The organism is Limnohabitans sp. 15K (assembly GCF_002778285.1).
Taxonomy (GTDB): domain Bacteria; phylum Pseudomonadota; class Gammaproteobacteria; order Burkholderiales; family Burkholderiaceae_C; genus Limnohabitans_A.
The window spans coordinates 1,598,977-1,654,518 of sequence record NZ_NESM01000001.1 but is presented as its reverse complement, the minus strand read 5'-3'; the positions used below and the strand labels follow the sequence as shown (position 1 = coordinate 1,654,518).

Below are 55,542 nucleotides of genomic sequence, written 5' to 3'. Positions count from 1 at the left end.
TGGGCCTCTTGATCGCGCAAAAGAGCTTCTCCATGCCCTCGCTCATTGGCCTCATCATGCTGATGGGCATCGCCACCAAAAACTCTATATTGCTGGTGGAGTACGCGATTGAAGCGCGGCGCGGCAAACCCGCCGAGGGCGATCACCCGGCCGTGCCGCCCATGAGTCGCTGGGACGCCATTTTGGACGCCTGCCACAAGCGTGCTCGCCCGATTGTCATGACGACGATTGCCATGGGTGCAGGCATGCTGCCCATTGCCGTGGGTTGGGGCGCCGCTGATGCGAGTTTCCGTTCACCCATGGCCATTGCCGTGATTGGCGGCCTGCTCACCAGCACCGTGCTCAGCTTGCTGGTGATTCCTGTGGTGTTCACCTACCTCGATGACTTGGGGCAATTCAGCGGGCGGTTGTGGGGGCGCTTGAGTCGCAAGCGGTGACTTTGACAACTTGATTCGCGCGCATCAGGGGTTGCAGAAATCGCAGCGTGCGGGATCGGCCCATGGCTGGGTACTGAGCGCTCTTTGTTCTTCGTGTCCGCATTTTTTGCAGCCCCATTTTTCCGCTTTGGGCAATCGGGTCAAGTTGCCGCAAGCGCGGCAGGGCAAACCTGGAATTTGCTGGGTGAGCCAGTAGCCGGGTGCGGCACAGCTTGGACAGGCTGAAAGCAGTTTTTGAACCAAGTCCAAGGTTGCTTTGACAATCATTTTCTGCCGTGTGGGATTGCAGAATGCGCGCAGATCATTTTCGGCAAAAACGGCGCCATTTGAAGATTTGGCAAGGGCCAAATGGAAGGCCTTCATCAGTGCATCGGGATTGTGAATGCCTTTGTCCATGTCGAGGTGCTCTGGTGACTCGGGCCGCAGCACCAGGTGGTGTTCAGGGAACCCGGCTTCCAGGGCGAAGCGCTCCAGCTCTTGTGGTGTTTTCACCATTTTGTGAAGGCTTCGGGCGGGGCCATGTGCGAAGCCAGTGACTTCTTGACCCGACAAACGATCCACCCACAAGACCACTTCAGTGTTCCAAGGCATGAAGCCACCGTAGGGGTCGGTGCCAAACGAGCCTTCGCTGGCCACGCCCAGAGATGCGCCCGTCAGGGCCATGCCGATCGCAGCCTTTTTCCTGGCTGCATCGAGTTGGGAGCCGGCTCGGGTCAGTTCACGGGTGAACGTGCCCAATTGGTCGGTGTCATAACCATCGGTGTGCACCAGCTGACAGCCCAATGCCTCTTCGAGTGGTCCCCGCATCAAATTCTGTTTGCCATGTTGCGTTAAAAACGCGACGTGGCTTCCTTGATAAAGAAGATGTTTCGCCGCACTCATGTCAGCACCGATTGCGCCACGGCTAAGTAAACCGGGATGCCCAGCACGATGTTCAGGGGAAAGGTCAGTCCCAGGCTCAGTCCGAAATACAGCGCGGGTTTGGCTTCTGGCAAAGCGGTTCGCAGCACGGCGGGCACCGCAATGTAGGAGGCGCTGGCCGCCAGCACCATCAGCAAGGCCCCGTCACCCGCGTTCAGTTGCAAGATCACAGCCAGCCCCAGGGCCAAAGTGGCATGCACGATGGGTCCGAGGACGGCGTAGGCGATCAGCACGGGTGACTGGCCTTTGACCTGCGGCAAGTTGCGAGCCGCCATCAAACCCATGTCGAGCAAAAAGAAGGCCAGCATGCCTTTGAAGAGGTCCACCGAGAAGGGTGCCATGGCGGCTTTGCCTGCATCGCCCGTGATCAGACCGATGACCATGGCGCCCAGCAGCAGCAACTGCGCACCATCGGTGAAAGACTCGTGAAGAATTTTGCCGACAGAGCTGCCAGCAGGCGACACGGGCGCACCCAAAAGGGCCGTTCCACCCGATTGCACCACGACCCCCGAGGCCGTTTTATGCCGCAACGAATTGGCCAATACCACGGCCAGGATGATGGCGGGTGATTCCATCAGGGCCATGGCCGCAGCCATGTGCCCCCCGTAGGGCACGCCGTGGTTTTCCAGTGTCTGCACAGCCGTGACAAAAGTCACGGCGCTGACCGAACCATAAGTGGCTGCAACAGCCGCTGCGTCAAAACCCGATACAAACCGGCGCAACACGGTGTAGCCAATCAGGGGGATGACGATGGCCAGTGCCACTGCAGCGGCAAGGCTGATGCCCACGGTCGCAGTCAGGCCCGATTGCGACAACGCAAAGCCACCCTTCAGGCCTAGGGCCATCAGCAGGTAGAGCGACAGGAAGCGGGAGATGGCGGGCGGAATTTCGAGGTTCGATTTGACGGTGCCCGCCAGCACGCCAAAGATGAAAAAGAGGATGGCGGGGTCGATCAGATTTTGCATGGTGTGTTCCTTGCCTTGATCATAAAAATTCCCTTGCCGCTTGTAAAATCGATTCTTATGCCTTTAACTATAGATAAAAGTCTATGAACATCACCTTTCGACAACTGCGCTTGTTCTTGGCGCTGGCTGAAACTGGCAGCGTGAGTGCAGCGGCCAAAGTGATGCATGTCACCCAGCCCACGGCCTCGATGCAACTCAAGGACATGGCGGTGGCCGTGGGCTTACCCCTGTACGAGCTGGTGGGCAAAAAGCTTTACCTGACCCAGGTGGGACAGGAGCTGGCGCAAACAGCCCGCGCCGTCGCGCAGACCTGGGATGCGTTTGAACAAAACGTGGACTCAGCCAAAGGCTTGTCGCGCGGCAAACTGCGTGTGGCCGTAGTCAGCACCGCCAAGTACTTCATGCCACACCTGATCGGCAGCTTTTGCAAGCGCCACCCGGCCATCGACGTGTCGCTGGAAATCTTGAACCGCGACGGCGTGGTGCAGCGCTTGCGTGACAATTTGGACGATTTGTACATCATGTCCATGCCCCCGAAAGACATGGACTTGGGCGATGAGGCCTTCATGCCCAACCCGATTGTGGTGATTGCGCCCAGCTCTGACCCGCTCGCCAAACGCCGCGAGGTGCCTTTGCAAGAGTTGGCTGAGCGCCGCTTTATTTTTCGCGAAAAAGGCTCCGGCACGCGAATGGCGGGCGACCAATTTTTCCGCCAAATGAAGTTCCGGCCTGACGTGCGCCTGGAGCTGGGCAGCAACGAGGCCATCAAGGAATCCGTGGCCGGTGGATTGGGCGTTGGCGTGGTGTCGCGCCACGCTTTGCATGGCCACCAAAAAGAAAACGGTGTCAGCGTGATCGATGTGCAGGGCTTTCCCCTGCCCTCAGCCTGGCACATCGTCTATCCGGCAGGTAAAAAACTCTCACCCCTGGCGCTGGCCTTCAAGCAGCATGTGCTCAAACAAATCAGTCGGCGTAAATAAATCAGAGTTCTTAGATTTCATCTAATTCCGGTCCCATCGCGTTGGCATGCGTCCTGACTTGCATTTTTTCTTCTTTGGTCTGCCCACATGCTTGATCTTCATATAAAAGATACGGCGGATTACCTAATTATTTTTTGAGGTGCCTCTAGAAATAGAGACAAGCTCAGTCACTTCATCCAGACCATTTCCCACTGTTATACCTAAACGTTTAGCTGGCACAGTTTTTCGCAAGCGCTTAATGGAAAAGCCAAAATCTGGGCTGAACCACTGAGTATTTGTTACTTTGTTTCCAGAAAAAGCAATTGCATTTCTCTCTATTTTGTATGACCAGAAAGTTCCAGCAGGAACTGTTATTTGCTCATAAGCAACGACACGAAATTCTTCAGTGCGTATGGCCGTTTCATTGCGTTTAAGGCTTGACTGTAATGTTGATGCAGTCCATTTCATTCCAACGGTAATTTCCCCTCCCGGCATGATTATAAGAGGTGGGTCAAAGGTAAAAGTATCCTCAGGATTGACAGCGCGAAGGACCGCTCCATCGAGCGTAGAAATACCACTCTCATTTTGCGTACTAAAATAGGCCAACCCATTTTCTATTTTGTCAACTTTGAAGTCGCGCTTAGAAACTATTCTGTCTGTTTTATTATCACGGGTTACAGAAGTCCATTTGTCTCCGATTCTGAATCTCGGTTCACCGAGCTTTTGGACCTGTCCATTTTTGTCAGCCTGAGTTGTAACCCTAGCCTTTTCTAATTGTTCAATTGCAAAAGAGGCTTGTTCTGTGATGAGGCCATTAGGATATTTGAGTAGGAAGGCATAAAACTCTTTGACATTTTTGCTGTCTTTAATCTTGTCCCAATCAGCTTTCTCTTGAACGAACTGCTGTTCGCGAGCCGCTTCTTGCGAGAGCTTGCTTCTGCGAGTTTCCTCCGCCACTTGAAGTTTGGCCTGCTCAATATCCCGCAACCGTTGCACCTCTTCTGCGCGAGCACGCTCAAGTGCTTGCGCGGCCGCTTGGGCTTTCAGCCGCTCTTGTTCTGCTGCCAGTGCCAGTTGCCGTTCTCTTTCTTTGGCCTCGGCTTCAACCTTTTGCCTTGAAGCGGTTTCTTGAATCTTTTGCGCTTCTGCAAGTCTCAGTTTTTCAAGTGCTTGTTGCGCCGCGATGTCTTTTTCGCGTTGGATTGCAGCTTCGGCCTCTTGCTTGAGCTTGGCCTCTTTTTCCTTGGCCGCTTGTCCTTCTTTGATCAGGTCCTCAGGGTTGAAGGTGAACTTCTTGCCGTCATTAAATGCAAACTCCTCTTCCAAGCTGCTGGAGTCCCAAGGGATTTGGCGCCCTTGGCTCTTTTGACGCACTTGCAAACGTACACGCTTGAATACCTCTTCAATCTTGGCGGGGCGTTGCAATTCTTTGAGCAGATACTGAGTAAACAAGCCGTTGCCTGCTGACACGTCACCATCCTCGGCCACGTTGCCTGGCGAGGTGGCAAATGCCAAATAGGTGCCAGGCGGTGCGTCCAGTTGCGCCAAACCTTTGCCACTTGCTTTTTCCGCGAATGGGTTGTCACGGCAAGCGTCCAACACGATGATGTTCATTCGGGTGCCGGATTTCTTGAGAACGTCAATGACGTTCTCAATGTCAATCGTTTGCTTGGGGACGTCGGAGGCCTCTTCAAGCTTGGCGTCCACGGGCACCATGAAGTTGTGCCAGTCCAGCTGCAGGCCGTGGCCTGCGTAGTACAGCATGCCTACAGCTTGACGGCCTTTGAGCTGCAGTTGCAGCTGCTCGATGGCTTTGCTCATTTGTGCTTTGCTGCCATCGACCACTTCCACGACGGTAAAACCCAGCTTGCGCAGCACCACCGACATCGACTTGGCGTCGTTGGTGGAGTTGGCCAGTGCGGGGACGTTCTTATAAGCGGCGTTCCCGATGACCAGGGCCACACGTATGTCCAAAGGCGCTTCTGCATTGGTGCTGTAGGACAAGAATGCACCACCCAGCACCAGCATTGAAACCGCGCTCTTTATTCGGATTGGAAGGTTTTGTAGAGCTTTCATGCGGCTTATTGGAGGTGACTGATTTGATTATCAGTTTAATTATCAAACTTGGCAAAAGTCACACCCCGTCCAGCCCCGCCCGCGTGGCATCGGCCTGGGCCCGTATCTGGGCTTTGTCTTCCTCGCTCATGCGGCCCACATGCTTGACCATGAGTGCGGTGCGTGGGTTTCCCGCAAAGTCTTGTTCGTGGCGTATTAAAAAGTCCCAGTAAAGCGTGGTCATGGGGCAGGCGCTGAGGCCTGTGCGCACCTCGGGCTGGTAGCGGCAGCCTTTGCAGTAGTTGCTCATGCGGCTGATGTATTGGCCGCTGGCCACATAGGGTTTGCTGGTGAAGCGCCCGCCGTTGGCGTGCAGGGCCATGCCTAGGGTGTTGGGCGTTTCCACCCACTCCACCGCGTCCACGTACATGGCGCGGTACCAAGCGCTGACCTGCTGCGGTGACAGCCCCGCCAACACGGCAAATTGGCCTGTGACCATGAGGCGCTGAATGTGGTGCGCATAGCCGTGCTGCAGACTTTGGCCAATGGTGGCTTGCATGCAGGCCATGTGCGTCTTGCCCGTCCAGTACCAAGCGGGCAGGTCGCGGGTGTGGCCGTAGTGGTTGGCCTCGGCCATGTGCGGCATGTCCAGCCAATACACACCGCGGATGAACTCGCGCCAGCCCAGCACCTGGCGGATGAAGCCTTCCACGCTGGCCAGCTGCAGGCCGCGTGCGTGGTAGGCCTGCTCGGCGGCCGCGATCACCTCACGCGGATGGAGCAAATGCAGGTTCAGGCTGCTGCCCACCAGCGCGTGCCAGCCAAAGGGCAGCGTGGTCCACATGGCGTCTTGCCATGCGCCAAAGTTTTCCAGGCGTTGGTCGATGAAGTGCTGCAAGGCCACCAGTGCGTCTTCGCGGGTGACGGGCCAGGCAAAGTGGTCTAGCGTGCCAGGGTGGTTGGCAAAGCGTTCGCGCACCAAAGCAATCACGTCTTGTGTGACACGGTCCGGCGCAAACCGTGCAGGCGGTGGCACCGTGCCCGGGCCTTTGGCCCCAAAGCCTTTGCGGTTTTCGGCGTCGTAGTTCCATTGGCCGCCGATGGGTTCTTTGCCTTCCATCAGCACGCCATGCCTTTTGCGCATCTCGCGGTAAAAGAACTCCATACGCAGTTCTTTTTTGTCGCCGGCCCACTTGGCGAATTCGGCGCGGCTGCACAGAAAGTGCGTGTCGCTTACCCAACGCAGCAGAGTTTGGGCCTGCGCTGCGGCGTCTTCAATCAGCCGCTCCATGCGCCAGGCCCCTGCTTCCATGACCACCAGGGCTTTGGGTCGGTGGGTGGCGAGGGCGTGGGCCAAGCGCCCTGCAAAGTCTGGGGGCAGTTCGGTGTCGTCCACCTTTATATAAGTGCAGGGCCAGCGGCGGCGGTGTGCTTCGTTGGCAAAGTGCCGCATGCCCGACAAGAAGATCGCGATCCGGGCTTGATGGTTCCAGACCTCATCGGCTTCGCTGTCGGCCTCGATCATCAAGAGCCGGTCTTGGGCGGGGTCAAAGTCGGTCAATGCCGGGTTGTCCCAGCCGAGCTGGTCGCCCAGCACCAACACCAGATGGCGGGTCATACTGGGTCCTTGGCGCGCGTGCTTGTGTCAGAGGGCGAGCGGGATTTGTCGGCTCGGCAGCGGTCACTGCAATACAAAACGCTCTCCCAGTTTTTGGCCCAGCTTTTGCGCCACACCATGGGGCGGCCACAAACCGTGCAAGGTTTTTGCGGCAAGCTTTGTTTGTTCCCTTTGAAACCCGAGGGTTTGGGCATGTGTTTCTCCGGTGGTCAGTTGCGGGCGTGACAATAGAACCAAACGAGTTTAAACTGATCAGTCACAAAATGAATTTAAAAGTTCAGATGAATCACTCTTGGGTAAAACAATGGGGCGTCAGCTGGGTTCTGGCGGCTGTGGCGGCTGTTCTGGGCTTGGGTTTGGACGCGGCGCAAGCCGCCACACCCACGCCTGCGCAAGCGGCGGCATGCCCGGCCATTTTGAACCACACGTTTGACCGGCTTCAGGACGAAAAGCCACAGTCCCTGTGCCAGTACGCAGGCAAGGTGGTCTTGGTGGTCAACACCGCGAGCTTTTGTGGTTTCACCTCGCAATACAAAGGGCTGGAAGCGCTGAACACCTCATACAAAGACCAGGGTCTGGTGGTGTTGGGCTTCCCTTCGAACGACTTTGCACAGGAAAAAGGCAGCAACAAGGACATCGCTGACTTTTGTGAAAGCACCTTCGGTGTGAAGTTCCCGATGTTCACCAAAACCCAGGTCACGGGCGATGGCGCAGCGCCGTTATTCAAACAGCTCACGGCGCAAACCGGCCAAAAGCCGCGCTGGAACTTTCACAAATACCTGATCGGTCGCGACGGCAAGGTCATTGACCAGTACAGCAGCATGACCGGGCCGGAAAGCAAAACCCTGCTCTCGGCCATCGACAAAGCGCTGAAAGCCAAACCATGAAGCCGCGCATGAAACTGGCGATTGTGGGTTCGGGCATTTCGGGCCTGGCGGTGGCGCACACCCTTCAAAACCACGCGGACATCACCGTTTTTGAGGCGGGCGATTATTTTGGCGGCCACACCCACACGGTGGACATCACCCTGCCCACACCACAAGGCTTGGTCACGCACGGCGTAGACACGGGCTTTTTGGTGTTCAACGAACGCACCTATCCCAACCTGATCAAGCTGTTTGCAGACTTGGGCGTGGAGACGGTGCCGTCAGACATGTCGTTCTCGGTCAAAGTGCCGGGTGCTAAAAATGGCAAAGCGCTGGAATGGAGCGGCACCGACTTGGACAGCGTGTTCGCGCAGCGCAGCAATTTGGTCAACCCGCGTTTTTGGCGCATGCTGGCCGATGTGATGCGTTTCAACGCCCTGTGCACCCGCATCGCCAAAGACCAACGTGAAAAAGAGCTGCAGCAGCCTTTGTCAGAGTTTTTGCGCACGCACAAGTTCAGCGAGCCATTTCGCGACTGGTATTTCCTGCCCATGTTGGGGTGCATTTGGAGCTGCCCAACCGATCAGATGCTGCAGTTTCCGGTGGCCACCATGATCCGCTTTTGCCACAACCATGGCCTCATCCAGGTGACCAACCGTCCGCAGTGGTTCAGCGTGTTGGGCGGTGCGCGTCATTACGTGGAGAAGATTTTGGCGGGCATTCACGACAAACGTCTGAACACCCCGGTGCGCCTGATCGAGCGCGACGACCAAGGCGTGCGCATCATCACCGACGGGCATGCCGAGCGCTTTGACGAAGTCGTGATCGCCACCCACACCGACCAGGCGCTGGGTTTGCTGCGTGAGCCTTCAGGCGACGAGCGCAGCGTATTGGGTGCGATCCGTTACCAAGACAACCGCGCCGTGTTGCACACCGACGCCAGCGTGTTGCCTGCCAACCCCAAAACCTGGGCGGCTTGGAACTACGAGCGCGCCAGCAGCACCGAGCGCGAGTCATCGCGCGTGTGTTTGCACTATTTGCTCAACCGCTTGCAGCGCATCCCGTTTGCCCAGCCCGTGGTGGTTTCGCTCAACCCGCTCCAAGCGATTGACCCGGCCACCATCGTTGGCGAATACGACTACGCCCACCCGGTGTTTGACCTCAAAGCCATTGATGCACAAAAGCGTGTGCCCTTGCTGCAAGGCCAGCGCCACACTTGGTATGCAGGGGCTTGGACAGGGTACGGCTTTCACGAAGACGGCCTGAAGTCAGGTCTGACGGTAGGCCGCGCTTTGCTCAAGCGCATCCACGATCAGGGCAGCACGGCCCAGGACCAGCAGGCGGCATGAAGCTGGCCACTGCGCTCATCGGCTGGGGCCAGGTGCGGCACACACGCCACCGCCCTGCGCACCACGCCTTCGCTTACCCGACAGCGTTTTTGATGCTGCCGATGCGCCGTTTGCAAACCGGTCAATGCACTACCGACTTGGCCATCAACCGCCCTGCTTGGTTTGCGTTTCACGATGCCGACCACGGCGATGGCCGCCCTGCCGACAAAGGCGGCGCGCTGGCCTGGCTGGATGAACTGCTGCACCGCGAAGGGATTGAAGACGCCACTGGCGAAGTTTGGCTTCAGGCGTTTCCACGCGTGCTCGGCCATGCATTTAAGCCCGTGAGCTTTTGGTACGTGCACCGCGCTGACGGCAGCTTGACCGCCATCGTGGCCGAGGTGAACAACACCTTTGGCGAGCGCCATTGCTATTTGCTGCCCGAGCCGCACTATGGCCAAACGATGCTGGCCCACAAGGTTTTTCATGTCTCGCCTTTTTGCGATGTGCAAGGCGAGTACCGATTTCGCTTCATGCGCGTGACACATGGCGGTCAAGACCGCATCGTGGCGCGTGTGGACCATGGCGATGCCGACGGCCCGCTGATCGACACCAGCTGGAGCGGCGTGCTGGAGCCTGCCACCACCAAGGCACTGCGCCGCGTGATGTGGCGTTTCCCGCTGCTCACGCTGGGCGTGGTGGCCCGCATCCACTGGCATGCCTTGCTGCTGTGGCTCAAGAAAGTACCGTTTTGGCGCAAGCCTGAACCTCCTCGTGATTTTGTGACCCGATGAACACTGGACCCCACCGGATGCCGCCCTCCATGAAGACCGCCGACAACGCCCACGACCTGGGCCAACGCACCGCCACCATTTCCCACGCCAGTCTGCCCAAAGCCGCTGCGCGCTTGCTGAGCCTGTTGACGCGCCTGAAAATTGGCACGCTCACGGTGCACGCGCCCGATGGCAACAACCAGGTTTTTGGTACGCACGAGGCCCCGTTTGCGGCCCTGCACATTCACCGTTGGGACATGTGCGCCGAAGTGCTGAAATCAGGTGACATTGGCTTTGCCGAGGGTTACATGGCGGGCGACTGGACCACACCGGACCTGGCGGGTCTGTTGCGTTTGACCATTGCCAACCGCGACCACATCGAAAGCGCCATTTATGGCCACTGGTTGGGCCGCTTGTTCTACCGCATCAAGCATTTGCTCAACCGCAACAACCGAACCAACAGCCGCAAAAACATCCACGCCCATTACGACTTGGGCAATGCTTTTTACGAGCTGTGGCTGGACGGCACGATGAATTATTCGTCGGCCTGGTTCGATGGTGACCACACCCAAGACATGGGCGACGCCCAAAAAGCCAAGGTGCGCCGCGCCCTGCGCATGGTCAATGCCAAGCCTGGCGACCGGGTGCTGGAAATCGGTTGCGGCTGGGGCGCTTTGGCCGAAGCAGCCACCACCGAGTTTGGCGCGCAGATCACGGGTGTGACTTTGTCCACCGAGCAGCTGGCGTTTGCCAATGCCCGCATGCAATCGCACGGCGTGCAGCAGCGTGCAGATTTGCGCCTGCAAGACTACCGCGACATCAACGATGGTCCCTATGACGCGGTGTGCTCGATCGAAATGATCGAGGCCGTGGGTCAAGAATACTGGCCCACCTACTTTCAAACCATCAGCCGCATGCTCAAGCCGGGTGGCCGGGCGTGTGTGCAGAGCATCACGATTGACGACCGGTTTTTTGAGCGCTACTTGCAATCGACCGATTTCATTCAGCAGTACATCTTTCCGGGTGGTTGTTTGCCCAGTCCCGGCGAGTTCCGCAAGCAAGCCCAAGCCGCTGGCCTGCAGGTGGTCGATGAGCTGAACTTTGGCCCCGACTACGCCGAGACGCTGCGCCGTTGGCGCGAGGCTTTCATGGCACAACTGGACACAGTGCGGTCCCTGGAGTTTGACGACCGCTTCATTCGCTTGTGGGAGTTTTACCTGGCCTATTGTGAAGCGGCCTTTGATGAGGCCAACATCGACGTGATCCAGTTCACTTTGGCCAAGCCTGCGTGATGTGGCGCATTGTTTTGGCGGCGGTCTTGGGTGTTGGCTCGGCCTTCGCCCAAAGTGCTTATGCTGAAAACAGCCGCCCTGAAGTGGCGTCATTGAAGGCGGCCAAGCCCACTTCGCCTGTGCGCTTGCGTGTTTGGGGTTTTGAGGTCTATGACGCCCGCTTGTGGGCCCCGGCGGCTTTTCGACACACCCAATATGCCGAGCACCCTTTTGCTCTGGAGCTGCAGTATCTGCGTCGCCTGGAGGGTGCTGCCATTGCCAGCAGCTCTGTCAGTGAAATGCGCCGAGTGGGCAGCTTCACGGATGCGCAAGCGCAATCCTGGGGTGACGCCTTGCGCAGCATTTTTCCGAACATCGGTCCGGGCGAGCGCATCACCGGGGTCAATTTGCCGGGTGTGGGGGTGGAGTTTTGGGTCAATGGGCAACGCGTCGGGGCCGTTTCCGACCCTATCTTTGCGCGCTTGTTTTTCGGGATTTGGTTGAGCGAACGCACCTCTGAGCCCCAGTTGCGCGTGAAGCTCCTTCAAGGCCTCACGCCATGAGTGCTTTAACCGATCCCACAACGGCTGCAATGCCTCGCATGGCACCTGCCGCCTATGGCTTGCTGGGCTTGCCTTTGGCCTTTGTGGCCTTGCCGGTTTACGTTCATCTGCCCAATGTCTATGCCCAAAGTTATGGTGTCTCGCTGGCCACCTTGGGCGGTATTTTGTTGCTGACGCGCAGCATCGATGCTGTGGTGGATCCGTGGTTGGGGCGCTGGGGTGACCGCCTTTACCGCCACTCTTGGCAGGCGGTATGGGCTGCGGCTGTGTTGCTGGCACTGGCCGTGGCTTTGGGCTTTGTGGCTTTGTTTTTTCCACCCACAGCGGCCTTGTCGTCTTTTCAGCTCTTGGTGTGGGTCGGCTGTGCGCTCACGCTCAGCCACTTGGCTTACAGCGGTTTGGGCATCTTGCACCAGGCTTGGGCCGCTCGCCAGGGCGGCGGTGGTTTGGCGCAAAGCCGTTGGGTGGCCTGGCGTGAAGGATTGGCCTTGGTGGGTGTTTTGTTGGCCACCGCCTTGCCCGCACTGTGGGGCTGGGAGATGACCACCGCCTTGTTGGTGGCCATGTTGGCCTTGGGCTTGCTCAGTTGGCGCTGGACACAGAAGGCCATTGCCACGCCCTTGGTTTTTTCTGAGACGGCCCAGTCCTTGGCCGGTGGCAACCCGGGTCTGTGGCAGCCTTGGAAGCATGCGGGTTTTCGCCGTTTGTTGTTGGCCTTCATGCTCAACGGTTTGGCCAGTGCGGTGCCCGCGACGTTGGTGCTGTTTTTTGTACAAGACCGATTGCAAGCGCCCAAGGCCATGGAACCCTTGTTTTTAGGCTTGTATTTTGCGGCTGGGGCGTTGTCGTTTCCTTTGTGGCTCAAGGTGATTGACCGCACAGGCTTGCTCAAAGCGTGGGCGCTGGGCATGGGCTTGTCGGTTTTGGCCTTTGTGAGTGTGGTGGGTTTGGGTGCGGGGGATACCACGGGCTTTTTGGTGGTGTGCGCACTGTCTGGCTTGGCGCTGGGCGCTGACTTGACGGTGCCCAGCGCGCTGCTGAACCAACTGATTGACCGCTGTGGTGAGCGCGGCCGCACAGACGGCGCCTTCATGGGCTGGTGGAATTTGGCTACCAAACTGAACTTGGCTTTGGCCGCTGGCTTGTCTTTGCCCTTGCTGGGTATTTGGGGCTATGCCCCGGGTCGGCAAGACGCGCAGGCGGTCTTGGCACTGGGCCTGGCCTACGGCTTGTTGCCGTGCCTGCTCAAGTTGCTGGCGGCGCTGGCCTTGTACTGGGGTTTGATGCGTGCGGGTTCTTCGGCCAGTGGGCCTGAAGAACCTGTGCGCGGGGTCTCTTGAACATCATTGAAACATCAAAGAAAGCCACACATGCCAAACCACTCAAACCACATCGATCGCCGTACCGCCCTGACCCGCTTGGCCATTGTCCCGGCCGTGGCGGCAAGCCCTTTCTTGACCAGCTGCGCCGGGCCACAGGTGCAAAACTACGCACAAGAAAAACCGCTGCTGGATTTGCGCACCTACTTCACCGGCACCATCGACGCGTGGGGCGTGTTCACCGACCGCAGCGGCCAAGTGGTCAAGCGCTTCACGGTAGTCATGGATTGCAGCTGGAACGGTAACGAAGGTGTATTGGACGAAGCCTTTGTCTACTCGGACGGCACCCAGCAGCGCCGCATCTGGAGGCTCAAAGCCGGGCCCAACGGCACATACACAGGCCGCGCCGACGACGTCGTGGGCGAGGCGTCCGGCCAAGTCAGTGGCAACGCCTTTCGCTGGGGCTACACCCTGGCCTTGCCGGTCGATGGCCGGGTCTGGCACGTTGACTTTGACGACTGGATGTACCTGATGGACGAGCGCGTCATGCTCAACAAAGCCACCATGAGCAAATGGGGCGTGAAACTGGGCGAAGTCACCTTGTCGTTCACGCGTCGCACGCCGTTGGCTGCCAAACCGGGTTGATGCGCATGAGCTTGAACAAACAAATCAGCGATTGGCAAGGCCGCCGCGTTTGGCTGGTGGGCGCATCGACCGGCATTGGCCTGGCCTGCGCGCAGGCCTTGCGTGCAGCAGGTGCGCAAGTGGTGGTGTCGGCCCGCAAACCGCAGGGTGTGCTGGCGTGGGCCGCGCAAGATGCTGGCGTGCAGTGGCGCCCCCTCGATGTGTGCGATGGGCCCCAAGTACAGGAAACGGCCCAAGCGCTGTTGGCCGAAGGCCCGCTCGACATGGTGGTGTACGCCGCAGGTTGCTACCAGGCCCAACGCGCCACCGCCATGGATTTGGCAGACATGCTGCAGCACGACAAGGTCAATTACCAAGGCGCTTTGCAGGTCATTCATGCGGTGCTGCCCAGCATGCTCGCGCGCCACAGCGGGCACATCAGTGTGCTCAGCAGTGTGGCCGGCTGGCGCGGTTTGCCCAATGGGCTGGCTTATGGCCCCACCAAGGCGGCGCTCACCCACTTGGCCGAGACGCTTTACATCGACCTGCAAGACCAAGGCATTGGCGTGAGTGTGGTCAATCCTGGTTTTGTGGCCACGCCGCTCACCGCGCAAAACCAATTCACCATGCCGGCGCTCATCAGCCCCGAAGAGGCCGCACGCGAGATGCTCAAGGGATGGGCGCAGGGCCAGTTTGATATCCATTTCCCCAAGCGCTTCACCTTGTGGCTCAAGCTCTTGCGATTGCTGCCCTACCGTTTGTACTTTCCGCTGGTGCGACGCTTCACCGGTTTGTAAACCCACTTTGAGAGTGCCCATGGACACACGACAAACCACGCAAAACTTGGCCGCGTTTTTTGAAACTTTGACGCCGCAAAGCGTGGCGCAGTTGCCCACGCTTTACGACGTGCAAGCCACGTTCAAGGACCCCTTCAACGAGGTGCAGGGCTTGCCCGAGATTGATCGTATTTTTCGGCACATGTACGTCGCACTCGATCAGCCGCACTTCGTCATCACCGCGCAATTGGTCGATGGCGCGCAAGCCTTCTTAACTTGGGAGTTCCGTTTTCGCTTCAAACGTTTCGACACCACCACCATGCAGACCGTGCGCGGTGGCAGTCATGTGGTGTTCAACGAACAAGGCTTGGTGACGATGCACCGCGATTATTGGGACGCAGCCGAGGAGTTGTACGAAAAACTCCCGGTGGTGGGTGGCGCGATGCGCTGGCTCAAAAAACGCGCCAACACCTGAGGGTGTTCAGGCTTGGCGAATCGGTCAGCCCGGCAAGCTGTCCACAAAGCTCTGCCGCTGTGCCAGTTTGTCGTACAGCTTGTGCAGGTTCGGGTAAGGCGTGCGCCAGTCGATCTGCGGAAAGCGGAAGTCCAAATAACCTACTGCACAACCCACAGCGATGTCAGACAGGGACAGGTGGATGCCGGAACAAAACGCTTTGTCGCCCAAACCGTGACTCATGGCACGCAAGGCATGCTGAATCTTGTCGAGTTGACGGTCAATCCAGGCTTGGCTGCGTTGGCTGTCTTGGCGCTCGGTCCAGACCGCTTCCATGCGGGCCAGCAAGGCCGCATCCAGCAGACCGTCGGCCAAGGCTTCCCATGTTTTGACTTCGGCGCGTTCGCGTCCGGCCGTTGGAATCAATTTGCCCACTGGCGACAAAGTGTCCAAATATTCCACGATCACGCGCGAATCGAACACCGCTTCGCCACCTTCCATCACCAAGCACGGCACTTTGCCCAGAGGGTTGGTGGCGTGGATGCCCGTCTGTGCCGACCACACGTCTTCGGTGACGAATTGGTAGTCCAGTTTTTTCTCGGACATCACGATGCGCACCTTGCGGACATAAGGACTGGTGACGGAGCCAATGAGTTTCATAAATGAGGGGGTAATGCCATTGAAGGATGGCCGATTCTAGGTGAAACACACGGTGATTCTTCCATCGGCCGAGCATTTGGGGCGATGGCTTTTGCCGGGGTGGTGGGAATTACAATCAAAGCATGAATTTTTCCCCTATTGCCGCTCTTTCGCCGCTGGATGGCCGTTACGCCAGCAAACTCAATGCCTTGCGCCCGCTCATGAGCGAGCAGGGGTACATGCACCGCCGTGTGCAGGTTGAGATCGCTTGGTTCATTGCCTTGTCCGATGCCGGCTTTGCCGAATTCAAGCCGTTGACGCCGGGTGCACGCAGTTACCTGACGGGCCTGGTCAAAAACTTCAGCGAAGCCGACGCCGTCGCGATCAAAGAGTTTGAGAAAACCACCAACCACGACGTGAAGGCCGTCGAGTACTGGATCAAGTCCAAGTTCAAAGACCGTCCTGAATTGGAAAAAGCCGCCGAGTTTGTGCACTTTGCTTGCACCAGCGAAGACATCAACAACACCAGCCATGCCCTGCAGCTCAAGGGCGCGCGTGCGCAGGTCATCTTGCCGGGTCTCGATGGCCTGATCGCCAAACTGCGCGAGATGGCGCACCAATTTGCCGAGGTGCCCATGCTCAGCCGCACCCACGGCCAGACGGCCAGCCCCACCACCGTGGGCAAGGAAATGGCCAACGTGGTGATGCGCTTGAACGGCTGTCGCACCAAAATCGCTGCTGTGCCCTTGATGGGCAAGATGAATGGCGCGGTAGGCAACTACAACGCCCACTTGTCGGCTTGGCCTGACTTTGACTGGGAGGCCTTTGCGCGCCAAGTGGTCGAGACGCCTGAAATCGGTGAGACCCAGTTTGCCCAATGGGGCTTGGGTTTGACGTTCCAGCCCTACAGCATCCAGATCGAGCCGCACGATTACATGGCCGAGTTGTTCGACGCAGTCGCTCGCAGCAACACCATCCTGATCGACCTCTCGCGTGACATCTGGGGTTATGTGAGTCTGGGTTACTTCAAACAGCGGCTCAAAGCTGGCGAAATTGGTTCTTCCACCATGCCACACAAGGTCAACCCGATCGACTTTGAAAACGCCGAAGGCAACCTGGGTCTGGCCAACGCCGTGCTCAAACACCTGAGCGAGAAGCTGCCGATCAGCCGCTGGCAGCGTGACCTGACCGATTCGACCGTGCTGCGCAACATGGGCGTGGGCCTGGGTTACACCACGCTGGCCTATGCCTCGCTGATGACGGGCCTGAACAAGCTGGAGCTGAACGAAGAAGCCTTGGCTGCCGATTTGGATGCCGCCTGGGAAGTGCTGGCCGAGCCGATCCAGACCGTGATGCGCCGCTATGGCGTGCAGGGCGCCTACGAAAAGCTCAAAGAAGTCACCCGTGGCAAGACCGTGACCGCTGCTGATTTGCATGGTTTGATCCAAGGATTGGAGATCCCCCAAGCCGACAAAGACCGCCTGCTGGCCATGACGCCCGGCAGCTACGTCGGCAAGGCCGCTGAGTTGGCCCGCAGGGTTTAAGGCTCACATGGCCCTCAAATCCACCATCTACAAAGCCAATCTGTCGATCGCTGACATCGATAACAGCTATTACGAAGACCACCAGCTCACGCTGGCGCGTCACCCGAGCGAGACCGACGAGCGCATGATGATCCGCCTGCTGGCGCTGGCCATCAACGCCTTCAAGCTGCAGGCCGTGTGCAACGGCGACGGCAAGCTGGCCTTCGGTGCGGGCCTGTCGGACCCGGACGATCCAGACGTCAGCCTGCGCGACTTCACCGGCCAGACCCGCATGTGGATCGAAGTCGGCCAGCCCGAAGACAAGCCCATCATGAAAGCCTGCCAAAAGGCCGATGAGGTCCTGCTGTACTGCTTCAACCACGCAGCCGAAGTCTGGTGGAAAGGCATCGAAACCAAGCTGACGCGCTTGGACAAACTGCAGGTCTGGCGCGTGCCGACTGAAGGCTCTCAGGAGTTGGCCAAACTGGCCGAGCGCAGCATGCAGTTGCAAGCCACCGTGCAAGAAGGCAGCGTGACCTTCAGCAGCGACAAAGGCAGCGTGCACATCGAGCTGATCCGCTGGAAATAAGCCTGGCCTCATGGGCTGAAGTGGTAGCCCCGCCCCCGAGGCGATGGCGCGTGGACCCAAAGCCCGCTCGCTCGCAGTGGGTCAGGGCTTGAGATCGAGCGTGACCTGAGCCTCTGCCGCAGCCTTGGCCCAGTGACGGTCTTCCGCGGCACGTTCGGCGTATTTGTTGAACCGCCACGACGTGCCATCGGCCGTGATGCGTTGCCAGATGCCGCGCTTTTCACCGGGTGTCATCTCGATCCACAGTTGTACTTCTTCAAAACTGCGGCCGCAGCCCTTGCAGGTCTCGTCGCCCTGGCTGGTCGAGCAAATGGCAATACAGGGCGTATCGGGCGTGGTGGCGTACCAGTCTTGCCAAGCTTCGGCGGCGGCCAATGGCAAGGTGAACTCATCGGCCAGGTCGTGTTTGTAATAGACCATCAGGGCATACACCTCGGCCAAGGCGCGCAGCTCGCGCGGCAGGGATACCCCGTCAGGAGAGGGGTTCTTGGCGCGCCAATGGTTGATGGCCGCTTCGATGTCGGTGATGTGGATTCCGGCCATGGTGTGTTTGAAGGAGGAGCGCGATCATAGCGCTTTCAACCGGTTCCCTCAGGCTTGAAATGGTCATCCAATGTCCCCAGCGTTTGCAAGGTAAAACCAAGATCAGGTTTAATCTAGGTAAGAAGGGGAGTAGCTCCCTATCGCCGTGGCCTGCAAAGGGCCCGGTTAGATGAGCCGTCAATACGTAGCGCAAGCTTCCGGTTCATCTGGCACAAGCCCCGCTTGTTGCTGAGCAAGACCTTCGATCCATACCTGTAAAGGGTGGGTCGACCGTGTTGCTGACAGTGTCTTTGCTGTCTGCACGTTTCCGACTCGCCCCCAGCAGGTTCAACACATTGAACCGGAGTCTCTCATGGAATTTTTATCTGCACCTTGGTGGTCGGCATTGCTGGCCATTATTTTGATCGACCTCGTCTTGGCGGGTGACAACGCCATCGTGATCGCACTGGCCGCTCGCAGTTTGCCTGCAGACTTGCAAAAGAAAGCCATTTTTTGGGGTACCGTGGGGGCGATTGCCGTGCGCGGCGTGATGACCATTGGCGTGGTCTGGCTTTTGCAAATCCCGGGCCTCATGTTGGTGGGTGGTTTGGGCTTGCTGTGGGTGGCTTACAAATTGTTGGCCGACACGGGCCACGACGATGACCATGGTCCCGTGGTCAGCACCTTTTGGGGTGCCATGAAAACCATTGTGGTGGCCGATGCGCTGATGGGCGTGGACAACGTCTTGGGTGTGGCCGGTGCCGCACATGGCTCGTGGGACCTGGTCATCATCGGCCTTTTGATCAGCGTGCCGATTGTGGTGTTTGGCAGCTCGGTGGTGCTCAAAATGGTGGAGCGTTTCCCGATCATCATCCAGTTGGGCGCTGCTGTGTTGGCATTCACCGCCGCCAAGATGGTGATCAGCGAGCCTTTGCTTGACACTTACTTTGACGCGCCCTCTCAGGCCGTGTGGCGTTGGATGGCCTACATTGTGGCCATTGTGGCTGTTTTGGGTGCCGGTTGGTGGGTCAACAAAAAGCCTGCAACAGCAGAAGTCTGAAGTGCGTCAGCGCTCCGTTTGCATCTCTCGCACCAGTGCTTGAGTTTGCCGCAAACGGGCGTCCACAATCGAGGCTTCGATGTGGTCGCCCGCTTGCAAGCGGTTGTTTTTGGCCCAGTCCTGAGCGGCACGAAAGCGATCGACAGCGCCTGACCAGTCCATGCGGGCCATTTGCGCTTCGCCCTCTGCTCGCAGTGAAGCCAACATTTGGCCTTGCATGGCCAGCAACCGAGCCAAAGTGTTCCAAGCTTGTGCATCGTGCGGGTTCAAGGTCACTTGTTCGCGCAACAATTGGGTGATTTTCGTGCGGCCGGGTTGCTCCGGCAATCTCAGAAAAGCCTCGGCTGTGGCCATCAACTCGGGTCTGGGCAGTGTTGTGTGGTTCAGGCTTTCCAGGGTTTTGAGAGCCTGCGCAAATCGATCGTTTTTGGCCGCTACTTCGGCCTGGAGCAGGGTCACCAAACGCAGGGCGTCTGACTGGGGTGCGTTGGGTAAAACCAGGGATGACACCACCCCTGACAAAGCGGTTGCCGTGCGTTCTGCCTCTGAGGCGTTGCGCAGTTGCAAATGAGCCAAGGTGGCTGCATACAAGGCCCCGGCTTTTTGCGCGGGAGTCGCTTGTGCGGATGTGGCTTTGCCATCTTGCGTCCAGGCCTTCAAGGCTTCTGGGCTGTTTTGTGACATCGCTCTGGCCCGAGCGGCCATCATGGCCTGAGCCAAGTCTGTGGACGGGCGAGCCGTGCTGTTGTTCAGTTGCAAACGCGACTGCATGTCGGCGATGCGTTCGGTGGTCAAGGGATGGCTGCGCAAGTAAGGGAATGCGCCGTTGTCGTTCACACCTGCCGCTTGCTGCAGTTTGGCGAACATGCCGACAAACCCTTGGGTGTCATAACCGGCATCGGCCAGAACACCAAAACCCACCCGGTCTGCTTCACGCTCCATGTCGCGTGAATAACGCAACTGCGACTGAATGGCTGCGGCTTGTCCACCCACCATCAAGCCTGTTGCAGCTTGCGGGTTCTTGCTGATCGCCAGTGCGCCCAAAATCATCGAGCCAATGAGCAAAGGCGTCATCTTGCCCTGCTCGTCCATCGAGCGTGCGATGTGGCGTTGCGTCACATGGCTCAACTCGTGGGCCAGCACCGAAGCCAGCTCGTCGTTGGAACTGACCACCGCAATCAAACCCAAATGCACCCCCAAATACCCGCCCGGCAGCGCAAACGCGTTCACTGAACGGTCACGTCCCAGCAAAATGCGCCATGCAAAACGCTCTTGTAATTCAGGCGATAGCTCACCCCGCGCAACCGCAGCTTTGACCAGTGGTGCCCACAGCCGCTGGATGTATTCGTCGAGCACAGGGTCTTCCAAGTAGTCTGGGTCGCGGTAAAGCTCGCGTGCAATACGGTCGCCCAATTTCCGCTCTGCCCCCAGCGAAATGCCTTCGCTGTTGCCCAAGGTGGGCAAGGCGTTGTTTTGAGTCCAGGCAGGCTGCATGCCCAAAGCGCACACCAGCACGGTCAGCACCCATTTGGGAGAGCGCAATAAAGGTTTCAAGGTCTTGGTTTTCATGAATCCAGAGAGAACAAGAGGCCGTCTTTTACCTTTGTGATGCCCCTTGTGATCCCCGTATGATGCGCCATTCTTGTCAACCTTTTGTAAATGGTTTTAACCATCTCCACCATGACCCAGTCTACCGATGTCTTGACCCACTTTGACGCCCAAGGCCAAGCCCACATGGTGGATGTGGGCAGCAAATCCAGCACCCGCCGCATCGCGGTCGCCACGGGGCGTATCGAGATGCTGCCTGCCACGCTGGCGCTGATTCAGTCGGGCAACGCCAAAAAAGGCGATGTGTTGGGCATCGCCCGCATCGCCGGCATCATGGGGGCCAAAAAAACCAGTGAGCTGATCCCCTTGTGTCATCCCATTGGGCTGACCCGGGTGGCGGTCGAGTTCGAGGTGTTGGCCGCTGAATCCACCGTGGTCTGCACCGCCACCGCCGAAACCATCGGCCAGACAGGCGTCGAGATGGAAGCCCTCACGGCCGTGCAAGTCGCCCTGCTCACCATTTACGACATGTGCAAAGCTGTGGACCGGGGCATGACCATGACCGGGATCACCTTGCTGGAAAAGCAAGGTGGCAAGTCGGGGCATTGGGTGGCCCCTTGATGGTCCCCACCAGCCTTTAATGCCGATTGAAGTCAGCGACACGCACTGCTGGGCTCACTCGACAAACGGTTCAATGCCGATGGGTTTGAGCACAGCGTCTGCGGGAGGGGTGGTCAAGAATCGGGTCAATGCACGCGCCGCTTCGGCATGCTTGGACTGAGGGTTCACGCCTGTTGCGAAGCCAATCCAGGTTTGCAGCTCTTTCGGAATCAAGCCCAGCATGTCAACGCCGGGCACCCCATAAATGCGCGATGCCACCACCACGACCATGTCCACAGTGCCCGTGGCCACCACCTCGACGTTGTACTCGCCGGGCATGGGGCGAAGTTTGGGTTTCATTTCTGCGCCAATGCCCATGCGGTCCAACAGGTTGACAAAATAAATGCCACTGGCGCCATCGCCGGGGTAGGCCACTGAGTTGATGCTCAGCATGGTTTTCTTGAAACCTTCTGGGGTCGAGATGTCCGGTTTGGGTGCGCCGGCCTTGATGGCGGCACCCAAGCCAATCCGGCCGATCACTGCGCGTGAATTGGCCGCCACTTTACCTTGCTGAATCAACTCATCGAGGACCGGGGGATTGAGAACCGTGACGTCAAAATACTCGCCTGCTTCGATTTTCTTTTTGACATCCGGATTCACAAAAAAATCAACGCTCACTTTGTGCCCTGTGGCTTGCTCAAACTGTTTGACCAAAGCAATGACGGCAGGACGTGAACCGTTGCCGCTGAGCACTTTGAGCTCGACAGCTTGGGCCAAGGCGCAAGTCAGGCCCAAGCCAGCCAGCAAGGCACGGGAGAAGAAGGTAGCAGTTTTCACAGGGTCTCCGATCGTTGTTTGCCACCAGTATAGAGGTCTCAATTCCAGTGGCTGTGCCCGTTTTTCTCACACCCCACTGAATAACTGGGCCCGTCTTTTCCAGACTTCCCAAGGACGGTCCAAATGTTCGTCGTTCATTCTGGAGGTGGCCTCCACCTCCCCGTCCGAGAGGAAGTTGACGTTGCCTTGGCGCATGGCGTCGCTTTGCAGCTTGGCATTGTTTTCGGTGTAAATGGCCCTGAACACCACTTGTTGGATCGAAAAACCGACCACCACGTTGCCGTGGCCGCGCAGCAGCGCGACGGCGTTGTCACCCAAATCCTTGGCCAGAGCTTTGCCCAGGGCCTGATTGCGGATGAGCAAGTCGGTGTTGTCGCCAGCGGCGTCTCTGATTTCAAACACGGGCACTTGTGAACCCAAAAATCCGCTCATGTGACAAATAGGTCGCAAGCGGGCCCCTGTGACGCCAAACGAAATGATGGCCGGGGAGTGGCTGTGAATCACGGCTTTCACATCAGGACGGCTGCGGTAGATTTCACTGTGGATGAAGCGCTCCACGTAGGTTTTTCGGCCTTGTTCGTCATGCACATTGCCGTCCAGATCACAAGAAACAATGTCTGCCGCTGTGACCAGGCCGGGTGCCATGCTTCGGGCGATCAGGAAGCGATCCGGGTGGCGTTCGTCGCGCACACTGATGTGCCCGAAGCCATCCAAAACGCCCTCGTTCACAAGGATGTGGTTTGCAACGACCAAATCGTCCATCACGGTCGCATGGGCATTCAGGGTCATAGGAGGCCTCTTTCGTATCAGTGTTTACTTCAATTGCAAATGTTTGCGAATGGATTATCGTCACGAAATTCATTTTAAAAACCAGAGAAACCACCATGAACTGTCTTCAGCGTATCTTGACCAGTTGGACGGCTGGCCTGCTGCTCGCTACACCGGCTTTGGCCCAAAATTACCCGCAGCGGCCCATTCAAATGGTGGTGCCGGTGTCTGCTGGCGGCGGCACCGATGTCATGGCCCGCACGGTCGGTCAAAAAGTGGGTGAGTTGCTGGGCCAAGCCATCGTGGTTGAAAACAAGACCGGCGCGGGCGGCAACATTGGTGTTGAATACGTGGCGAAGGCCAAAGCCGATGGCTACACCTTGTTGTTCTCGCCCAATACGATCGCCACCAATGTGGCGGTGTACCGCAAGCTGCCGTATGACTTGTTGAAAGACTTTCAGACCGTGGCTTTGGTGGGGCAAACCGATGTGGTCTTGGTCGTGAATGCCTCACTCAAGGCGAACAACCTCAAAGAATTTGTAGACCTGGCCAAAAGTAAACCCGGGGCTTTGAACTACGGTTCTGCCGGACTGGGCAGTTCGCAGCATTTGACGGCTGAATATTTCAACCAATTGGCGGGCACCAGCGCCAACCACGTTCCGTATAAAGGCCAGTCGCAGGCCATGAACGACTTGGTGAGTGGGCAACTGGATTACATGTTCAGCCCTTTGCAAAACGCCCTGCCATTCATCAAGCAGGGGCGCATCCGTGCCGTGTCCCTCGCTGCCAAGCAGCGTCACCGTGATTTGCCGCAGACGCCCACCTTGGCAGAGTCTGGCTATCCCGGCGCAGAAGTTTCCAACTGGTTTGCGCTGTATGCGCCCGCAAACACCCCAGCCAACATCATCAAGCCTTTGCACGCGGCCTTCACCAAGGTGCTCAAACAACCCGAGATGAAGACCAAGTTGGAGGCCATGGGTTTTGACATTGTTGCGGCGACGCCCGATCAGGCCACCGACTTCATGCGTTCCGAATTGGTGCGGTGGTCCCGTGTAACGGCCCATGCGGGCATCAAGGCGGAGTGAACGTTGGCCCCGGGCCGGTCGCCACCATCACTGCCCAGGCAACGGCTCTGATGGGAAGGCCGCTCGCCACCGGTCTGCATGCAGCGCCACCAAATCCCGTTGACCGAGCCTGTGCGCGCTCAAAATCAGCTGACGCACCACCTTGGGCTCGGGGGAGTAATGCAGCATCTCTTGGCTGTTGGCCAGCACCCAAGCTGCGTTTTCTGGGGTGATGTGGGTGGTGGTCACTTCGGCAAAGGTGGCCGAACGCTTGAAAAACCAACTGCTGCGGGCCGCGCCCAGTGGGTTTTCACGCCAGACCGGCCAACGCTCTGCGGCGGGCATGTAAATTTGCCGTGCACGCACATAGTCGGCGCCCACCATGCACACGGTCACGAAAAGCAAGCTGCTCGCCAGTTGCAGACTGCGTGAGGTGCCCGTTTGAAGTCCCGAGCTTGGGCTCAGCAGTAACACGCCGCACAAAAGCATGGCCATTTGGAACGGGCCGTACCAAAGCGGAAACTCCAACAAACTGTGCAAACCGATCACGGCCAGCACCGACCACGCCAATTGGTGGGTCGGCTTTTGGCTCATCCATGGTCGTGCCCGTGCCAAGATCACCAGCAGCAAAAGACCCAAAACGAGGGCGACGGGTATGCCCAGCGCGAAAGCCACATGCAAAGGCAAGTTGTGGGCGTTGCCCAAAATGTTGCAAAACCGTTGCTCTGGACCGCCGCCATAGGGCGTGATGTAGTGGGCGTATTTGAGTTCGTCCCAACCCCAACCGCCCCAAGGCTTTTGCCCAATCAGTTGCAGCACGTTGCCCCACAGCACGCGTCGGCTGCCGCAGCCTTCATCCTGGCCCATGCGGCTCAAGGCGTCGCTGATGTCTTGCCCAGACCAGACGCTCAAAGCCCAAGGCAAAGCCCAATTGGCGAGCAGGTAAATCGCCAAGGTCCAAAAGCCCAACCGTGCTGACAGACGGGATGTTTCTAGGCGGCATCGGTAAGCCCAAAATACGACCAAGCCGCCAATCAGCAGCATGTGCAGCAAACCGGTGCGCGACGCCGTGGCGGCGTGGCCTGTGGCCAAGACGGCAAGCATCCACAGCGCATGTCGGGTTTTCAGCCCATGCGCTTGCCACCACAGTACGGCCAATACGCCGATGGCCAGCAAAGTCGCCAGCTGGTTGCGCTGGCGCAAATTGGCGCTCGCTTCACCCGGGGCCGACGCATACAGCCAAGGGCTCAAGCCCTCAGCGGCCCCAAAGTATTGGACGAGCCCCATGGCGCTGCTGATCAGGGCCGCGATGGCCCAGGCTCTGGCAATGTCCAGCGGTGTGAGGCGTTGGCCACCCACCAACAGCCAAGCGATGCAGCCCCAGCTGACGAGCAAGGGCACGGTGTTGGCTTGAGGCCCGGGCGACCAGGGCGCAACCCAAGGCAGCACCATCAGCACGCCCAAAAGCAAAGCGCGCAAAACGCTGAGGGTTCTGAATTCGGTGCTTGGCGTGAGGGCGCTCATGATGCGATCCTCACCATGAAAAACGCCCTGGGTTCAGCAGGGCGTTGGGGGGTGCATACAAGGTTCAGGACGCTTTGCATGAAGCGGGCAGGTACTTGACCGGCAAGCCATTGCTGCTGGCCGGGCCGCAGCGCCAGCCTGAGATGGTTTTGCCGCCATCGGTGCTGCCGTTGACCGGGGTGTCGCCCGTTTGCAAGGGCGTCAACGCGATGGTGTTGGCCGAAGCATTGGTGCTGCCGCGCAGCGCCTCGTGCTGACCCACCACGGTGATCACGCCATTGCCATCGACCGCCACACTGGCCACGTACTTGCTGGTTTGGCTGTCACAGACCTTGGGCAAAGCCGAAGACACATTGACCTCGGCCGAAGAGCTGATGGCCTCATTCACGGCCGTTTTGCACCCGTTGGCCGCCAAAAGCATTTCAGACACTTTGGCCCGAATGGCGTAATCCTGGTACGCCGGCAAAGCCAGCGCACCCAAAATGCCGATGACCGCGATCACGATCATCAACTCGATCAATGTCAAACCTTGTTGGTTTTTTGTCATGGTTGTCTCTCCCTGTTGAATGGAATTCGATGGTAATTGAATCACCGTTTGAATTCCACCCCGAGATGCACCAGACAAATCACTCGGCTGAGGGTTCGGGTTTTTTGGCGGATGCCATTTTGCCGATGCCCAGAACCAAAGCGGCGCCCAGCGCTGGTGCAGCAAGGTGCAACCAACCATTGGCTTCAACAACCGCTTTCAGTGCCACATCGCTGACGATGGTCTCGCCACCAACCCAGCCGATCAAACCAGCACCCAGCCAAATGATGATGGGGAAGCGGTCCATCAATTTGATCATCAGTTTGCTGCCGAAAACCACCAACGGAATGCTGATGGCCAGGCCCAACACCAACAGGGTCATGCTGCCTTTGGCAGCGGCGGCCACGGCGATCACGTTGTCCAGGCTCATCACCAGATCGGCGATCAAGATCGTGCGAATGGCGACCCAAAGGCCAGACTTCTCGTCGCCGCCTTCATCGCCTTCGTCCTCACCGTGCAGCAGTTGCGTGCCCACCCACAGCAGCAAAATGCCACCCACAATTTGCAGGTAAGACAGTTCCAGCAATTTGGCAGCCACGACCGTGAGACCAATTCGCAACACGACAGCGGCACCCGAGCCAAACATGATGGCTTTTTTCTGCTGTTCAGCAGGCAAGGAACGTGCGGCCAGCGCGATGACAACGGCGTTGTCACCCGACAAGATGATGTTGATCCAGATGATCTTGAGCAGACCAATCCAAAACTCTGTTGTTTGTAGCAATTCCATGTTGTTCTCCGTGATTTAAAAAACCAAAGCGCTGACAACCTTCGTTGGCAGCGCTTGGGGTACAGGCTCCAGAGTTTAATCTGTCAAGCCTGCCCTGAAGTGCGTCATTTTCCTGATGTCTGAACCCCAAGAGGTTTACACACCGTGATTACTTCAACTGAGCCTTGAGCAATTTGCCCAATTCAGATGGGTTGCGTGTGACGATGAAGCCGCACTCTTCCATGATGGCCAGTTTGGCATCAGCAGTGTCTGCACCGCCAGAAATCAAAGCACCCGCATGGCCCATGCGCTTGCCGGGAGGGGCAGTCACACCGGCGATGAAGCCCACGATGGGCTTCTTCATGTTGGCCTTGCACCACATGGCAGCTTCAGCTTCGTCTGGACCGCCGATTTCGCCGATCATGATGACGGCGTCGGTGTCTGGATCGTCGTTGAAAGCCTTCATCACGTCGATGTGCTTCAAACCGTTGATCGGGTCACCACCGATACCGACGGCGCTGGATTGGCCCAAGCCGACCTCGGTCAACATCGCCACGGCTTCATAAGTCAAAGTGCCCGAACGGGACACCACGCCAATGCGGCCTTTGCGGTGGATGTGACCGGGCATGATGCCGATCTTGATTTCGTCAGGGGTGATCAGACCAGGGCAGTTGGGGCCCAGCAGCAGCGTGCGCTTGCCGCCAGCAGCTTCTTTGGCCTTCATCTTGTTGCGCACTTCGAGCATGTCGCGAACTGGAATGCCCTCGGTGATGCAAATCGCCAAGTCGAGGTCGGCTTCAACGGCTTCCCAGATGGCGGCTGCCGCGCCTGCTGGGGGCACGTAGATCACGGACACAGTCGCGCCCGTGTTTTGAGCCGCTTCTTTGACCGATGCGTAGATTGGGATGTTGAAGATGGACTCGCCAGCCTTCTTGGGGTTCACACCCGCGACGAAGCAGTTCTTGCCGTTCGCGTATTCCTGGCACTTTTCAGTGTGGAATTGACCGGTTTTGCCGGTGATACCTTGGGTGATGACTTTGGTGTCTTTGTTGATGTAGATGGACATGTTTGTTCCTAATCAGTTGAGGACAGATCTCAAGATCTGTCCCCAAAGTCATTACTTAACGGCTGCGACGATGGCGGTCGCGGCTTCGGCCATGGTGTCGGCAGAGATGATGGGCAGACCGGAATCGGCCAGCATCTTCTTGCCCAGCTCGTCGTTGGTGCCCTTCATGCGCACCACCAATGGCACTGACAAGTTCACGGCTTTACAAGCTGTGATCACGCCGCTGGCGATGGTGTCGCACTTCATGATGCCGCCGAAGATGTTGACCAAAATGCCTTTGACATTCTTGTTGGCCAACATGATCTTGAACGCTTCAGTGACTTTCTCGGCCGTCGCGCCGCCGCCCACGTCCAAGAAGTTGGCAGGCTCGCCGCCAAACAACTTGATGGTGTCCATGGTGGCCATGGCCAAGCCAGCGCCGTTGACCAAGCAACCAATGTTGCCGTCCAAGGAGATGTAGGCCAAGTCGAACTTGGAAGCTTCCACTTCAGCAGGATCTTCTTCGTCCAAATCGCGGTAAGCCACGATTTCGGGGTGACGGAACAGGGCGTTGGAGTCAAAGTTGAACTTCGCGTCCAAGGCCATCACGTTGCCTTTGCTGTCGCGGTTCAGTGGGTTGATTTCCACCAATGAAGCATCGGTTTCCATGTAGCACTGGTACAGCTTCTTGAAGATGTCCACGGCTTGGGCGGTGGAATCTGCAGGCATGCCGATGGCGTCAGAGATCTTCTTGGCTTGGGCATCACCCAGACCGGTCAGAGGATCGATGAACTCGGTGATGATCTTTTCGGGGGTGGAGTGAGCCACTTCCTCAATGTCCATGCCGCCTTCGCTCGAAGCGATGAAAGCGATCTTTTGGGTGGCGCGGTCGGTGACCACAGACACGTAATACTCTTTGTTGATGTCAGCGCCGTCCTCAATATAGAGACGACGGACTTTTTGGCCTTCGGGGCCAGTCTGGTGCGTCTTGAGCTGCATGCCCAGGATCTCGCCAGAGATGCGTTTCACGTCGTCGATGGTTTTGGCCACTTTGACGCCGCCGCCTTTGCCACGGCCACCGGCGTGAATCTGGGCCTTGACCACCCAAACTGGGCCGCCGAGTTTTTGAGCGGCTTCAACCGCCTCTTGCACCGTGAACGCCTGGATGCCGCGTGGAACGGGCACACCGAATTGACGCAAGATTTCCTTGCCTTGGTACTCGTGAATCTTCATGAGGTCTTCTCTCAGAGGGGTGGAATTCGACCGGTCTGTCGGAGACCTTCAATCATGGAGGACCGCCAACAGGCTCTGGACACTGCAGCCTAGGACTGTATCATGCTGCATTGCACCAATCCTGATCCTTGCGTCTTACATCGACATGACGCTGGGCACCTGAATTCTTGTGAAAGTAATACCCATGGCCAAAATATTCATCGATGGCGAAGCCGGCACCACAGGTTTGCTGATCCGTGAGCGCTTGGCCTTGATGCCCCAGATCGAGGTGCTCAGCATTGACCCCGTCCGCCGCAAAGACCCCGAAGCCAAACGCGAGTTGATGGCCGCAGCTGATTTGGTGGTGCTGTGCCTGCACGACGATGCCGCCATCGAATCGGTGGCCATGATTGACAGCTTGCCCGGGCGCAAGCCGCGCATCATCGACGCCTCCACCGCACACCGTGTGGCACCGGGTTGGGTTTACGGTTTTCCAGAGTTGACCGCTGGCCAACGTGGTGCCGTGGTGAACGCCCAGCGCGTGGCCAACCCCGGCTGCTACGCCACGGGTGCCATTGCTTTGCTGCGCCCCTTGATTGAAGCCGGCTTGTTGCCCGTCGACTTTCCCGTGGCGCTGCCATCGGTCAGCGGCTATTCGGGCGGTGGCCGCACCATGATCGAAGATTTTGAGACGGGCAAAGCCCCGCTTTTTGAAGCCTATGCCTTGGGCCTGGAGCACAAACACATCCCGGAAATCATGGCCTACACCGGTCTCAGCCGCCGCCCCTTGTTCGTGCCATCGGTGAGCAATTTCCGCCAAGGCATGCTGGTGCAACTGCCCCTCCATTTGGACACCTTGCCTGGTCAGCCCAAAGCGGCCGATTTGCACGACGCGCTGGCCAAGCACTATGGCCAAAGCCCAGACAGCTGGGTGAGCGTGTTGCCGGCCACCGACAACGGCAAGCTCGACGCCACCGCCTTGAACGACACCAACCAACTGGAAATCCGCGTTTTTGCCAACGAAACCCACCGCCATGCGTTGTTGATGGCGCGTTTGGACAATTTGGGCAAAGGCGCCAGCGGCGCTGCGGTGCAGAACCTGCAGTTGATGCTGGGAGTCTGAGCGCAGACGCGCCCATTCAAATTTCGACTTAACCCGCTTTGACTTCGCTGAGCAAATCGGGATGACGGTCCAGCAACTTGAACAACTTGACCAAGGCCAGTGGCGGCTTGGTCTTCCCGTTCTCATACCGTGAGAACGCATTCACACCGCCACCGAACAACTCGGCAGCTTGCCGCTGGTCAAGATCGAGTTTTTTGCGAACTTGAGCGATGTAAATGGGATCTACATAAGCAGCGTTGACTTGGCGCTGAAAGGCAGCCAACTTCGCGCCATATTGATCGCCGTGTTGGCGGCTCAGAACAACTTCATGGCACGCCGGGCAAAAGTCGCCCGTTACACCGGGAATAACGGTTTTTTCGCTTTTGTAGGTGTACTGAAGATCACGCGTATCGTGAACGAGTTCGGCAGCGCCGCAAGCAGGGCATTTCATGGTCATCGCTCCTTGAAGGAAACAATCAACACGTCATCAACGACGGTGAGCTTCAAGTACAACTCACGACCAGCCGTGACCTTGACGTGGTAAAAGTCTTGCCAGATGCGGTGATCGGCATGGGTGGTCATGCTTTTGTAAAAGTCTGATGGGCCAAGCGCCAAAACAACGGCGCACATGCCTGCCAAGTCGTTGATGCCCAACTCGCTAGCGCCGTTGAATGCGCTCACAGTGGCTTTGACGTGACCATCCGCTACCAAGGCTTTTACAACGTGGAGCTTGCATTGAGGTGTGCTTTTTTCCATGTTGATAATAACCTATTTGATGAATTAACCAAGTAGGTTTAATTGGTCCTTGGTTTTCGCATCTCAGAAGTCTTCTGCGCCGGAGACAACCTTGCGCACCACCTCGGGCGCAAAGCCGCGGCTCACCAAAAACCGCACTTGCTTGAGCCTTGCCGCTTGGTCGGCAGGTGGCTCGCCAAATTTCTTTCGCCAGACTTCTTGGGCTCGCGCCAGTTCGGTGCCGCGCATTTCTTGCACGGCTTCGGCGATGGCTTCGGCTGGCAAGCCCTTGGCTTGCAATTCTTGACGCACCCGAGAGGCACCGAGCTTGCGCGAACGGTTGTTCACCACCGACTCCACCACGCGTTGCTCGTTGATGAAGTCTTTGGCCTGTAAAAAATCCAAAGCCTCGGCCAGCTCGCCCGGTGTTTCTTCAAACGGTTTGAGCTTGCGCTCCAGCTCCAAGCGTGAGTGCTCGCGCTGGCTCAAAAGCCGCAAGGCGCGGCCTTTGAGCGAGGGCTGGAAGCCGGACTTGTTCAAGCTTGGCCTCCTGCCAACGGCCTTTTACTCGCCTTTGGGCTCGGCAATGGCCGATTCCAGCAAGCGGATGCCCAGTGATTCGCGGACCTTGTTTTCGATCTCGCGGGCCAAAGCCGGGTTTTCGCGCAAGAACTCACGGGCGTTGTCGCGGCCTTGGCCGATTTTCTCGCCTTGGTAGGCATACCAAGCACCCGACTTGTCGACGATCTTGGCGGTCACGCCCATGTCGATGACCTCGCCTTCTCGGCTGATGCCCTCACCAAACAGGATGTCGAACTCGGCCGTCTTGAAGGGCGGTGCGACTTTGTTCTTGACCACTTTGACTTTGGTCTCGTTGCCGATCGCGTCGTCACCCTTTTTGATGGTGCCGGTGCGGCGGATGTCCAAACGGACCGAGGCGTAGAACTTGAGCGCGTTGCCGCCGGTGGTGGTTTCGGGGCTGCCGAACATGACGCCGATCTTCATGCGGATCTGGTTGATGAAGATGACGGTGCAGTTGGTCTTCTTGATGGTGGCGGTGAGCTTGCGCAGGGCTTGGCTCATCAAACGCGCTTGCAGGCCGGGCAAGCTGTCGCCCATGTCGCCTTCGATTTCGGCCTTGGGGGTCAAGGCGGCCACCGAGTCGATGACGACCAAGTCCACCGCGCCCGAGCGCACCAAGCTGTCCACGATTTCCAGGGCTTGTTCGCCCGTGTCGGGCTGGCTGACCAGCAGCTCTTGCAGGTTGACGCCCAGGTTTTGGGCGTATTGCACGTCCAAGGCGTGCTCGGCGTCGACAAACGCGCAGGTGCCGCCCAAGCGTTGCATTTCGGAGATGACTTGCAGGGTCAGGGTGGTTTTACCGGAAGATTCTGGGCCGTAGATTTCGATCACGCGGCCACGGGGCAAGCCGCCCACGCCCAAAGCGATGTCCAGGCCCAAAGAGCCGGTGGACACCACTTGGATGTCGGCGATGACTTCGCCTTCGCCCAAGCGCATGATGGTGCCTTTGCCGAATTGTTTTTCAATCTGGGCCAGGGCGGCTTGCAGGGCTTTAGACTTTTCGCTGTTGTCGTCGCTCATGGGAATCTCCTTGAATATCAATGGGTTGGGGCACCTGGTTCAGCGCTGATGCGTTGTTTACTGGATGCGTGAACAGTACTGTAAACGACCTGTACAAACGTGTAAACGTTATTTTTGGTCAGTTTGCCTTATCATTTGAAGCCATGAAAATGAACCACAAAGCCGACACCACCGCCGCTGTGGACACCCTTTCAGAACCCCTGGACATGCAGGACGACCGTTGGCGGCAGACACATTTAGGCCGTTTGCTGGGCCACGCCATGCGCCGCTTTGACGAGCGCGTGTTGCACTTGATGGCGGGCAACGAGGGCGTGCCGCTGGCCTTGGCCAACTTGGCTTCGCGTGACCAGATCAGCGCCGCACATGTGCACATCACGCGACATTTGGCTTTGCAAGGCTCGCGCTTGACCGATTTGGCACGCGCAGCCGGGATGAGCAAGCAGGCCATGGGAGACTTGGTGGACCAATGCACCGCATGGGGCTTGGTGCAACGCGAACCCGATCCCTTGGATGCACGGGCCCGGCGTGTGGTGTTCACGCCTGTGGGCTTGGCTTGGTTGCAAGCTTTCAAGGATGCGGTGGCCCAGGCTGAGACCGAATTCCGCGAAGCCGTGGGCAAAGACGTGGCCACGGTCGTCGCATTGGGCCTGGAGGCGTATGCGCATTGACAGGCGCTAAGCGTGAACGACGGCTGCTGGGTAGGCGGCAGAGCGCGGACCAGAACAACATGCGCCAGACACTAGAATTGCAAAAGCTGCAACCCACCCCAGACTGCGCCGCACCCACAAAAATAGGAGACAGCCATGCGAATTCTGATAGCCGAAGACGATCAGGTGCTTGCCGACGGATTGCTGCGCACCTTGCGCAGCGCAGGCGCTGCCGTCGACCATGTGGCCAGTGGCAGCGAGGCCGATGCAGCCTTGATGACGAACAGTGAATTTGATTTGCTGATCCTGGACTTGGGCCTTCCCAAAATGCACGGTCTGGAAGTCCTCAAGCGTTTGCGCTCGCGTGGCTCTGTCTTGCCAGTCCTGATCCTCACGGCGGCAGACAGCGTGGAAGAACGTGTCAAAGGGCTGGATTACGGCGCTGATGACTACATGGCCAAACCCTTCAGCCTGCAAGAACTCGAAGCCCGCGTGCGCGCCCTCACCCGCCGTGGCATGGGCGGCGCCACGTCGCAAATCAAACACGGACCGCTGATCTATGACCAGTCTGGCCGCGTGGCCACCATCGACGGCAAGATGGTCGAGTTGTCTGCCCGTGAGTTGGGCTTGCTCGAGGTGCTGTTGCAACGCGCCGGTCGCCTGGTCAGCAAAGACCAGCTGGTCGAGCGTCTGTGTGAATGGGGCGAAGAGGTCAGCAACAACGCGATTGAGGTGTACATCCACCGTTTGCGCAAGAAGATTGAAAAAGGCCCGATCCGCATCGCCACCGTGCGCGGCTTGGGTTATTGCCTCGAAAAAATCCCGGCCTGAGCGCTGGGTGATTTGACTTTCAAACCCGCCGAAACCAAGACAGCGCCGCCATGAAATCCCGGGGCTGGAGTGTGCGTCTTTTCAAGCGGGAGCAGCGCTCCTTGTTCGGCGAAATCCTGGATTGGATGCTCACGCCTTTGCTTTTGCTGTGGCCGATCAGTTTGGCCTTGACCTGGTTGGTGGCGCAGGGCTTGGCCAACAAACCCTTTGACCGTGCCTTGATCTACAACGTGCAAGCCCTGGCCCAACAGGTCAAGTTGGGGCCAGACCAACGCGTGCAATTCAACTTGCCGCAACCGGCCAGTGAACTGCTGCGTGCCGATGAGACCGACTTGGTTTATTACCAAGTGCTCGGTGGTGCCAAAGAGCACCTGAGCGGTGAGCGCGATTTGCCCATGCCACCGAGCGATCAAGACAAGGGCAGCAGTTACGAGGTGCACATTCGCGACGATGAAATGCGCGGCTTGGAAGTGCGTGTGGCCTACACCTGGATCCGCCTGGACGCCGAGGGCAACAATCCGGCTTTGGTGCAGGTGGCCGAAACGCGTGAAAAGCGCTCAGTGCTGGCCGCCGAGATCATCAAGGGCGTGATGCTGCCCCAGTTCGCCCTTTTGCCATTGGCCGTGCTTTTGGTATGGCTGGCGCTGGTACGCGGCATCAAACCCTTGTCGCAGCTGGAAGAGCGCATCCGCGCCCGCAAACCCGACGACTTGAGCCCACTGGATGACAAAGCCGTGCCCATGGAGGTGGCCCCCTTGGTGGTTTCGGTGAACGACTTGTTAGAACGCCTGAAAGACTCCATCGTCACACAAAAACGTTTCTTGGCCGGTGCTGCGCACCAGCTCAAGACCCCCTTGGCGGGCTTGCGCATGCAGGCCGATCTGGCCCAGCGTTCGGGTTCGAGTGAAGAGGATTTGAAGAAATCGTTGAAGCAGATTGGACGCGCCAGCGTTCAGGCCACCCACACCGTGAACCAGTTGTTGTCATTGGCACGCGCCGAAGGCGGCGGCGTGCACCCCTCCCAACAAAGTTGCGACGTGGTCATACTGGCCAGCGATGTCTTGCAAGACTGTCTGCCAGGCGCCATGGACAAAGGGCTGGACCTGGGCTACGAAGGCGTGGACTCGGGCACCCCGGGCGCACAGGTGATGGGCAACCCCACCTTGCTCAAAGAAATGCTGCGCAACCTCGTTGAAAACGCGGTGCATTACACACCCAGCACGCCCGAGCGCCAAGGGGTGGTCACGGTGCGCGTGTTGGTGGACCCCTACAGCAAAGCCTTGGTCATTCAGGTTGAAGACAACGGCCTCGGCATTCCGGTGGCTGAGCGTGAACTGGTGTTTCAGCCCTTTTACCGGGCGCTGGGCACCAACGTGGACGGCTCGGGCTTGGGCCTGCCCATCGTCAAGGAAATTGCACAGCAGCACGGGGCTTCCATCACGGTGGATGCTTCACACCCCGGGCACAACCCCCCGGGCGCGTGCTTCACGCTGCGCTTCAGTCCTTTGGCGTGAACCCGCTCAGGCGGGCTTGCCCATGTTCAGTTGCAAACGCTCGCGCTCGATCACCCGGGCGACGGCAGGCTCTGCCGCTACTTTTTGCACAAAGGCCCACAGCGCGGGGTGTTCTTCGGGCGCAATGCCGGCGATCGTTCCCCATCGCGTGAGTGTCAGGCTGTAGGCATCAAGCGGGCCGAAGCGTTCACCGCTGAGCCAGGCTTGACCTTGGCTTGCGGCCTTTTCCACCAGCGCTTGCAATTCGCCCAACATGCCGCGAAACAATTGGATGTTGTAGGGTTTGAGCGCCGCTTGCACTTCAGGCAGGTCCGAGAAGTTTTGCGGCATGAAGATGTGCGTGAAAGTGGGGTGTACCGTGTTGTTCATCCAAGCCAAGGTGGACAGGGCTTGGGCGCGGGCCAGCGGCTCGGCGGGCAGAAAGCCCATTTCAGGGAACACTTGGTCCAAGTGCAGCACGATGGCCAAAATTTGTGTGATGGGTTGGCCGTTGCTCACCAGCACGGGCACCTGGCCGCGTGGGTTGATGGCTTTGTAGTCATCGCTGTTTTGCTCACCTTTGTGCAGCTTGACCATGCTCGGCTCAAACTCGGCGCCGCTCATCTCCAACAAAACATGGGGCACAAAAGAGCAAGCGCCCGGGGAGAAATAAAGTTTCAGGCTCATGGTCAATCTCGGTTTTCAGTGGGTTTCAAGGGGTCTCAGCGGCCAAGCGTTTCGCCACAGCTTCAGGGCTTTTGATGGTCAAGGCTTCTGGGCGAATCTGTTGACCCAGCCGCTCAGGCTCGCGTGCGGTGTTGGGGCCAAAGCCCCAGCGTGCAAAAGCGTCCCACTGCCAAGCCAGTGTGACGGCATTCAAGACCAACAAAACAGCGATCAAAAAACGGGTCATGGCTTGGGGTCCGAAACAGGAAAGGGTCTCACGCTGATCTCGGCGCTGTGGATTTCTTGCACACCCGCATCGGTCTGCAAGCGCAAGGCGCCTGTGGTGCCGACACCCAGCGCCTCACCCACTTGGCCGTCGCTGGTGTGCACCTGGCGGCCCTTGAGCGCATCACGCGATTCAAATCGGCCTTTCAGGGGCGCAAAGCCTTCGCTCTCGAATGTGAGCAGCGTCTGGATGAGCGGGAGAGCCACGCGTGCCAAACATGCGGGCCCGGTCAAGTCGGGTAGCAGTTCGGTCAAGGCAGCAGGCGGTGTGTTCAGGCCGTCGGCTCCGCGCGGACGGATGTTCAGTCCCACGCCCACCACCACTTGGCTGCGTCCAGCCATGCTGGCCGCTTCCACCAAGATGCCGCCGATTTTGCGGTCTTCGAACCACAAATCGTTGGGCCATTTCAGCTGCACACCCGGATGCAGGCTCTCCGCCAAGCTCAAGCCCACGGCCAAAGACAAGCCGGACCAGTCTTGGGGTGCGAGGGACAAGCTGAGTGAGAAGGTGAGCGAGTCGCCAGGCTGGCTTTGCCAGACACGTCCCATGCGTCCGCGACCTGCAGTTTGACGCTCGGCCACCAGCAAGGTCGCTTCATGTTGGCCTGCGCGAGCGCGGCGCATCAACTCGCTGTTGCTTGAATCGATCTCGGGCAGCACTTCGACCGTGAAGTCGGGCAACAGGGGGAAGACCTGTTCCCAAATTGCTTCAGCGGGCCAAGGGGTGGGCGTGATCATGCTTTGACGAGGGCGCGTGTGTGGGGCGTTGTGGGAGCAAGCCCCTGCTCGCGAAGGTATGCGCTTCTCAAACGCCAGCAAAGCTTCAAGCGCATTCGGCCGCAGGGGCGGCCTCCTACAGAGTCAATGCGGCGGGCCGGCATGGCTCAGCGCTTTTTGGGCTTGTCTGCCTTGGCAGGCTTGGCCGCTTTAGGCTTTGTCTTCGATTTGACCTTGTCTTTCGATGGGGTCTTCTTTTGTTTGGGAATCTTGGGGGTGTCTGCGCGGTCTTTGGGCGAGAGCAGCGTGCCACGGCAGTTCTTGGCACCACACCAGCAGGGGTACTCGGCCTTGAGCTTCTTGGTGTACGGCTCGTCAATGATCAGACCGTAGTCGTAGTTCAGCTCTTCACCGGCTTTGATGTTGCGGATCGCCTTGATGAAGATGCGGTCATTGTCTTCGTCGGCTTCGCAGTTGGGGTTGCAGCTGTGGTTGATCCAGCGTGAGGAGTTGCCGCCAAACAGCGCGTCGATGACACGGTCTTCGTTCACATGGAAGTAAAACGTGTGGTTCGGGTCTTCGGGGTCGTGGGGGTGGCGGTCTTGCGCCTCGTCCCAGCTGATGACCTCGCCCACGTACTCGATCAGGGTTTCGCCTTCAGCGATGTCCTGCAGCGCGAAGACGCCTTTGCCATGCACACCTGAGCGGCGCACCTGAATGCGTTTGCCTGAAGCAACAGCAGGTTTGTCGGTGGAGCGGCTGGGGGATGAAACAAGGGTTTTGGCCACGGCGTCAAAAATTTGTTATGGTGAATTCATGTGGGCGCGTGCGTGAGCGCGTGCCCGGGCGCGTGCGCACACGCGAGACAACGGATTGTAATGACATGAAGACACTGGTAATTGCAGAGAAGCCTTCGGTGGCTCAAGACATCGTTAAAGCCTTGACCCCGATCTCGGGCAAGTTCGAGAAACACGACGACCACTTTGAGAACGACACGTACGTCGTGACCAGCGCGGTGGGCCACTTGGTGGAGATCCAGGCCCCCGAGCAATACGACGTGAAACGCGGGAAGTGGAGCTTTGCCAATTTGCCGGTGATCCCGCCGCACTTTGACTTGAAGCCCGTGGACAAAACCAAGAGTCGCCTCTCCGCCGTGGTCAAGCAGGCCAAGCGCAAGGACGTGAACGCGCTCATCAACGCCTGTGACGCGGGCCGTGAGGGGGAATTGATCTTCCGCTTGATCGAGCAGTACGCCGGGGGCGCCAAAACCCTGGACAAGCCCGTGCAGCGCTTGTGGCTGCAGTCCATGACGCCCCAAGCCATTCGCGACGGCTTTGACAACCTGCGCACCAACACCCAGATGCAGGGCCTGGCCGACGCCGCCCGCAGCCGCTCGGAGGCCGATTGGCTGGTGGGCATCAACGGCACCCGCGCCATGACCGCCTTCAACTCGCGCGATGGTGGTTTCTTTTTGACCACCGTCGGTCGTGTGCAAACGCCCACCTTGGCCGTGGTGGTGGAGCGTGAAGAGCAGATCCGCAAATTCATCAGCCGCGACTATTGGGAAATCCACGCCGAGTTCGCTGCAGCTGCCGGCACCTATCCGGGCAAATGGTTCGACCCCAAGTGGAAAAAAGAAGAAGACGCCGAGAAGAAAGCCGACCGCAAATGGACGGCCGCTGAGGCGCAAGCCATTGTGGATGCGGTGCGCGGCAAAACGGCCAGCGTGACCGAGGAGGCTACGCCCACCACACAAGCCAGCCCTGGCCTGTTTGACCTGACCAGCTTGCAGCGCGAAGCCAACGGCAAATTTGGTTTTTCGGCCAAAACCACGCTGGCACTGGCCCAAAGCTTGTACGAGCGTCACAAAGCCCTGACTTATCCGCGTACCGACTCGCGTCACCTGCCCGAAGACTACGTGCCCGTGGCCAAGCAAACCTTCGAGATGCTGGCGGACAGCGGCATGAAGCACTTGGCCCCACACGCCCTCACAGCGCTCAATAACAACTATGTGCGCAAACTGCCACGGGTGTTTGACAACAAAAAGGTCTCAGACCACTTCGCCATCATCCCCACGCTGCAAGCGCCCAGCGGACTGTCCGAGGCCGAGCAAAAGCTGTACGACCTGGTGGTGCGCCGTTTCATGGCGGTGTTCTTCCCTAGCGCCGAATACCAAGTGTCCACCCGCATCAGCGTGGCTGCAGGCCACAGCTTCAAGACCGTGGGCAAGGTCTTGGTCAAGCCCGGTTGGCTGGCGATTTATGGCAAAGAAGCCGCAGAAGAAGTGGAAGACGCTAAAGATGGCGACAAAGGCCAGAACCTGGTGCCGGTGAAGCCGGGTGAACAGGTCGGTGTGGACTCGGTCGAGGCCAAGGGCCTGAAAACCCGTCCGCCTGCCCGCTATTCAGAAGCCACGCTGCTGGGCGCCATGGAAGGTGCGGGCAAGATGGTCGACGACGATGAACTGCGCGAGGCCATGCAAGAAAAAGGCTTGGGCACGCCAGCGACCCGCGCTGCCACGATCGAAGGTCTGATCAACGAGAAATACATGTTGCGCGAAGGCCGCGAGATGATCCCGACCGCCAAAGCCTTCCAGCTCATGACGCTGCTGCGCGGCCTGCAGGTGGAAGAACTGTCCAAGCCCGAACTGACGGGCGAATGGGAATACAAGCTGGCGCAGATGGAGCAAGGCAAACTCAGCCGCGCCACTTTCATGGCCGAGATCGCGGCCATGACCGAGCACATCGTCAAGAAAGCCAAAGAGTACGACCGCGACACCGTGCCCGGCGACTACGCCACCGTCACCACGCCCTGCCCCACCTGTGGTGGCGTGGTCAAAGAAAACTACCGCCGTTACACCTGCACGGGTGTGGATGGCGCCAGCGAAGGCTGCGGTTTCTCGTTTGGCAAGACGCCTGCAGGACGCACCTTCGAGCCTGCCGAAGTCGAGCAATTCATGCGCGACAAGAAGATTGGCCCTCTGGAGGGTTTCCGATCCAAAGCCGGTTGGCCTTTTGTGGCCGAGATGGCGCTCAAGTACAACGAAGAAGAAAAGAACTGGAAGCTCGAATTCGACTTCGGTGACGACAAGAAGAACGAAGAGAGCGGTGAGATTGTCGAGTTCACCGACGAGTCGCTGGGTGCTTGCCCCAAGTGCGGCAGCGCGGTGCACGAGCACGGCAGCAACTATGTGTGCAGCAAAGCCGTGCCCACGAACGAGCAACCCACGCCCAGCTGTGACTTCAAGAGCGGCAAGATCATCTTGCAGCAACCGGTGGAGCGCGAGCAGGTGACCAAGCTGCTGGTGACCGGCAAGACCGATTTGCTCGACAAGTTCATCAGCAACCGAACCCGCCGAAGCTTCAAGGCCATGCTGGCCTGGAACCCCGAAGAGGGCAAGGTGACGTTTGAGTTTGAGCAGCGCGAAGGCGGCAAGAAGTACCCACCCCGAAAGACGGCAGCCAAAAAGACGCCGTTTGGCAAGGTGGCGGTGAAGAAAGCTGCGGCCAAAACCACGGCAGCCAAAACACCCGCTGCCAAAAAAGCCGCCAAGACTGCTGCGCCCAAAGCGCCGCGCAAAGCGGCCGTGGGCACCTTGAAGCCCAGCACCTCATTGGCCGCCGTGATCGGTGACGGCACGTATGCCCGCACCGAGGTGGTCAAGAAAATCTGGGACTACATCAAGGCCAACAATTTGCAGGACCCGGCAGACAAGCGCTCCATCAAAGCCGACGGCAAACTGCAAGCGGTGTTTGGCAAGGACAGCGCTACCATGTTCGAGTTGGCCGGGATCATTGGCAAGCACCTGAGCTGAGCCTACAGATCCGAAGCTGAAAAAATGCTACGCCAGTCGTGGCATTTTTTTGGACATAAGCTGTCAGGGCGCGTGCAGCACCAGCTTGACCGGCAGTGCGGCCAGCAGTGGCTGAATGCTTGCCCAAAGAGCCAGTGGCGTCGCGCGGGCATCGACCTCGACAGGCCCATCGCCTGCCGCATGCAAGCTCGGCCATTGCGCAGCAGGCGTTTGCAAGGGTGTCAGCACCTGATGAATCAGGCCCTGCACCACCGCCGCTGTGGCCAGGGTGCGCAATTCGGGTTTGTAAATTTTCCCGACGTTGGTCACGGGCATGCGTTCAAGGATGGTGAGACTCTTGGGTTTGGCGGGGGCTTCGTCCACACGCTCGGCGGTAAAAGCCAGCAGCTCAGCTTCGCTGACCTGCGCTCCAGCCTTGAGCGTGGCAAATGCCACAGGCAGTTCACCCGCATAGGCATCAGGCGCACCCACGGCGGCGCACAAGTCCACCGCAGGGTGCGCCCCCAAAGCGTCTTCGATCACCTTGGGGTCGATGTTGTGCCCCCCACGAATGATCAAGTCTTTGGCGCGGCCCGACAGGTGTAATCGACCTTGTTCGTCGATGAAGCCCACATCGCCGGTGATGAGCCAACCGTCTGGCGTGAAACTGCGTGCGGTTTCAGCCGCATCCAAGTAGCCCGAGAACAAATTGGGGCCTTTGTAGAGCACCATGCCTTTGCCGCCAGCGGGCAGGTCTTGCCCGGTGGCTTGGTCGTCGCTGTTCAAGCCCACGATGCGCACCTGCGCATGTGGCAATGGCCAGCCCACGCAGCCTGCCGGGGCGCTCAGGCCAGGCGGGGCCACGGTGCTCAAACCTGCGGTCTCGGTCATGCCCAAGCTCTCGTTGATCTGCAGGCCAAAGGTTTGTTCAAAGCGCTGCGCCAATTCGGGGGGCAGCGGTGCTGCTCCCGTGCGCACAGAGCGCAGGCGTGAGATGTCCGCGCCATCCAGCGGCACCCCCGCCAAAGCGGCCAGCACGGTGGGCACGCCCGACATCAGTGTGCAACCATGGTGCTCTGCCAAGCGCCAATAGTTTTGCACCACTTCGCGGTTGCGAAACAGCGCAGCGGTGGGAATGATGACGTGCATGCCGATGGCCAGTGAACACAGTGCGCCAGGCAGCACACCGGCCACATGGAACAGCGGGTAGCCGTTCATCGTCACGTCGGTGGGCTGAAAGCCTTGCATCGTGGCGTTGGCCCACGCCGTGAAGACTTGCGCCCCATGGCTGTGCCGTGCCAGCTTGGGCGCACCGGTGGTGCCGCCCGTGTGAAAGTAAGCAGCAATGTCTTGAGGGCTGAACCCCCGATCGCTGAGCAGCCGGTCTGAGGCCTGTTGAGTCCGCAGGGCGTGAAAGTCTTGGGTGCCATCGGGCAGGGGCTGCGCCAAGGGCTCACCGTCTGGATGCACCCACAGCACGGTGTGCAAGTGGGGCAATTGGGCCTGCAAGCGCAGCGCTTTGGCGCGCATCTGGCTGTCGTCGTCCACGCCGTGAGCGATCAGCACCTTGGCTTGGCTGGCGCGCAGCAAAGACAGCAGTTTGTCTTCGCTCAGCAAGGGGTTGAGTGGCTGCACGATGCCAGCCGCCTCGCCACCCCACAGCGCCAAGTGGTAAGCCAAGCCGCCCGGCAACAAGATGGCCACCACGTCGTGCGGGCTTAAGTGCAAGCCGTGCAGCAGGTTGGCGGTTTGGTGGATGCCGTGCAGCAAGTCACGGTAGGTCCAGGTGGTGGACGCACCGCCGGGCTGGCCCGTGTGCAGGAAAGTCAGCGCAGGCCGATCAGCGTGAACTAAGGCACTGGCACGGATCAGGTCATAGGTGCTGGCCCAGGGCACGGCCTGGACTAAGGGTGTGGCCTCGATGCGGTGAATGTCGGCGAGGGCTTGGACGGGAGATGAAACAGTCAGGTGCATGCGTGATGGTAGCCAAGGCTTGCAGCCTGCTTTGTCACGCAGGTGGCTGATCTTGATGGATCGCCAGTGACGCTTTTATCAAGGCTGGAGCGTTTGAAGCGTTTGTGCGAGCTCGCGCATGCTTGGTCGTTGGCGTGGCTGCTCAGCCATGCAAGATCGGGCCAGCGCTTGCAAGGGCTGCAGCGATGGTTGATCAACCCGCGCATTGGCGGCGTCTGCCAACTCTTCCAGCAAACAACCGAAAGCCCGCACTTCCAGCGCGAAGAGGCTTGGGTGCCATTCAGCTTGCGCCATCGGCAGCCGCGTGGCCGCGCCAAAGTCCCCCAGCTGCGCTTGGCCGTGCATGGGGTCAATCAGGATGTTGTGCGCGTACAGATCGCCGTGCATCACACCCCGCTGGTGCAGATGCGCCACGGCACAGGCCACATCGCGAGCGATTTGCATGGCCATGGGCGCTGTCAGTGAAAAGCCTGGCGGATACACATCGCGCGTGCAGGTCTGCAAGCTGGGCGGCCCTGCCAGGTTGACGTGGTCGGGCGGGATCAGCGGCATCAATAAACCTTGCGCTTGCCCAGGGTGCTTGGACAACCGGGCCACGGGTGTAGTGAGCGTGGCGTGTTTTCCTGCGGCAAGGCTTGCGGCCATCTCGTCACCCGGTAAGCCATCGCTGGTCATGGCGCCTTTGAACAACTTGAGCGCCATCGGCTGTGGCCAGCCCGGGGCCTCCACCTGGTGGATGTGGCCCGAAGCGCCCTCGCCCAGAAGTGTGCCCAGCGTGAGTGACGTCCACGGCACTTCGGGCAAGGCCGTCTCATGGCTAAGAGCCCAGCCCATGGCGTTGCCCGCCAGCGACAGCCAAGCCAAGCTTGGCATGTCGGCCAGCCAGTCGGGCACTTGCTCCAAACGGTTGGCCGAGATGCGCAGCAACTCAAGGCTTTGAACCGCCTGCAGGCTGCCGGGCAAAGCGGTGAGTTGGTTGCCTGCCAACAGCAGTTTTTGCAGGGCTGGGCGCTGCCCGAGTTCTTTGGGTAATTGGCGAATGGCGTTGTCCGTCAGCGTCAACCAGCGCAAAGCGGGTGGCAGTGCGGCGGCAGGTACATCTGCAATGCGGTTGGCCTTGAAGCCGATCATTTGCAAAGTCGGGCAGTCGCCCAGCACTTCAGGCAGCACGGTGAAGGCGTTGTCCGAAGCAAACAGCACCAGCAGTTTGTGCAGGCGCGGCAGCTGGTGCGGCAAATTGCGTAGCCGGTTGCCGCTCAGGTTGAGCACCTCCAGCGTGTCGGCCAGGGCAAAAACTTCTTCTGGGAGCTCAGTCAAATCGCACGACAGATCGAGGCGACGGGTGCCAGCCAAAGCGCCGCTGCGCAGTTGTTCCAGTGTGTGCATGGGTCCCATTAGCCAATGAAAACGCCCATGAAAAGCATGGGCGTGGTCTGCCAATTGTCATGCATGCACGGGTGCCTTGGATCGACACCCTGAAGCAGTAAACCGTGGGCTTAAGCCTTGCCCACCACCCGCGCCATCTCCAGGCACTTGTTCGAGTAGCCCCACTCGTTGTCGTACCAGGCCATCACCTTGACGAAGGTGCTGTCGAGCGCCATGCCCGCTTCGGCGTCGAACACGCTGGTACACACCTCGCCCCGGAAATCGGTCGACACCACCTTGGCTTCGGTGTAACCCAACACGCCTTTCAGTGCGCCTTGGCTTTGCGCTTTCATTTCGGCACAAATCTCTGCATAGGTGGCCGGGGTGTTCAGCTCGGCCGTCAAATCGACCAGTGACACATCGCTGGTGGGCACACGCACCGCCACGCCCGTGAGCCGACCTTGGATCTCAGGAATCACAACACCCACCGCCTTGGCCGCGCCCGTGCTGCTGGGGATGATGTTTTCCAGAATGCCGCGCCCGCCGCGCCAGTCCTTGTTGCTGGGGCCATCCACGGTTTTTTGGGTGGCGGTGGTAGCGTGCACGGTGGTCATCAGGCCGCGCCTGATGCCCCATTTGTCGTTCAGCACTTTGGTGATGGGGGCCAGTGCGTTGGTCGTGCAGCTGGCGTTGCTGATGATGGCCTGACCCGCGTAGGACGCATGGTTCACGCCATAGACAAACATGGGTGTGTCGTCTTTGGACGGTGCGGACATCACCACTTTCCTAGCGCCCGCGCTCAGGTGTTTGCCCGCACTGTCCTTGTCGAGGAACAGGCCTGTGGACTCGATCACCACTTCCGCGCCCACCTCGTTCCACTTCAGCTTGGCCGGGTCGCGTTCTTGCGTCAAACGGATGCGTTGGCCGTTCACGATCAACGTGGACCCTTCCACCGACAAGGTGCCCTGAAAGCGCCCATGTACGCTGTCGTACTCCAGCATGTAGGCCAGGTATTCGGGCTCCAGCAAGTCGTTGATGCCCACGACCTCGATGTCCTTGAAATTTTGCACTGCTGCACGCAGCACCATGCGTCCAATACGGCCAAAGCCGTTGATGCCGATCTTGGTGGTCATGGGAGTTTCACTTTCATTGGAAGTCTAGATTCACCCTTTCCCTTTATAGAGGTGGGCGAGCGATGTAACCATCCTATGCGAGTTTGTGAAACTTTGTTACAACGCGCGGCCTGTCCCTCGGTTTGTTCTGGTTTAGTAACTTTTGGGTTTTTAAGATCACGTCGCAACGCTCATCCGTGTGCAGGCCAACAGACGGCGGCGCATGGGCGCTCAAAAATGGTTGGGTGAATCAGGTGCACATGGTTCACACCTCGGCGTATTCACCATTTTTTGAAAGTTCTTCCCATGACACTCGAATCCAAAACACCCGTGACACCTACATCTGCACCCACCCTGCTCAAGCCCGAGCAGCACCACAGCAAAGCCGCTGAACATCTGGAGTTGGCCGCCAAAGCACACAAAGAAGTGGCCAAACTGATCAGCGCCAACGACCACACGGGCGCACATGCGCATGTCGCAGTGGCCCATGAGCACCTGACCCATGCACATACCCATGCCGATGCCGCCAAAAAAGCCATGCCAGCTGCCAAGTAACTGACGCCTGTTGGTTGCAAAGCCGCCAGCCCTGACAGGGCTTGGCGGCTTTTCTTTGGACGGGTCCAGAAACGCCGTCACCTGCAGCGCACGGTTTCTGTGAGGTCCTGATAGAGTTAAATCCGCCCCTTGGCGGCCGCATTGATCAGCCACAAACCCTCACTGAAGTGAACGACCCATGAACACCCCCACTGCGAACTCCGACAGTCCTTCTGCACTGATGACGCCTGCAGAGTGGCAAGCGCGCCTGGATTTGGCAGCTTGTTACCGTTTGGTGGCCCACCATGGTTGGACGGATCTGATCTACACCCACATCTCCTTGCGAGTGCCTGGTACCGACCATTACCTGATCAACCCTTTCGGTTGGTCTTTTGACGAGATCACCGCTTCCAGTTTGGTCAAGATTGACAGCGACGGTCAAAAAGTGGGCGACAGCCCTCACGACGTGCACCGCGCAGGTTTTGTGATCCACAGCGCCATCCACACGGCACGCGACGATGCCCATTGTGTGTTGCACCTGCACACCCGTGCGGGCATGGCCATTTCCATGCTCAAGTGCGGCCTGCTGCCATTGAGCCAGCACGCCATGATGTTCCACGGCAAAGTGGCCTATCACGAGTCCGAAGGCTTGGCTGTGCAGCTGGACGAACGTCAACGGCTGGCCAGTGACTTGGGCGACAAAATGGTCATGATCTTGCGCAACCATGGCACGCTGGTCGTGGGCTATACCGTGGCCGAAGCCTTCAGCAGCATGTGGCACCTTGAAAAAGCTTGCCAAGCTCAGCTGGACGCCATGGCCTGCGGCCAAGAGCTGAACTTTCCGCCAGACGGCGTGGCCGAGCAAATCAGCCGATTGGGCTTCAACAAGGCGGCGCTTCGGGAATATCCCCAGGGACGAAGCCCGCTGGGGTGGAAAGAATGGCCTGCCATGCTGCGACTGGCCGACAAGGTCTCGCCGGGTTACGCGGTTTAACTACCGATCTGCGGCTCAATCGGCGTATTCCACCCCGATCGTCCAAGGGGTGAGCTCCTGTAAATTCATTGAACGGTTTTGGATCAAGTTTTGAAAAGAATAGATCAACAGGTCAAATCCCGCTGGGCCGTTTCAGTGCCGTTGCTCGGTCGGTGCTGAGCAACTCCACCTCGCGGCTTTGGTCCTTGCTGCGCACCGTGAGGGTCAAGCGGCTGCCGGCTGGCCCCAAGGCCCGCAGGCGGCGGTAAAAGTCAGGCAGGTCTTGTAGCGTTTGTCCTTGCAGGGCCAGCAAGGTGTCGCCCACGGCGATGCCTGCCTGCGCTGCGGGGCTGTCCGGCGATACACGCAATACGGCCAAGCCGCCGCTGGGCAAGCGCTGGCTGGTGATGCCCAGCCAAGGCGTGGCCGGGCCAGTTCGTCTGCCAGTGCGCACCAAGTCGGGCAGAGGGTCTTTGAGCAGGTTCACGGGCACAAACAAATTGCCCGGCAGCGGGACTTGGTCGCCGTAAACGTCTTGCACCAACAAGGAGCCGATGCCCACCAGCTGGCCCTGGGCGTCAAACAGCCCCGAGCCACTCCAGTTGTTCACGGCAGGTATCGTCATCAAGGGCGCTTCCAACAGGTATTCCCAGCTGCCTGCAAAAACCTTTCTGGAGACCAGCTCCAGCGCGGTGGGGGCGGTCTCGTTTTGGCCCAGTGTCCAGAGTTTGCCGGGTGTGGGCAGGCTGTCCGAGTCGCCCAGTGGCACGGCATCCAGGCGCAAGGAGATCAAGGTGCGGATCAGGCCCAGGCCAGTCAGGTTGTCCACAGCCCGCACTTGGCCAGGAATGCGTCGGCCTTGGTGGTCGATCAGGTCCACGCTTTCGGCTTCGAGCAGCAGATAGCCGATGGTCAGCACCAGGTCGGGGCCAATGACCACCCCCGAGCCTTCGCGGCGCTGGCCCAGGGTGCGGCTGGTGCTGGCTTGCGCGTCGCTGCGGCTTTGCACCGTCACCACCGATTGCAGGACCCGCCGCAGCGGCTCGGGCGGCAAGGCTTGAGACACCTCTTGTGTGGTGACTTGCGGTGTGACTTGGGGGCTGTCTTTCGCCGAGTCGGACTGCCCGGCAGTCTGCGCCCAGGCCAGGCTGCAAGACAACAGGCTGGCCAACAAAGCCGTGGCAAATGGGTGGCGCATGGTCATCCCCTTGAAAAAAAAGGTGCGCTCATACAGCGCATTCCCATTGTGGGCCGTGCCCCTTAACCCCATGCCCGCAGAGCCTACTGGCAGCAGAGCTGTGCAGACGGTGGCCAGTCGCCTCAGGCGGGAAAACGCTCGCGCAGTTTGAGCTTGTAGAACTTGCCGGTGGAGGTGCGCGGCACGGCGTCGATGAACTCGTAGCGGTCAGGCACCTGCCACTTGGCAAAGCCGTGCTGCAGCAAGTGCGCGGCAAAGTCTTCGGGCCGGGGCGCCTGACCTTGCGCTCGACCAGGTTTGAGCACGATGCAAGCCAGCGGCCGCTCGCTCCACTTGGGGTCGGGGATGGCGATCACGGCCGCTTCGGCCACGTCGAGGTGGGCCATCAAGGCGTTTTCCAGATCGACTGAGCTGATCCACTCGCCGCCGGACTTGATCAGGTCTTTGGTGCGGTCGGTGATGCGCACAAATCCCAAGGCGTCCACGCTGGCCACATCGCCGGTGCGCAGCCAGCCGTCGGCACTGAACTTGTCTTCGCTGACCGGCACCTGGTGGTAGCTGCCGGTGATGAAGGGCCCGCGAACCTGGATTTCGCCCACATGCTGCCCGTCCCAAGGGGCATCGAGTCCGTCCTCGCCTCGGATGCGCAGTTCGGTCAAGGGCACGGGTACGCCCGCCATGGCCGCGCGGCGGTAACGCTCGTCCATAGGCGCGTCTTTCAGCTCTGACTTGGGGTAAGACACGGTGCACAAAGGCGAGGTTTCGGTCATGCCCCAGCCTTGCAAAATCCAGATGCCGTGCCGGTCAAAGGCGCGGATTAGCGCTTCTGGCACCGCCGCACCGCCCACCAAAGAGCGCATGCCTGCGGGCAGTTTCCAGCGGCCGGGTTGGGTGGTTTGTGCGGCTTCGAAAGCCTGGATCAAGCCCATCCAGATGGTGGGCACGCCCAGCGACAGCGTGGGGGGCTCGGCCGTCATCAGGTCCAGCAAATCCTCTGGATGCAGGTGCGGCCCGGGAAACACGAGCTTCACGCCCATCATCACCGCCCCATAAGGAATGCCCCAGCTGTTGGCGTGGAACATGGGCGTGACGGGCAAGATCACATCGCTGCCTTTCAAGCCCCAAAAGTCGCCCAAGCAACCCACCAGCGTGTGCAAGATCGTGGAGCGGTGCGAATACACCACGCCTTTGGGACGGCCCGTGGTGCCCGAGGTGTAGCACATGGACACGGCGTCGTCTTCGGCATGCGGAGCGTATTGAAAACCCTGTGTGTCGGTGCTGGCCAGCAGCTGCTCGTAGTCGGTGAAGGGCGCGGGCACAGCAGCACCGGAAAACGGGAACACGATCACCTTTTCAAAGTGGTACAGGTGCGCAAACTGCTGGTACAGCGGCAGCAACACGTCGTCAATGATCAGCACCTTGTCTTGTGCGTCGTTGGCAATCCAGGCGATCTCTTCGGGTGACAGGCGCAGGTTGAGCGTGTGCATCACCCCACCTGCGGCCGGGATGCCGAAATAGCACTCCAGGTGCGCGTGGTGGTTCCAACACAGGGTTGCGACACGTTCACCTTTTTGCAAGCCCAGGTTTTGCAGGGCCTGCGCCAGTTGGCGCGTGCGTTGGTAAAACGCGCCGTAGCTGTGCCGCACCAGCGACTTGTCGGGCAGGCGCGAGACGATCTCGTTGCTGGCAAACAAAGTGCCCGCCCGTTCGAGCAAGTGGTTCAGCGACAGGGGCATCTGCATCATGGTGCTGCAGATGGGGGGCTGGGCGGCGGATGAAGAAGAAGGTGTGGTCATGTTGGGCGTCCGTTGAACTGCTCTGCCTAAATCATGCGGCCCACGATGCCCTAATTGGGCTAGGGAAAACCCAATGGCCGTTTCACTTATGGAACCAGCACACTGAAGTTTGAATGGCCCCTGTACGCAACATTCGCATCGCATTGGACAAAGCCAGCTTTGACGAGAGTTTTGTCAAAGTGGGCATCGTGCCGTGTGGCGGTGGGGCATGGTTGGCACGCGCCTTGCAAAGTCAAAAGGTCTTTCCTAACATCTATTTGTATAGACAGCAAGATGGTGCAATTCCCGATGCCTTTTGGGGCTAAGGGCGTGATCATGCACTTAGCTGGTGCGGATGTTGGGAGAGATGTTGTTTCCTGAACGCGAACAGCCTTTTCTTTTGGCCCCATCCTGTCTATACAAGTTGAGCGGCTGTTTGTGGTGGCTTTTTTCCCCGCTTGTCTGTGGCACTCCCGGCCATTCAAAGTGGACTTGATCAACAAAAAGGAGTTTCTTCATGCGTAAATCAAAAGTTAAATTCGCCTCGCTGCTCTTGGCCGGTGCGACCGCGGCCACTTTGGCCTTTCAAACGCAAGCCCAGGAGGTCAAGATCGCTTTGGGCATGTCCGGATGGACCGGTTTCGCGCCGCTCACGTTGGCAGACAAAGCCGGCTTGTTCAAGAAACACGGGTTGGATGTGGAACTGAAAATGATTCCCCAGAAAGACCGCCACCTGGCCTTGGCTTCCAAGGCCATTCAGTGCGCTGCCACCACGGTGGAAACTCATGTGGCCTGGAACACCAATGGTGTGCCCATCGTGCAGATTTTCCAGATGGACAAGTCGTATGGCGCTGACGGCATCGCGGTGCGCGGCAACATCAACAACTTTGCCGATCTCAAGGGCAAGACCATTGGCGTGGACGCCCCTGGCACTGCGCCCTTCTTTGGCTTGGCCTGGATGTTGAGCAAAAACGGCATGAGCCTGAAAGACGTCAAGCTCACCACGATGTCGCCACAAGCCGCCGCCCAAGCTTTTGTAGCGGGTCAAAACGATGCGGCCATGACGTATGAGCCCTACCTGTCCACCGTGCGCAGCAACCCGCAGGCCGGCAAAATTTTGGCGACCACGCTCGACTACCCCATGGTCATGGACACCGTGGGTTGCGCGCCCGAGTGGCTCAAGGCCAATCCCAAGGCCGCGCAGTCATTGGCCAATGCCTACTTTGACGCTTTAGAGATGATCAAGACCGACCCGACCAAGTCCAACGAGATCATGGGCGCAGCCGTCAAACAAACCGGCGAGGCCTTTGCCAAGTCATCGGCCTTCCTGCGCTGGCAAGACAAAGCGGCCAACCAGAAGTTCTTTGCGGGCGAGCTGCAAAGCTTCATGAAAGACGCCGCGGCCATCTTGCTCGAAGCCGGTGTGATCCGCAAGGCACCAACCGAGTTCGTGTCCATGTTTGACACCAGCTTCATCAAGTAAAACGATGACGAACGCACACACGGCTTCGGCCCCTGCGAACGCCGTGCGGCGCGCTCGCCGCGCACTGGCTCCTTTGGAGCCGGTGAGCGGCCAAGCCCGCTGGGTGTTGGGCATTGGGTTTTTCATTTTGTTCTTTGCCGTCTGGGCGTTCTTCACGCTGGGCGGCTATGTCTCGCCCACCTTTTTGGCCAGCCCGGTGACCATGGTGCAAGAGGCCATCCTCTTGTTCACCCAATTCAATTTCATGTTCGACATTGGCATGACGATTTGGCGCGTTCTGGCCGGTTTCATTTTGGCCACCTTGATCGCCGTGCCCCTGGGCATTGCCATGGGCGCGCACAAAGGGGTCGAGGCTTTCCTCGAACCCTTCGTGTCCTTTTGCCGTTACCTGCCTGCCTCAGCCTTCATTCCTCTGCTGATTTTGTGGGCGGGTATTGGCGAGCTGCAAAAAGTGCTGGTGATTTTCATCGGCTCGGTGTTCCAGATCGTGTTGATGGTGGCGGTGTGTGTGGGCGCGGCGCGGCGCGACTTGGTCGAAGCCGCCTACACCTTGGGTGCCAATCCGGCGGGCATTGTCAAGCGCGTCTTGATCCCCGGCGCAGCGCCTGAGATCGCCGAGATCTTGCGCTTGGTCTTGGGCTGGGCCTGGACCTATGTGATCGTCGCCGAGCTGATTGGTTCATCTTCGGGCATTGGTCACATGATCACCGACAGCCAGGCGCTCTTGAACACCGGCCAAATCATCTTCGGCATCATCGTCATCGGCCTCATTGGCCTGGTGTCTGACTTCGCCTTCAAGGCGCTCAATCGCCGTTTGTTTGCCTGGAGTTCACTGTGAGCAGCCAACTGTCCATTCAAGGCGTCTCACGCGTCTTCACCTCGCCCCAAGGCTTGGCCACGCAGGCCCTCACGCCCGTGGATTTTGAAGTGCGCGAAAACGATTTCGTCACCATCCTCGGCCCCTCGGGTTGTGGCAAATCCACCTTGCTGCGCATCGTGGCGGGGCTGGACCAGCCCACCACCGGCCAGGTGCTGCTGGATGGCCAATCGGTGCAAGGTCCGGGCGCCGACCGGGGCATGGTGTTTCAGAGCTACACGCTGTTTCCGTGGCTCACCATTGAGCAAAACATCCGCTTTGGCCTGCGCGAGCGCGGCATGCCCGAGCGCGACCAAAAAGAGCGGGCCGATTACTTCATTGCCAAAGTCGGCTTGCGCGGTTTTGAGCAGCACTTTCCCAAGCAGCTGTCGGGCGGTATGCAGCAGCGCACCGCGATTGCACGCGCCTTGGCCAACGACCCCAAAATTTTGTTGCTCGACGAGCCCTTTGGTGCCCTGGACAACCAGACCCGGGTGCTGATGCAAGAGCTGCTCTTGGGCATTTGGGAATCCGCCCAAAAAACCGTGCTGTTCGTCACGCACGACATCGATGAAGCCATCTTCATGGCCAACCGCGTGGCGGTGTTCAGCGCGCGGCCCGGTCGCATCAAGACCGAGTTGGCGGTGGATTTTCCGCACCCTCGGCATTACACGATCAAGACATCGCCGGAGTTCATGGCCCTCAAAGCGCGATTGACCGAAGAGATCCGCGCCGAGTCCATGGCCACCGATGTGCATTGATTGCCTGACTTTGCCAACTCTGAACACGCTGCCATGACCCGCCTGCTTGCCCCACGCAATCGCGCTGTTCATGCGCCACGCCCCGTGGCGGGTGAGCCCGTGGCCTTGTTCCAGCAGATCAAAGACCACATTGCTCGCCAGATCCAGGATGGCACGCTGCGCGCAGGTGACCGCCTGCCGTCTGAGCACGAACTGGTGGCGCAGTTTGGCATCTCGCGCATGACCGTCAACCGGGCGCTGCGAGAACTTGTCGCTCAAGGGCGCATCGTGCGCGTGGCAGGTGTGGGCAGTTTTGTGGCCGAAAAAAAACCGCAATCCACTTTGCTGCAAATCGTCAACCTGGCCAGCGAGATTCGCCAACGCGGCCACGACTATGCCTGCGAAATGCTGGTGGTCGAACGTGTCGCAGCCACCCTCGAAGTGGCAGCGGCTTTGAATGTGCGCACGGGCGAATCGGTGTTCCATTCGGTGTGCGTGCACCTGGAAGACGGCGTGCCCATCCAGCTTGAAGACCGTTTTGTCAACCCGCAGGTGGTGCCCGACTTTGCGCAGCAAGACTTCAGCGCGCAGCAGCCGTCCGAGTTTTTGCTGCGCACCGTGCCCTTTGACGAAATCGAGCATGTGGTCGATGCCGTCTTGCCTACGGCCGAACAGGCGCAGCGCCTGCAGATGGACGCGGCCGAGCCCTGCTTGTTGCTCACGCGCCGCACCTGGACGCAAGGCACGCCCGTGACCCTGGTGCGGTGCTTGCACCCCGCCAGCCGATACCGTTTGGGCAGCCGCTACCAATCCAGCGGCAACCCGATTTCTACCTGACCGAATTGTTGCCCCTTTCTAGGAGTTCACCATGTCTTCTCTCACCGATCCCCGCCTTGACACGACCCGTGTGGTGCGTGCCCCCCGTGGCAGCGAATTGACCTGCAAAAACTGGGTCACCGAAGCGGCTTACCGCATGGTCCAGAACAACCTCGACCCCGAAGTGGCCGAGAACCCGCAAAGCCTGGTGGTGTACGGCGGCATTGGCCGCGCTGCGCGCGACTGGGCCTGCTTTGACCAGATCCTGGCCTCGCTCAAAGACCTGAACGAAGACGAGTCCTTGCTGATCCAGTCGGGCAAGCCTGTGGGCGTGTTCAAGACGCACGCCAATGCGCCGCGCGTGCTGATCGCCAACTCCAACCTCGTGCCCAAGTGGGCCAACTGGGAGCACTTCCATGAACTCGACCGCAAGGGCTTGTTCATGTATGGGCAGATGACCGCAGGCTCTTGGATTTACATCGGCACCCAAGGCATCGTGCAAGGCACTTTTGAGACCTTCGTCGAGGCTGGCCGCCAGCACTACAACAACGATTGGACAGGCCGCTGGATTCTCACTGCGGGCCTGGGTGGCATGGGCGGTGCGCAGCCTTTGGCAGCCACTTTGGCGGGGGCTTGCTCGCTCAACATCGAATGCCAGCAAAGCAGCATCGACTTCCGTTTGCGCACCCGCTATGTGGACAAGCAGGCCAAAGACCTCGACGACGCACTCGCATTGATCAAACACCATACCGCCGCCAAAGAGGCGATCTCGATTGCCCTGCTGGGCAACGCGGCGGAGATCTTGCCCGAGCTGGTGCGCCGCGCCCAAGCCGGTGGCATGCGCCCCGACCTGGTGACCGACCAAACTTCGGCGCACGACCTGATCAACGGCTACCTGCCACCAGGCTGGACTGTGGCGCAATGGAAAGACGCACAGCTCGACCCAACGCAGCACGCCCGCCTGAAGCAAGCCGCTTCGCAAGGCTGCGCCACCCAGGTGCAAGCCATGCTGGACTTCCAGGCCCTGGGCATCCCCACGGTGGATTACGGCAACAACATCCGTCAGGTGGCTTTTGACCATGGCGTGAAAAACGCCTTTGATTTCCCTGGCTTTGTGCCCGCCTACATCCGCCCCATGTTCTGCGAAGGCAAGGGTCCGTTCCGTTGGGTGGCCTTGTCGGGCGACCCCGAAGACATCTACAAAACCGATGCCAAGATCAAGGAACTGTTTCCGAACAACGCGCACACCCACCGCTGGCTGGACATGGCGCGTGAGCGCATCAGCTTTCAGGGCCTGCCCGCACGCATTTGCTGGCTGGGCTTGGGTGAGCGGCACCTGGCTGGGCTCGCCTTCAATGAGATGGTGCGCACAGGCGAGCTCAAAGCCCCCATCGTGATCGGGCGCGACCACTTGGACACCGGCTCGGTGGCCAGCCCGAACCGCGAGACCGAAGCCATGAAAGACGGCACCGACGCCGTGAGCGACTGGCCGCTGCTGAACGCACTGCTCAACACCGCAGGCGGCGCCAGCTGGGTCAGTCTGCACCATGGCGGCGGCGTGGGCATGGGTTATTCGCAGCACTCGGGTATGGTCATCGTGGCCGACGGCACCGACGCCGCGGCCGAGCGCTTGGCGCGCGTGCTGGTCAACGACAGCGGCTCGGGCGTGATGCGCCACGCCGATGCCGGCTAC

General features: G+C 59.1%; 56 protein-coding genes and 1 pseudogene (2 of these 57 cut by a window edge). 29 read left to right on the top strand and 28 right to left on the bottom strand.

The window, feature by feature from the left end; genetic code table 11:
* Positions 1-437 carry the final stretch of an efflux RND transporter permease subunit gene (locus tag B9Z40_RS07855; RefSeq protein WP_100172645.1) on the top strand. Its footprint begins 2,662 nt before the window's first position, so only the last 437 of its 3,099 coding nucleotides appear in the window; its start codon lies beyond the left edge, outside the window; the stop codon is at positions 435-437.
* A gap of 24 nt (positions 438-461) precedes the next feature.
* On the opposite strand, the gene B9Z40_RS07850 is transcribed toward B9Z40_RS07855, so the two are convergent.
* Together B9Z40_RS07850 and B9Z40_RS07845 are read right to left on the bottom strand one after the other, a co-directional pair.
* Positions 462-1,244 (bottom strand): DUF6671 family protein, encoded by a 783-nt coding sequence (locus B9Z40_RS07850; protein ID WP_233204826.1) that lies wholly within the window; start codon positions 1,242-1,244, stop codon positions 462-464.
* A 71-nt stretch (positions 1,245-1,315) separates the two neighbouring features.
* A complete protein-coding gene (locus B9Z40_RS07845; RefSeq protein WP_100172643.1) occupies positions 1,316-2,323 on the bottom strand; it encodes a sodium-dependent bicarbonate transport family permease in 1,008 nt (335 codons plus the stop codon).
* Between the two features lie 83 nt (positions 2,324-2,406).
* Between B9Z40_RS07845 and B9Z40_RS07840 the strand changes: the two genes are divergently transcribed.
* On the top strand, positions 2,407-3,303 hold the full coding sequence (locus B9Z40_RS07840; RefSeq protein ID WP_100172642.1) for a LysR family transcriptional regulator: 897 nt from the start codon (positions 2,407-2,409) through the stop codon (positions 3,301-3,303).
* Between the two features lie 123 nt (positions 3,304-3,426).
* Here the strand turns inward: B9Z40_RS07840 and B9Z40_RS07835 are convergent, their stop codons facing one another.
* Genes B9Z40_RS07835 through B9Z40_RS07825 form a run of 3 tightly spaced genes read right to left on the bottom strand, consistent with a single transcriptional unit; the run spans position 3,427 to position 7,149 of the window.
* The gene (locus B9Z40_RS07835) at positions 3,427-5,358 is read right to left on the bottom strand and encodes a caspase family protein (RefSeq protein WP_100172641.1); all 1,932 of its coding nucleotides are present in this window, start codon (positions 5,356-5,358) and stop codon (positions 3,427-3,429) included.
* A 58-nt stretch (positions 5,359-5,416) separates the two neighbouring features.
* Positions 5,417-6,955, bottom strand: a complete 1,539-nt coding sequence (locus tag B9Z40_RS07830) for a cryptochrome/photolyase family protein (RefSeq protein ID WP_100172640.1) — start codon at positions 6,953-6,955, stop codon at positions 5,417-5,419.
* A complete protein-coding gene (locus B9Z40_RS07825; RefSeq protein ID WP_100172639.1) occupies positions 6,952-7,149 on the bottom strand; it encodes a DUF2256 domain-containing protein in 198 nt (65 codons plus the stop codon). The genes B9Z40_RS07830 and B9Z40_RS07825 overlap by 4 nt, the downstream gene beginning before the upstream one ends.
* 87 nt (positions 7,150-7,236) lie before the next feature.
* Between B9Z40_RS07825 and B9Z40_RS07820 the strand changes: the two genes are divergently transcribed.
* From B9Z40_RS07820 to B9Z40_RS07780, 9 genes are read left to right on the top strand one after another with little or no spacing between them, the layout of a single operon-like run.
* Entirely contained in the window at positions 7,237-7,842 is a 606-nt protein-coding gene (locus B9Z40_RS07820) for a glutathione peroxidase (protein WP_233204825.1), read from the top strand.
* A gap of 8 nt (positions 7,843-7,850) precedes the next feature.
* On the top strand, positions 7,851-9,170 hold the full coding sequence (locus tag B9Z40_RS07815; RefSeq protein WP_100172994.1) for an NAD(P)/FAD-dependent oxidoreductase: 1,320 nt from the start codon (positions 7,851-7,853) through the stop codon (positions 9,168-9,170).
* Positions 9,167-9,943: a DUF1365 domain-containing protein gene (locus B9Z40_RS07810; protein ID WP_100172637.1), complete on the top strand. Its 777-nt coding sequence runs from the start codon at positions 9,167-9,169 to the stop codon at positions 9,941-9,943. Before B9Z40_RS07815 ends, B9Z40_RS07810 begins: the two co-directional genes overlap by 4 nt.
* Before the next feature lie 17 nt (positions 9,944-9,960).
* Positions 9,961-11,214: a cyclopropane-fatty-acyl-phospholipid synthase family protein gene (locus B9Z40_RS07805; protein ID WP_100172636.1), complete on the top strand. Its 1,254-nt coding sequence runs from the start codon at positions 9,961-9,963 to the stop codon at positions 11,212-11,214.
* On the top strand, positions 11,214-11,756 hold the full coding sequence (locus B9Z40_RS07800) for a chalcone isomerase family protein (protein WP_100172635.1): 543 nt from the start codon (positions 11,214-11,216) through the stop codon (positions 11,754-11,756). Before B9Z40_RS07805 ends, B9Z40_RS07800 begins: the two co-directional genes overlap by 1 nt.
* Entirely contained in the window at positions 11,753-13,096 is a 1,344-nt protein-coding gene (locus B9Z40_RS07795) for an MFS transporter (RefSeq protein WP_100172634.1), read from the top strand. Before B9Z40_RS07800 ends, B9Z40_RS07795 begins: the two co-directional genes overlap by 4 nt.
* Before the next feature lie 30 nt (positions 13,097-13,126).
* Positions 13,127-13,720, top strand: coding sequence for a DUF3833 domain-containing protein (locus B9Z40_RS07790; RefSeq protein ID WP_100172633.1), 594 nt, complete (start codon positions 13,127-13,129; stop codon positions 13,718-13,720).
* Between the two features lie 5 nt (positions 13,721-13,725).
* Positions 13,726-14,496, top strand: coding sequence for an SDR family oxidoreductase (locus B9Z40_RS07785; protein ID WP_100172993.1), 771 nt, complete (start codon positions 13,726-13,728; stop codon positions 14,494-14,496).
* A 19-nt stretch (positions 14,497-14,515) separates the two neighbouring features.
* Positions 14,516-14,950 carry a nuclear transport factor 2 family protein gene (locus tag B9Z40_RS07780; protein WP_100172632.1) on the top strand — a complete coding sequence of 145 codons (435 nt, stop codon included), beginning with the start codon at positions 14,516-14,518 and terminating at the stop codon, positions 14,948-14,950.
* A gap of 24 nt (positions 14,951-14,974) precedes the next feature.
* Here the strand turns inward: B9Z40_RS07780 and B9Z40_RS07775 are convergent, their stop codons facing one another.
* On the bottom strand, positions 14,975-15,589 hold the full coding sequence (locus tag B9Z40_RS07775) for a glutathione S-transferase N-terminal domain-containing protein (RefSeq protein ID WP_100172631.1): 615 nt from the start codon (positions 15,587-15,589) through the stop codon (positions 14,975-14,977).
* A 122-nt stretch (positions 15,590-15,711) separates the two neighbouring features.
* Here B9Z40_RS07775 and purB point away from each other — a divergent pair, with 122 nt between their 5' ends.
* Both purB and B9Z40_RS07765 read left to right on the top strand, forming a co-directional pair.
* Complete coding sequence (purB, locus tag B9Z40_RS07770) at positions 15,712-17,112, top strand: adenylosuccinate lyase (protein ID WP_100172630.1); 1,401 nt, start codon at positions 15,712-15,714, stop codon at positions 17,110-17,112.
* 7 nt (positions 17,113-17,119) lie between these two features.
* Entirely contained in the window at positions 17,120-17,680 is a 561-nt protein-coding gene (locus B9Z40_RS07765; protein ID WP_100172629.1) for a YaeQ family protein, read from the top strand.
* Positions 17,681-17,761: 81 nt separating this feature from the next.
* Here B9Z40_RS07765 and B9Z40_RS07760 read toward each other — a convergent pair whose 3' ends face one another.
* On the bottom strand, positions 17,762-18,223 hold the full coding sequence (locus B9Z40_RS07760; protein ID WP_100172628.1) for a DUF3717 domain-containing protein: 462 nt from the start codon (positions 18,221-18,223) through the stop codon (positions 17,762-17,764).
* A gap of 352 nt (positions 18,224-18,575) precedes the next feature.
* On the opposite strand from B9Z40_RS07760, the gene B9Z40_RS07755 reads away from it, so the two are divergent.
* Positions 18,576-19,262, top strand: coding sequence for a TerC family protein (locus tag B9Z40_RS07755; protein WP_100172627.1), 687 nt, complete (start codon positions 18,576-18,578; stop codon positions 19,260-19,262).
* A gap of 6 nt (positions 19,263-19,268) precedes the next feature.
* Here B9Z40_RS07755 and B9Z40_RS07750 read toward each other — a convergent pair whose 3' ends face one another.
* Positions 19,269-20,831, bottom strand: a complete 1,563-nt coding sequence (locus tag B9Z40_RS07750) for a M48 family metalloprotease (RefSeq protein WP_100172626.1) — start codon at positions 20,829-20,831, stop codon at positions 19,269-19,271.
* Between the two features lie 111 nt (positions 20,832-20,942).
* On the opposite strand from B9Z40_RS07750, the gene moaC reads away from it, so the two are divergent.
* Complete coding sequence (gene moaC / locus B9Z40_RS07745; RefSeq protein WP_100172625.1) at positions 20,943-21,431, top strand: cyclic pyranopterin monophosphate synthase MoaC; 489 nt, start codon at positions 20,943-20,945, stop codon at positions 21,429-21,431.
* 54 nt (positions 21,432-21,485) lie between these two features.
* Here the strand turns inward: moaC and B9Z40_RS07740 are convergent, their stop codons facing one another.
* Positions 21,486-22,247: a substrate-binding domain-containing protein gene (locus B9Z40_RS07740; protein ID WP_158238068.1), complete on the bottom strand. Its 762-nt coding sequence runs from the start codon at positions 22,245-22,247 to the stop codon at positions 21,486-21,488.
* Between the two features lie 66 nt (positions 22,248-22,313).
* A complete protein-coding gene (locus tag B9Z40_RS07735; protein ID WP_100172623.1) occupies positions 22,314-23,036 on the bottom strand; it encodes a class II aldolase/adducin family protein in 723 nt (240 codons plus the stop codon).
* A gap of 95 nt (positions 23,037-23,131) precedes the next feature.
* Between B9Z40_RS07735 and B9Z40_RS07730 the strand changes: the two genes are divergently transcribed.
* The gene (locus B9Z40_RS07730; RefSeq protein WP_100172622.1) at positions 23,132-24,100 is read left to right on the top strand and encodes a tripartite tricarboxylate transporter substrate binding protein; all 969 of its coding nucleotides are present in this window, start codon (positions 23,132-23,134) and stop codon (positions 24,098-24,100) included.
* A gap of 27 nt (positions 24,101-24,127) precedes the next feature.
* Here B9Z40_RS07730 and B9Z40_RS07725 read toward each other — a convergent pair whose 3' ends face one another.
* The 5 genes from B9Z40_RS07725 to sucC form a co-directional block, all read right to left on the bottom strand.
* Complete coding sequence (locus B9Z40_RS07725) at positions 24,128-25,603, bottom strand: PglL family O-oligosaccharyltransferase (protein ID WP_100172621.1); 1,476 nt, start codon at positions 25,601-25,603, stop codon at positions 24,128-24,130.
* A gap of 64 nt (positions 25,604-25,667) precedes the next feature.
* Entirely contained in the window at positions 25,668-26,150 is a 483-nt protein-coding gene (locus B9Z40_RS07720; protein ID WP_100172620.1) for a pilin, read from the bottom strand.
* Positions 26,151-26,229: 79 nt separating this feature from the next.
* Positions 26,230-26,916: a TerC family protein gene (locus B9Z40_RS07715; RefSeq protein WP_100172619.1), complete on the bottom strand. Its 687-nt coding sequence runs from the start codon at positions 26,914-26,916 to the stop codon at positions 26,230-26,232.
* Between the two features lie 148 nt (positions 26,917-27,064).
* A complete protein-coding gene (gene sucD, locus B9Z40_RS07710) occupies positions 27,065-27,961 on the bottom strand; it encodes a succinate--CoA ligase subunit alpha (protein WP_100172618.1) in 897 nt (298 codons plus the stop codon).
* Between the two features lie 51 nt (positions 27,962-28,012).
* Positions 28,013-29,173: an ADP-forming succinate--CoA ligase subunit beta gene (gene sucC / locus B9Z40_RS07705; RefSeq protein WP_100172617.1), complete on the bottom strand. Its 1,161-nt coding sequence runs from the start codon at positions 29,171-29,173 to the stop codon at positions 28,013-28,015.
* A 184-nt stretch (positions 29,174-29,357) separates the two neighbouring features.
* On the opposite strand from sucC, the gene argC reads away from it, so the two are divergent.
* The gene (argC, locus tag B9Z40_RS07700) at positions 29,358-30,275 is read left to right on the top strand and encodes an N-acetyl-gamma-glutamyl-phosphate reductase (protein ID WP_100172616.1); all 918 of its coding nucleotides are present in this window, start codon (positions 29,358-29,360) and stop codon (positions 30,273-30,275) included.
* Between the two features lie 28 nt (positions 30,276-30,303).
* Here the strand turns inward: argC and B9Z40_RS07695 are convergent, their stop codons facing one another.
* The 4 genes from B9Z40_RS07695 to recA form a co-directional block, all read right to left on the bottom strand.
* The gene (locus B9Z40_RS07695; protein ID WP_100172992.1) at positions 30,304-30,705 is read right to left on the bottom strand and encodes a type II toxin-antitoxin system MqsA family antitoxin; all 402 of its coding nucleotides are present in this window, start codon (positions 30,703-30,705) and stop codon (positions 30,304-30,306) included.
* A 2-nt stretch (positions 30,706-30,707) separates the two neighbouring features.
* Complete coding sequence (locus B9Z40_RS07690; protein ID WP_100172615.1) at positions 30,708-31,010, bottom strand: type II toxin-antitoxin system MqsR family toxin; 303 nt, start codon at positions 31,008-31,010, stop codon at positions 30,708-30,710.
* Positions 31,011-31,073: 63 nt separating this feature from the next.
* A complete protein-coding gene (gene recX / locus B9Z40_RS07685) occupies positions 31,074-31,529 on the bottom strand; it encodes a recombination regulator RecX (protein WP_100172614.1) in 456 nt (151 codons plus the stop codon).
* A 24-nt stretch (positions 31,530-31,553) separates the two neighbouring features.
* The gene (recA, locus tag B9Z40_RS07680; protein ID WP_090044113.1) at positions 31,554-32,591 is read right to left on the bottom strand and encodes a recombinase RecA; all 1,038 of its coding nucleotides are present in this window, start codon (positions 32,589-32,591) and stop codon (positions 31,554-31,556) included.
* Positions 32,592-32,797: 206 nt separating this feature from the next.
* Between recA and B9Z40_RS07675 the strand changes: the two genes are divergently transcribed.
* The 3 genes from B9Z40_RS07675 (at position 32,798) to B9Z40_RS07665 (ending at position 35,583) form a co-directional block, all read left to right on the top strand.
* Positions 32,798-33,259 (top strand): MarR family winged helix-turn-helix transcriptional regulator, encoded by a 462-nt coding sequence (locus B9Z40_RS07675; protein ID WP_100172991.1) that lies wholly within the window; start codon positions 32,798-32,800, stop codon positions 33,257-33,259.
* A gap of 135 nt (positions 33,260-33,394) precedes the next feature.
* Entirely contained in the window at positions 33,395-34,069 is a 675-nt protein-coding gene (locus tag B9Z40_RS07670; RefSeq protein ID WP_100172613.1) for a response regulator transcription factor, read from the top strand.
* 50 nt (positions 34,070-34,119) lie between these two features.
* A complete protein-coding gene (locus B9Z40_RS07665; RefSeq protein ID WP_233204823.1) occupies positions 34,120-35,583 on the top strand; it encodes a sensor histidine kinase in 1,464 nt (487 codons plus the stop codon).
* 6 nt (positions 35,584-35,589) lie between these two features.
* Here the strand turns inward: B9Z40_RS07665 and B9Z40_RS07660 are convergent, their stop codons facing one another.
* The 4 genes from B9Z40_RS07660 to B9Z40_RS07645 form a co-directional block, all read right to left on the bottom strand.
* Positions 35,590-36,249: a glutathione S-transferase family protein gene (locus B9Z40_RS07660; protein ID WP_100172612.1), complete on the bottom strand. Its 660-nt coding sequence runs from the start codon at positions 36,247-36,249 to the stop codon at positions 35,590-35,592.
* 25 nt (positions 36,250-36,274) lie between these two features.
* Positions 36,275-36,475 (bottom strand): hypothetical protein, encoded by a 201-nt coding sequence (locus B9Z40_RS07655; protein WP_100172611.1) that lies wholly within the window; start codon positions 36,473-36,475, stop codon positions 36,275-36,277.
* Positions 36,472-37,251, bottom strand: coding sequence for a biotin--[acetyl-CoA-carboxylase] ligase (locus tag B9Z40_RS07650; RefSeq protein ID WP_100172610.1), 780 nt, complete (start codon positions 37,249-37,251; stop codon positions 36,472-36,474). Before B9Z40_RS07650 ends, B9Z40_RS07655 begins: the two co-directional genes overlap by 4 nt.
* A 146-nt stretch (positions 37,252-37,397) precedes the next feature.
* Positions 37,398-38,018, bottom strand: a complete 621-nt coding sequence (locus B9Z40_RS07645; RefSeq protein WP_100172609.1) for an SET domain-containing protein — start codon at positions 38,016-38,018, stop codon at positions 37,398-37,400.
* A 95-nt stretch (positions 38,019-38,113) separates the two neighbouring features.
* Between B9Z40_RS07645 and B9Z40_RS07640 the strand changes: the two genes are divergently transcribed.
* Entirely contained in the window at positions 38,114-41,044 is a 2,931-nt protein-coding gene (locus B9Z40_RS07640) for a DNA topoisomerase III (RefSeq protein WP_100172608.1), read from the top strand.
* Positions 41,045-41,107: 63 nt separating this feature from the next.
* On the opposite strand, the gene B9Z40_RS07635 is transcribed toward B9Z40_RS07640, so the two are convergent.
* The 3 genes from B9Z40_RS07635 to gap all read right to left on the bottom strand — a co-directional run bounded on the left by B9Z40_RS07635 (position 41,108) and on the right by gap (position 45,495).
* Positions 41,108-42,997: an acyl-CoA synthetase gene (locus tag B9Z40_RS07635; RefSeq protein WP_100172607.1), complete on the bottom strand. Its 1,890-nt coding sequence runs from the start codon at positions 42,995-42,997 to the stop codon at positions 41,108-41,110.
* A 78-nt stretch (positions 42,998-43,075) separates the two neighbouring features.
* Complete coding sequence (locus B9Z40_RS07630) at positions 43,076-44,383, bottom strand: leucine-rich repeat-containing protein kinase family protein (RefSeq protein ID WP_100172606.1); 1,308 nt, start codon at positions 44,381-44,383, stop codon at positions 43,076-43,078.
* A gap of 110 nt (positions 44,384-44,493) precedes the next feature.
* Positions 44,494-45,495, bottom strand: coding sequence for a type I glyceraldehyde-3-phosphate dehydrogenase (gene gap, locus B9Z40_RS07625; RefSeq protein ID WP_100172605.1), 1,002 nt, complete (start codon positions 45,493-45,495; stop codon positions 44,494-44,496).
* A 285-nt stretch (positions 45,496-45,780) separates the two neighbouring features.
* On the opposite strand from gap, the gene B9Z40_RS07620 reads away from it, so the two are divergent.
* Positions 45,781-46,029, top strand: a complete 249-nt coding sequence (locus B9Z40_RS07620; RefSeq protein WP_199172505.1) for a hypothetical protein — start codon at positions 45,781-45,783, stop codon at positions 46,027-46,029.
* 178 nt (positions 46,030-46,207) lie between these two features.
* Positions 46,208-47,002, top strand: coding sequence for a class II aldolase/adducin family protein (locus B9Z40_RS07615; protein ID WP_100172604.1), 795 nt, complete (start codon positions 46,208-46,210; stop codon positions 47,000-47,002).
* A gap of 112 nt (positions 47,003-47,114) precedes the next feature.
* Here the strand turns inward: B9Z40_RS07615 and B9Z40_RS07610 are convergent, their stop codons facing one another.
* On the bottom strand, positions 47,115-48,179 hold the full coding sequence (locus tag B9Z40_RS07610; RefSeq protein WP_158238067.1) for a S1C family serine protease: 1,065 nt from the start codon (positions 48,177-48,179) through the stop codon (positions 47,115-47,117).
* A 122-nt stretch (positions 48,180-48,301) separates the two neighbouring features.
* A complete protein-coding gene (locus B9Z40_RS07605; RefSeq protein ID WP_100172602.1) occupies positions 48,302-49,975 on the bottom strand; it encodes a long-chain fatty acid--CoA ligase in 1,674 nt (557 codons plus the stop codon).
* 128 nt (positions 49,976-50,103) lie between these two features.
* Between B9Z40_RS07605 and B9Z40_RS17430 the strand changes: the two are divergent.
* The 6 genes and pseudogenes from B9Z40_RS17430 to hutU all read left to right on the top strand — a co-directional run.
* Positions 50,104-50,190, top strand: a pseudogene (locus B9Z40_RS17430) (enoyl-CoA hydratase); the annotation flags it as partial.
* A 281-nt stretch (positions 50,191-50,471) separates the two neighbouring features.
* Entirely contained in the window at positions 50,472-51,437 is a 966-nt protein-coding gene (locus B9Z40_RS07595; protein ID WP_100172600.1) for an ABC transporter substrate-binding protein, read from the top strand.
* Between the two features lie 4 nt (positions 51,438-51,441).
* On the top strand, positions 51,442-52,275 hold the full coding sequence (locus B9Z40_RS07590; RefSeq protein WP_100172599.1) for an ABC transporter permease: 834 nt from the start codon (positions 51,442-51,444) through the stop codon (positions 52,273-52,275).
* The gene (locus B9Z40_RS07585; protein WP_199172504.1) at positions 52,272-53,054 is read left to right on the top strand and encodes an ABC transporter ATP-binding protein; all 783 of its coding nucleotides are present in this window, start codon (positions 52,272-52,274) and stop codon (positions 53,052-53,054) included. Before B9Z40_RS07590 ends, B9Z40_RS07585 begins: the two co-directional genes overlap by 4 nt.
* A 33-nt stretch (positions 53,055-53,087) precedes the next feature.
* Positions 53,088-53,870 (top strand): histidine utilization repressor, encoded by a 783-nt coding sequence (gene hutC, locus B9Z40_RS07580; protein WP_100172988.1) that lies wholly within the window; start codon positions 53,088-53,090, stop codon positions 53,868-53,870.
* Between the two features lie 31 nt (positions 53,871-53,901).
* Positions 53,902-55,542 carry the 5' portion of a urocanate hydratase gene (gene hutU / locus B9Z40_RS07575; protein WP_100172597.1) on the top strand. 57 nt of this gene lie beyond the right edge of the window, so the window shows 1,641 of its 1,698 coding nt (coding positions 1-1,641); its start codon is at positions 53,902-53,904; its stop codon lies off the right edge, out of view.

Coding starts and splice junctions, on each gene's coding strand:
- B9Z40_RS07670 (WP_100172613.1), top strand. CDS start 33,395: ATGCGAATTCTGATAGCCGAAGACGATCAGGTGCTTGCCGACGGATTG.
- B9Z40_RS07650 (WP_100172610.1), bottom strand. CDS start 37,251: ATGATCACGCCCACCCCTTGGCCCGCTGAAGCAATTTGGGAACAGGTC.
- B9Z40_RS07605 (WP_100172602.1), bottom strand. CDS start 49,975: ATGACCACACCTTCTTCTTCATCCGCCGCCCAGCCCCCCATCTGCAGC.
- B9Z40_RS07790 (WP_100172633.1), top strand. CDS start 13,127: ATGCCAAACCACTCAAACCACATCGATCGCCGTACCGCCCTGACCCGC.
- B9Z40_RS07805 (WP_100172636.1), top strand. CDS start 9,961: ATGCCGCCCTCCATGAAGACCGCCGACAACGCCCACGACCTGGGCCAA.
- B9Z40_RS07660 (WP_100172612.1), bottom strand. CDS start 36,249: ATGAGCCTGAAACTTTATTTCTCCCCGGGCGCTTGCTCTTTTGTGCCC.
- B9Z40_RS07835 (WP_100172641.1), bottom strand. CDS start 5,358: ATGAAAGCTCTACAAAACCTTCCAATCCGAATAAAGAGCGCGGTTTCA.
- B9Z40_RS07655 (WP_100172611.1), bottom strand. CDS start 36,475: ATGACCCGTTTTTTGATCGCTGTTTTGTTGGTCTTGAATGCCGTCACA.
- B9Z40_RS07775 (WP_100172631.1), bottom strand. CDS start 15,589: ATGAAACTCATTGGCTCCGTCACCAGTCCTTATGTCCGCAAGGTGCGC.
- purB (WP_100172630.1), top strand. CDS start 15,712: ATGAATTTTTCCCCTATTGCCGCTCTTTCGCCGCTGGATGGCCGTTAC.
- B9Z40_RS07850 (WP_233204826.1), bottom strand. CDS start 1,244: ATGCGGGGACCACTCGAAGAGGCATTGGGCTGTCAGCTGGTGCACACC.
- B9Z40_RS07720 (WP_100172620.1), bottom strand. CDS start 26,150: ATGACAAAAAACCAACAAGGTTTGACATTGATCGAGTTGATGATCGTG.
- B9Z40_RS07610 (WP_158238067.1), bottom strand. CDS start 48,179: ATGCGCCACCCATTTGCCACGGCTTTGTTGGCCAGCCTGTTGTCTTGC.
- B9Z40_RS07840 (WP_100172642.1), top strand. CDS start 2,407: ATGAACATCACCTTTCGACAACTGCGCTTGTTCTTGGCGCTGGCTGAA.
- B9Z40_RS07760 (WP_100172628.1), bottom strand. CDS start 18,223: ATGGCCGGAATCCACATCACCGACATCGAAGCGGCCATCAACCATTGG.
- moaC (WP_100172625.1), top strand. CDS start 20,943: ATGACCCAGTCTACCGATGTCTTGACCCACTTTGACGCCCAAGGCCAA.
- B9Z40_RS07590 (WP_100172599.1), top strand. CDS start 51,442: ATGACGAACGCACACACGGCTTCGGCCCCTGCGAACGCCGTGCGGCGC.
- B9Z40_RS07750 (WP_100172626.1), bottom strand. CDS start 20,831: ATGAAAACCAAGACCTTGAAACCTTTATTGCGCTCTCCCAAATGGGTG.
- recA (WP_090044113.1), bottom strand. CDS start 32,591: ATGAGCGACGACAACAGCGAAAAGTCTAAAGCCCTGCAAGCCGCCCTG.
- B9Z40_RS07810 (WP_100172637.1), top strand. CDS start 9,167: ATGAAGCTGGCCACTGCGCTCATCGGCTGGGGCCAGGTGCGGCACACA.
- B9Z40_RS07795 (WP_100172634.1), top strand. CDS start 11,753: ATGAGTGCTTTAACCGATCCCACAACGGCTGCAATGCCTCGCATGGCA.
- B9Z40_RS07695 (WP_100172992.1), bottom strand. CDS start 30,705: ATGAAATGCCCTGCTTGCGGCGCTGCCGAACTCGTTCACGATACGCGT.
- B9Z40_RS07725 (WP_100172621.1), bottom strand. CDS start 25,603: ATGAGCGCCCTCACGCCAAGCACCGAATTCAGAACCCTCAGCGTTTTG.
- gap (WP_100172605.1), bottom strand. CDS start 45,495: ATGACCACCAAGATCGGCATCAACGGCTTTGGCCGTATTGGACGCATG.
- B9Z40_RS07640 (WP_100172608.1), top strand. CDS start 38,114: ATGAAGACACTGGTAATTGCAGAGAAGCCTTCGGTGGCTCAAGACATC.
- B9Z40_RS07665 (WP_233204823.1), top strand. CDS start 34,120: ATGAAATCCCGGGGCTGGAGTGTGCGTCTTTTCAAGCGGGAGCAGCGC.
- B9Z40_RS07730 (WP_100172622.1), top strand. CDS start 23,132: ATGAACTGTCTTCAGCGTATCTTGACCAGTTGGACGGCTGGCCTGCTG.
- sucD (WP_100172618.1), bottom strand. CDS start 27,961: ATGTCCATCTACATCAACAAAGACACCAAAGTCATCACCCAAGGTATC.
- argC (WP_100172616.1), top strand. CDS start 29,358: ATGGCCAAAATATTCATCGATGGCGAAGCCGGCACCACAGGTTTGCTG.
- B9Z40_RS07830 (WP_100172640.1), bottom strand. CDS start 6,955: ATGACCCGCCATCTGGTGTTGGTGCTGGGCGACCAGCTCGGCTGGGAC.
- B9Z40_RS07630 (WP_100172606.1), bottom strand. CDS start 44,383: ATGCACACACTGGAACAACTGCGCAGCGGCGCTTTGGCTGGCACCCGT.
- B9Z40_RS07780 (WP_100172632.1), top strand. CDS start 14,516: ATGGACACACGACAAACCACGCAAAACTTGGCCGCGTTTTTTGAAACT.
- B9Z40_RS07820 (WP_233204825.1), top strand. CDS start 7,237: ATGAATCACTCTTGGGTAAAACAATGGGGCGTCAGCTGGGTTCTGGCG.
- B9Z40_RS07800 (WP_100172635.1), top strand. CDS start 11,214: ATGTGGCGCATTGTTTTGGCGGCGGTCTTGGGTGTTGGCTCGGCCTTC.
- B9Z40_RS07845 (WP_100172643.1), bottom strand. CDS start 2,323: ATGCAAAATCTGATCGACCCCGCCATCCTCTTTTTCATCTTTGGCGTG.
- B9Z40_RS07615 (WP_100172604.1), top strand. CDS start 46,208: ATGAACACCCCCACTGCGAACTCCGACAGTCCTTCTGCACTGATGACG.
- B9Z40_RS07690 (WP_100172615.1), bottom strand. CDS start 31,010: ATGGAAAAAAGCACACCTCAATGCAAGCTCCACGTTGTAAAAGCCTTG.
- B9Z40_RS07595 (WP_100172600.1), top strand. CDS start 50,472: ATGCGTAAATCAAAAGTTAAATTCGCCTCGCTGCTCTTGGCCGGTGCG.
- B9Z40_RS07675 (WP_100172991.1), top strand. CDS start 32,798: ATGCAGGACGACCGTTGGCGGCAGACACATTTAGGCCGTTTGCTGGGC.
- B9Z40_RS07765 (WP_100172629.1), top strand. CDS start 17,120: ATGGCCCTCAAATCCACCATCTACAAAGCCAATCTGTCGATCGCTGAC.
- B9Z40_RS07635 (WP_100172607.1), bottom strand. CDS start 42,997: ATGCACCTGACTGTTTCATCTCCCGTCCAAGCCCTCGCCGACATTCAC.
- B9Z40_RS07715 (WP_100172619.1), bottom strand. CDS start 26,916: ATGGAATTGCTACAAACAACAGAGTTTTGGATTGGTCTGCTCAAGATC.
- B9Z40_RS07620 (WP_199172505.1), top strand. CDS start 45,781: ATGACACTCGAATCCAAAACACCCGTGACACCTACATCTGCACCCACC.
- B9Z40_RS07755 (WP_100172627.1), top strand. CDS start 18,576: ATGGAATTTTTATCTGCACCTTGGTGGTCGGCATTGCTGGCCATTATT.
- B9Z40_RS07825 (WP_100172639.1), bottom strand. CDS start 7,149: ATGCCCAAACCCTCGGGTTTCAAAGGGAACAAACAAAGCTTGCCGCAA.
- B9Z40_RS07735 (WP_100172623.1), bottom strand. CDS start 23,036: ATGACCCTGAATGCCCATGCGACCGTGATGGACGATTTGGTCGTTGCA.
- B9Z40_RS07815 (WP_100172994.1), top strand. CDS start 7,851: ATGAAACTGGCGATTGTGGGTTCGGGCATTTCGGGCCTGGCGGTGGCG.
- sucC (WP_100172617.1), bottom strand. CDS start 29,173: ATGAAGATTCACGAGTACCAAGGCAAGGAAATCTTGCGTCAATTCGGT.
- hutC (WP_100172988.1), top strand. CDS start 53,088: ATGACCCGCCTGCTTGCCCCACGCAATCGCGCTGTTCATGCGCCACGC.
- B9Z40_RS07785 (WP_100172993.1), top strand. CDS start 13,726: ATGAGCTTGAACAAACAAATCAGCGATTGGCAAGGCCGCCGCGTTTGG.